We start from the raw sequence: 57,382 nt of genomic DNA on the forward strand, positions 1-57,382 counted from the left end.
TGGCCCCGCCGCTCACGCGGCGGGGCCAGAACCCCAAGATCTTCATGAGCCTTCTAGGGCGTGTCCACCCCTGGCCCGGCCCGTCCGCCGGGCGGGCCGGGAGGCCGCCGGGACCGGTGCGGGGGCGCCGGCTCCCCCGTCCGGCCGAGGGGATTCCCGCCGGACGGGCCGGTCCGGCCGCGTGGGGCCATGCTCGGTGTACGTACGCCCGGTGCGTACGTACTCCCCGGCGCGGGGTCCGGCGGTCTCCTCCCCGGCGGCGCCCGGCGCGGGGGCGTGCCGCCGGCTCCCTGAGGGAGGGACGCACCCGTGACCGAGAGCCCCGACACCCCGCCCGGCCGCCGGCGTCCTTCCGAGGGCGGTGGGCGGGGAGCGCCGGGCTCCGGTCGGCGGGCGCGGTTCCGGGGCTGGGCGGAGCGGCCCACCGGGCTGCTGGCCACCGACCGGCCGGGCCCACCGCGGGTCCCGGCGCCGCCGCACCGCCGCTGGCTGCGGACCGCCGCGCTGGCGCTGACCGTCGCCGTGCTGGCCTCGGCCGGGTTGGGGTGGGCCGTCTGGACCCGGCTCAACGGCAATATCCGTTCGGACAGCGCCACCGAGCGGGAGTTGGAGAAGTACGAGTCGGAGCGGCCGCCGGCGGGTCCGCCGAACGCGCAGGACATCCTGCTGATCGGCTCCGACAACCGCGGTGGCGACAACGGCGAGTACGGCGAGGACAGCGGCACCCAGCGTTCGGACACCACGATCCTGCTGCACCTGGCGGCCGACCGGAAGAGCGCGACCGCGGTCAGCATTCCGCGGGACCTGATGGTGCCCGTGCCGCACTGCAAGCGCGCCGACGGAAACGAGTCGGCGCCGCAGACGGTGCAGTTCAACTGGGCGTTCGCGTTCGGCGGCGCGGCGTGCGCGATCCGCACGGTGGAGCAGATGACCCGGGTCCGGATCGACCACCACGTGATCGTGGACTTCACCGGTTTCAAGAACATGGTGGACGCGGTGCACGGTGTGCAGGTGTGCCTGCCGCAGCCCATCAAGGACGACGAGGCGCACGTGGCGCTGCCGGCCGGCCGGCAGACGTTGGACGGCGAGGCCGCGCTCGGATTCGTACGGGCCCGCAAGAGCCTGGGGAACGGCAGTGACACCCAGCGTATGGAGCGGCAGCAGCAGTTCCTCGCCGCTTTGGTGAAGAAAGTGCAGAGCAATGGTGTGCTGCTCAATCCGATGCGGCTGTATCCGGTGATGGATGCCGCGACGAGTTCACTGACCACTGATGCCGGGCTGGCTTCCCTCCGGGGTTTGTACGAATTGGTCCGCAGCATGCGCGGCATTCCCACCGCACAGGTGCAGTTCCTGACCGTGCCGCGTACCGCGTACCGCTACGACCCGAATCGCGATGAGCTGGTGCAGCCGGACGCGGACCGGCTCTTCGGGCGGCTGCGCAACGATCAGCCGGTGGCGGTGGTGCCGCAGCCGCCCGCCGAGGCCGCGGACGGCAAGGCGGCGGGCCGCGGGCGGAGCGGCCGACCGGCGCCCGCCGCGAGTTCGGCGCCGACCTTTCCCGGGACCACCGCGGAACACGGCTCCTGCGAATAAAAACGCCGCACAGTACGCCGGTGAGCCGTGAAGGGAATGGGCGGATTGCCCAGTTGTAGGGAAGTGGAATGTGTCACGGGCGTCGCCCGACACTGAACTGGGCGGATAGTGTGAGCGATCCGGTCCGCCCGACCAGCTGGCCGATGACCGTTGACCCAGTAACCGACCACTTTCCGCACTATCGACCGACCGAGCGCCTTGAGGGGATGGCGCCGCGTGGTACCGACGGAGGACTCAAGGCACCGTGGACGCGCAAGGCCGTGGGCAGGCGGGCGACGACAACGTCGACCCCGCCGATCAGTGGGTGTTCGATCCGGACACCGGCAACTACGAGTTGCGGCTCGACCCGGCAGGTCAGGGCCCGGCTCGGCCCGCCGACCGCAAGGCGCCCGGCAGACGTGCCGCGCGGAAGGCCGGCGCGAGGGGCGACGACACCGACACCCGTCCGCTGCCCGTCCAGCGGGACGGCCGGAAGGACGACGACGAGCCCGCTTCGGGCGGCCGGGCGGCGCGCCGGGCCGCGGACCGCGCCGGGTCCGCCGCGGCGGCGGCCGGCAGCGCGGCGAGCCGCCGCAAGCCCAAGCCGAAGAAGTCGGCGAAGCGGAAGGCCCTGTACTGGACGTCCGGTGTGGTGGGCTTCGTGCTCGTCGCCGGCTGCGGTACCGCGTTCGTCATCTACGAGCAGCTCGACGGCAACATCAAGAAGGTCGACGTCGGCGAGGAGAACTCCGCGGTCACCGACGGCCCGGTGAACCTCCTGGTCATCGGCACCGACGCGCGCACCGGCAAGGGCGACTCGGGGTACGGCGACTCGGGCAGCGTCGGGCACGCGGACACCACGATCCTGATGCACGTCTCCAAGGACCGGACCAACGCCACCGCGCTGAGCATCCCGCGGGACCTGATCACCGACATCCCCGACTGCCCGACGAAGCAGCCGGACGGCTCGACGAAGGTCATTCCGGGGCAGCAGCAGGTGCGGTTCAACACCAGCCTGGGCCAGGAGGGCCGGGACCCGGGCTGCACCTGGCGGACCGTCGAGAAGCTGACCGGGGTGAAGGTCAACCACTTCATGATGGCGGACTTCAACGCCGTCAAGGACCTGTCCAACGCGGTGGACGGCGTCGAGGTCTGCGCGGGCAAGGACATCGACGACCCCAAGTCGCACCTGAAGCTGACGGCCGGTCGGCACGTCGTCAAGGGCGAGCAGGCGCTGGCGTTCGTCCGGACCCGGCACGCGGTGGGCACCGGCAGCGATCTGAGCCGGATTCAGCTCCAGCAGCAGTTCGTCGGTTCGCTGATCCGCAAGCTGAAGTCCAGCGCGTTCAGCAGTCCCGGCAAGCTGCTGGACGTCGCGCAGGCGGCGACCAAGGCGCTGACCGTGGACACCGGTATCGGCAGCGCCTCGAAGCTGATGGACTTCGGCAACGACCTGAAGCAGGTCGACCTCAACAAGATCACCTTCGCCACCGTCCCGGTGCTGGACAACCCGCGGGACAAGGCCACCGTCATACTGGACACGGGCAAGGCCGTTCCGCTGTTCAAGATGGTGCAGCAGGACCACACGCTGTCCAAGGGGGCCTCGAAGGGCGGCAAGAAGACCGCACCGGTCAAGAAGGCCCCGGCCGAGCTGGTCCGGGTCGATGTCACCAACGGGGGCGGGCCGTTCGGCTCGGCCCAGGAGACCGTGGACTGGTTGCAGAACACCAAGGGCGCGCGGCTCTCCACCAACGCCGGCAACGCCCCGGAGAAGCTCGCCGCGACGCGTCTGGAGTACGCGCCGAACCAGGCCGACCAGGCCGCCACGCTGGCCGATTGGATGGGTCTGCCCAAGAGCGCGTTGAAGCAGACCGGCACGGACGCCGGTCCGCGGGTCCCGATGAAGCTGGTGCTCGGCAAGGACTTCACCGCCCCGGGTTCACCGATCGAGGCGCCGACCGAAACCCCGGACGGGGTTCAGCACGTCAATGCAGATGACAAGAACATCTGCGCGAAGTAATCCGGCGGGCCCGGCAGGGCCGTCCAGCGGGGAGTGCGGCGTCGGCCGCCCCGGTTGAGCCGGTGCGCGCACCGGGCGCTCCAGTGGAGCCGGTGCGTGCGCCGGGGGACACCGAGCGCACCGGATCGGACGACTGGGAGAGGGCCGAATGCCGCAGAGCGGTGTGCGCGGTGAGGGGCAGCGCGGGGGACGTCGGGAGCCGGAGCCGGAGCCGGAGCCGCAGCCGTTGGGCTGGACGGGCGGCGGCTTCGCGGACAAGGGGCTGCCCCCGGACGCGCCGGGCTGGGCGCCGGACGGGGGGTCGGGCCCCGCGGCTCCCGACGACGACGGGGGCCCGCCCGGCGACGAACCGGCCGGGCACCGCGCCGACGGCCCTCCGCGTCGCCGCAAGGGCGGTAAGGCCGGTGAAGCCGATAAGGCTGGTGAAGGCAAGGCCGGTGAAGCCGATGAAGCCGGTAAGGCCGGTGAAGGCAAGGCCGGCAAGGCCGGTAAGGGGGGCAAGGGCCGCCGGGCGCTGCGCTGGACCGCGCTGGGCCTGGGCCTGCTCCTGGTGGCCGGGGCGACCGGCGGCTACCTCTACTACCAGCACCTGAACGCCAACCTCCGCAAGGACGCGCTGGACCTCGGTCCGGGCGGGCTGAAGAAGCCGGAGCCCAACGCGTTCGGGCAGACGCCGATGAACATCCTGCTGGTGGGCTCGGACGGCCGGAACAGCGAGAAGAACATCGAGCTGGGCGGGGCCCGCCAGGACGCGGACCGCAAACCGCTGGCGGACGTCCAGATGCTGCTGCACGTCAGCGCCGACCGCAGCAACATGTCGGTGATCTCCGTTCCGCGGGACACCCGGGTGGCCATCCCGCAGTGCACCGACCCCAAGGACGGCCACGTCTACCCGGAGACCACCGCCGCCATCAACGAGTCGCTCCAGCACGGCGGTCCGGGCTGCACCGTCGCCACCTGGAAGGAGCTGACCGGCATCTACATCGACCACTTCATGATGGTCGACTTCGCCGGGGTGGTGGACATGGCCGACGCGGTCGGCGGGGTACCGGTCTGCGTCGACCGGAACGTCTACTCGCACGACAGCAAGGGCCACGGCAGCGGACTGAAGCTGACCAAGGGCACCCACTCCGTGCAGGGCGTCCAGGCGCTCCAGTGGCTGCGCACCCGTTACGGCTTCGAGGACAACACCGACATCGGCCGGGCCAAGGCCCAGCACATGTACATGAACTCGATGATCCGTCAGCTCAAGAAGGGCACCAAGCTCACCGACCCGGTGCAGCTGCGGGACCTGGCGGAGGCCGCGACCAGCGCGCTCACCGTCGACGAGGGGCTGGGCTCGGTCAAGAAGCTCTACGACCTGGGCGGTGACCTCCAGCGGGTGCCGACCAAGCGCACCACGATGGTCACCATGCCGTGGCAGTACGGCCCCGGGGAGGAGTACGTGCTGCCCAAGCCCGGTGACGCGGAGGCCACCTTCGCGATGCTGCGCAACGACGTCGCACTGGACGGCAAGGACGCCAAGAAGAAGCCGGAGCCGGAGACCGGGCCGTCCACTCCCAAGGGCAAGCTGGACGTCATCGTCCAGAACGGCACCGAGGGTTCGCGCGGCCCGGCCGCCGGCCGTGCGGGCGACCTCCAAGGCCGGCTGGCCGCACTCGGCTACACCGGCGCGCGCACGGACTCCCGGCTCACCAGCCAGGCCGACACCACCCTCGTCTACAAGGACGCCGCCCAGCGCGGCGACGCCCTGGCGCTCGCCAAGGCGCTGGGGCTGCCCGGTGGCGCGGTGCGGCAGTCGTCCTCGGCCGGCACGATGCGGCTGGTGGTCGGCAACGACTGGCGGACCGGCACGGACTACCCGGCGTCGTCCGGCGGGGGCGGCGGGGCGGACGCGCACCAGGCTCCGAAGAGCGCGGACCCGCTGAACGCGGAGAAGGACTCCTCGGCCTGCATGAAGGTCAATCCGCACTACACGTTCTGACGTGCCCGGCGGGGTGCGCGCCGGTGGGACGCGCACCCCGGGCGGCTACTCCGCGGCCGGGGCCGGCACGGCGGGTCGCCGGCTGGCGATGACCTTGCGCGCGAGGGAGCGCGGGCTGGTGAGGAAGCCGACGCCCCAGGCCATGTGCATGGTCGCCAGGGCGAGCGGGATCTGGGCGCGGGCCTTCAGGGAGAGGCCCTTGCCGGCCGGCAGCGAGCCCGCGGTGATCGCGGCCAGGTAGCCGGCCGGGACGACGAGGCCCCAGGGCGTGACGGCCGCGCCGACGACCAGGCCCGCCGCGATGGCGCAGACCGCGGTCGGCGGGGCGAGGTAGCGCAGGTTGATCGACCCGGAGTGGTAGCGGGCGACGACGTGCCGCCACTTCCCGTAGTTCTTGTACTGCGTGGCCAGCGCCTTGATGCTGGGCCGCGGGCGGTACTGGACCTTCAGCTCCGGCGAGAACCAGATCTGCCCGCCGGCCTCCCGGATGCGGAAGTTCAGCTCCCAGTCCTGGGCGCGGATGAACTCCTCGTTGTAGCCGCCCTGCTGCTCCAGCACCTCGCGGCGGAAGACGCCGAGGTAGACCGTGTCGGCCGGGCCGGCCGCGCCGCCGGTGTGGAAGGCGGCGTTGCCGACGCCGATCTTCGAGGTCATGGCGGCGGCCACCGCGTCCTCCCAGGCGTTCTCGCCCTCGGCGTGCATGATGCCGCCGACGTTGGCCGCGCCGGTCTCCGCAAGGAGGCGCACGGCGGTGGCGATGTAGTTCGGCGAGAGCATGCCGTGGCCGTCGACGCGGACGACGACGGGGTGCCGGGACGCCTTGATCGCGGCGTTCAGGGCGGCGGGGGTGCGGCCCGTGGGGTTGGGGACGGTGTGCACCCGGGGGTCCTCGCGGACCAGTTCCGCGGCGATCTCGTCGGTGCGGTCCGTGGAGGGGCCGAGGGCGATCACCACCTCCATCTCGCCGGCGTACTCCTGGGCCAGGATGTGCCGGACCGCATTGCGCAGGTGACGTTCCTCGTTGAGCACCGGCATGATCACAGAGACGGCCGGGAGCTGCTGCTGGGGCATGGTTCCTCGGGGGTACGGCCCGCGGCGAGCCGCCATGGGGGGCGGCAGCGCCCGCCGGCAGACTGCGGTATTCCGCCTCACGGTACCGCGAACGGGGGACTCCGTCGGACGGCAACCGGGTGGCCGGGCGGCAGCTGCCCGGTGTGTGGCGTTTTGATGCAGATCATATCGGCTTACGGTGACCCGGTCCGTTCCGTGACGGACCCTGTCGGACTCCGCCGGACTCCGTACCGCGTCCGCCCGCGCACCGGCCGGGCCCGTCCGCCCGGCTCCGCCGTCCCTGTCCCCGTCCACCGCGGAGGTGGCCCGTGACCGCGCCGTCCCCCTCCCCCCGCACCGTCCCGGGCCGGCGCCCCCGCCGGTCCCGGTGGCGCCGCCCGCGCCGGCGTCCCCAGGGGGCGCGCTGGGGGGTGCGGATCAGCACCGCGGCGACCGCCCTGCTGCTGTCCGCGAGCGGGGTGGGGCACGCCATGGTCACCGGCGTCGAGACCGGGATCAGCCGGGTGGACGCCTTCCAGGGCATCAGCGACCGGCCCGGCGGCGGCGCCGGGCTGACCTTCCTGGTCGTCGGCACCGACGGCCGGGACAAGCTGACCGACGAGGAGAAGCGGAAGTACCACCTGGGCGGCGACCCCTGCCACTGCACCGACACCCTGATGCTGGTGCACCTCTCTGCCGACCGGAGCCGCGCCAGCGTCGTCAGCCTCCCCCGCGACTCGTACGCCGAGGTGCCCGCCCACCAGGACGCCGACGGCCGGCGCCACCCCCGGCACGCGCTCAAGCTGAACGCCGCCTACGCCGAGGGCGGCCCCAACCTGACCGTGCGCACCGTCGAGCACATGACCGGGGTGCAGATCGACCACTACCTGGAGGTCGACTTCACCAGCTTCATGCGGACCGTGGACGCGGTCGGCGGGGTGGAGGTGTGCACGGTACGGCCGCTCAAGGACCGCTACTCGGGGCTGGACCTGCCGGCCGGCACCTCGCTGCTGGGCGGCGGCCAGGCGCTCCAGTACGTCCGCTCGCGCCACGTCGACGCCTCCGCCGACCTGGGCCGGATGCAGCGCCAGCAGCGGTTCCTGGCGGCGCTGCTGGACCGGATCACCTCGTCCGGGGTGCTGATGAACCCGGTCCGCTTCAAGGAGGTGGCGGACGCCATGCTCCGGTCGGTACGGGCCGACGACGGGTTCGGGGCGGGCGACCTGGCCGACCTGGCCGAGGCGATGCGCGGCTTCGGCCCGGCCTCGTCGGAGTTCGCCTCGGTGCCGCTGCGCGGTGAGGCCGAGAACGTGCCGGGGCTGGGCTCGACGGTGCGCTGGGACCCGGTCCAGGCGCCGAAGCTGTTCCGGGCGCTGCGCGAGGACCGGCCGTTCGCGCTCCGCCCGGAGCCGAAGGCGGCGCCCGCCCCGGTCGTGGACGTCCCGCCGGAACAGGTCAGGGTGCAGGTGGAGAACGGCACCGGACGGCCCGGCCTGGCCGCCCGCGTCAGCCGGGAGCTCCACGGCGCCGGATTCGCCACCGACGCCCCCGGTGACACCGCGCACGGCACCGCACCGCACACGGTGCTCTCCTACGACCCCCGCTGGGACCGTTCGGCGCGCTCCCTGGCCGCGGCGCTGCCCGGGGTCCGGCTGCGGCCGGCGGCCGGGCAGGGGCCGGTGATGCGGGTGACCGTCGGGACGGACTTCCGGGCGGTGCGGCCGGTGCGGGCCGAGGAGCCGGCGCCGGCGCCCGGCGCCCTCGCCGCGATGACCGGCGACCAAGCGGTGTGTCGATGACCGTCCCCGCTCCCCGCCGGACCGCGCCGGGACCGCCGCCGGCCGGTTCGGGCCGGCGGCACCGTGCCGGCCGGACCGCCGCCGCGGTCGCGGTGCTGGGGCTGGTCGCGGCCACCGCGGCGGCGGCCCCCGCGGCCCCGGCCGCGCCGACCGGCTGCGGCGTCCTGGTCCGCGGCCTGCTGTGCCTGCGCGGCCCGGTCGGCGCCCCGGGCACCTACACCCTCGTCTACCGGCGGGACGAGCCGATGCTCGGCGAGCTCACCGTCCGGCTCGGCTACCAGCGCAAGAACTCCCGGATCACGGCGTTCCCCGGCTGGTTCGGCACCGGGCGGACGCGGGGCGGCACGCTCCGGCTGAGCGGGCGGGTGGAGATGCCGGCGGACGAGTGCATCCGGGGCGTCATGGAGCACACCGCGACGGTCTTCGTCACCAAGTGGAGCTGCGGCTGACGCCGGGCCGCCCGGTGTCCGGTGTCCGGAAAGGTGGGTGCGGAGCATGTGGCAGGCCGTCCTGGTCATCACCCCGACCACGGTGGTGCTCTTCCTGCTCGGGGCCCTGGCGCTGGCCCTGGGCCTGGCGCTGTGGGCGGTCCGGGCCCCGCACCGGCGGGCCCCGCGCACCACGGCCCAGGTGCTGCTGGCGGTCTGGCTGCTGCTGATGCTGGTGGTCACCCTCGCCCCCGTCCAGCCGGTCGGCTCCGGCGACGCGACGTTCTGGTGGCGTCCGGGCGAGGGCCTGTTCGAGCTGGGCGCCCAGCTGGAGCCGGGCCAGGTGGCGCTGCTGGTACGGCGGCAGATCGCCGGCACCGCGCTCTTCGTCCCGGTGCCGCTGCTGCTGCGGTTCGCATCGCCCCGCTGGTCGGCGGCCGGCGCGTTCCTGCTCGGGGTGGGGCTGAGCGTCGCCATCGAGGCGGGTCAGCTGCTGATGCGGGCGGGCCGGGTGGCCGACATCGACGACGTGCTGTGTGCGGCCGCCGGGACGGTCACCGGTGCGGCGCTGGCGCTGCTGGCGAAGACGGCGGCGGCGGTGCTGCACCGCCGGGCGCTGCCCCGCCGGGCGGTCCGGGCCGCGGCGGCTCCCGCGCCCGAGGAGGCGTGAGGGGGCGCCGCGGCCGGGCGGGCGGGCGGGCGGTCAGGCGTCGTCGAGTCCCTCGGCGGCGCGCCGCTCGCGCAGTTCCCTGATGGCGCGGCGGCGGGCCAGCCGGTGCGTCCGGCGGATCTGGGCCTCCTGGTAGCGGCGCCTGTCGCGTTCGGTCTCGGGGACGACCGGCGGCACCGTGCGGGGCTTGCCGTGCTCGTCGACGGCGGCGAAGACGAGGTAGGCGGAGCCGACCTGCTGGGCGGGGGTGGACTCGTTCCAGCGCTCGGCCAGGACCCGGACGCCGATCTCCATGGAGGACCGGCCGGTCCAGTTGACCTGGGCCTTGACGTGGACGAGGTCGCCGACCCGGACCGGCTCCAGGAAGACCATCTCGTCCATGGACGCGGTGACCGCGGGGCCGCCGGAGTGCCGGCCGGCGACCGCGCCCGCGGCGTCGTCGACCAGTTTCATGATCACGCCGCCGTGCACCGTACCGAGGAGGTTGGTGTCGCCTGCGGTCATGATGTGCGACAGCGTGGTGCGGGAGACGGAGGTGGGCTTGCCCGCCGGGGCGTCCTCCGGACTGCTGGTGACGAGATCGGTCATGCGCACCAGCGTAAGCCGGTCCCGTACGGGACCGTACGGCGCGGGCGGCGGAACGGCCCGGGGCGGCGTGACGCAGGTCTCGGCACCGGCGTGAGATGCCTCTCCCCTCCCCCGCCAGAAACCATCCGGAATGAATGCTTCCGACGATGGCGCCCGGATCGTCGGCCCCTTCGCGGTATGGCCCGTTAGGGGCCCGCCGCTTTGCATCAGCTCTGCAACAGCCGCGGCCCGATCCCGCACCCGCCCTGTAAAGCACCCCCTCGCGGCATGCACACTTCCCTCTATGAATGAGTGGCCCCAAGGACGGTCCGGCGACCAGAACGGCAACCGGTACGGACGCGGCAGCGGCAGCGCCCAGCCGGAGGGTGCGCGCGCCATGCCTCAGGTACGGCGCGACGCAGGCCCCGGCTACCAGCGGAACGAGCCCCCGCTTCCGCCCTCGCTCTCGCCGCGCGGCGGCAGCGTGCCGCCGCAGCAGTCCCGGAGCCACGACGACGGCTACAACACCGGCCAGGTCTACGGCGGGGGCGGCGGCCGGGGCCGGGGCGGCGGCGACGGCTACGACGCCCGGCCGCGCCCGCGCTGGGGCCGCCGCATCAAGTGGGCGCTGATCACCCTGGTCGTGGTGGTGCTGGTCGCCTCCATCGGCACCTACTTCTGGGCGGACGGCAAGCTGCGCCGCGAGGTGGACCTGAGCAAGGTGATCGACCGCCCCGCGACCGGTGACGGCACCAACTACCTCATCGTCGGCACGGACAGCCGTGAGGGCATGACCGACGAGATGAAGAAGCAGCTGCACACCGGCGGCCCCACCGACGGCGGGCGCACCGACTCGATGCTGATCCTGCACGACGGCAGCAACGGCCCGACGCTGATATCCCTGCCCCGTGACTCCAACGTCGAGGTCCCGTCGTACGTGGGCTCGACCTCCGGCAAGAAGTACCCGGCGACCGGGCGGCACACCAAGCTGAACGCGACCTACGCCGAGGACGGCCCGGACCTGCTGGTCCGCACGATCGAGTCCAACACCCACCTGCACATCGACCACTACGTCGAGATCGGGTTCGCCGGCTTCGCCAACATCGTCGACGCGCTCGGCGGCGTGGAGATGAACATCCCCCAGGCGTTCAAGGACAAGGACTCCGGCGCCGACTTCAAGGCCGGCACCCAGACCCTCACCGGCGCCCAGGCGCTCGCCTTCGTCCGGACCCGGCACGCCTTCGCCTCGCAGGACCTCCAGCGCACCAAGAACCAGCAGAAGTTCCTGGCCGCCGTCGCCAAGCAGGCGGCCACGCCGGGCACCGTCCTCAACCCCTTCAAGCTCTACCCGACGCTGGGCGCCGGCCTGGACACGCTGAAGGTGGACAAGGACATGAGCCTGTGGGACCTGGGCCAGATGTTCTTCGCGATGAAGGACGTCAGCAGCGGCAACGGCAAGTCCATGAACATGCCGATCTCCGGCAGCACCGGCGGCAACCTGGTCTGGGACCAGTCCAAGCTCAAGCAGCTCGTCCAGCAGCTCAACAACGACGAGCAGGTCACCGTCACCAGCAACAACTGACCGGACCGGCCACCTACGAGGACGGGCCCCGACCGCGGTGCGGTCGGGGCCCGTCCTCGTAGGGCGGAACGCCTTACGGCAGGTTCCGCGCCATCACGATCCGCTGCACCTGGTTGGTGCCCTCGTAGATCTGGGTGATCTTGGCGTCCCGCATCATCCGCTCCAGCGGGTAGTCGCGGGTGTAGCCGTAGCCGCCGAGCAGCTGGACGGCGTCGGTGGTGATCTCCATGGCGGCGTCGGAGGCGTAGCACTTCGCCGCGGCGCCGAAGAAGGTCAGGTCCTCGCCCTTGGCCCCGGCCGAGACGCGCTCGGAGCGGGCCGCGGCCGCGTAGGTCAGCTGACGGGCCGCCTCCAGCTTCATGGCCATGTCGGCCAGCATGAACTGGACGCCCTGGAAGTCGCCGATCGGCTTGCCGAACTGCTTGCGCTCCTGGACGTAGCCCTTGGCGTAGTCCAGGGCGCCCTGGGCGATGCCGAGCGCCTGGGCCGCGATGGTGATGCGGGTGTGGTCCAGGGTCTTCATGGCGGTGGCGAAGCCGGTGCCCTCCGCGCCGATCATGCGGTCGGCGGGGATGCGGACGTTGTCGAGGTAGACCTCGCGGGTCGGGGAGCCCTTGATGCCGAGCTTCTTCTCCGGGGCGCCGAAGGAGACGCCCTCGTCGCCCTTCTCGACGACGAACGCCGATATGCCCTTGGACCGCTTCTCCGGGTCGGTGACGGCCATCACGGTGTAGTACTCCGACACCCCGGCGTTGGTGATCCACCGCTTCACGCCGTTGAGGACGTAGTGGTCGCCGTCACGGACCGCCTTGGTCTTCATCCCCGCCGCGTCGGAACCGGCGTCCGGCTCGCTGAGGCAGTACGAGAACATCGCGTCGCCCTTGGCGAGCGGACCCAGGTACTTCTTCTTCAGCTCCTCGCCGCCGGAGAGGATCACCGGGAGCGAGCCGAGCTTGTTGACGGCCGGGATCAGGGACGACGAGGCGCAGACCCGGGCGACCTCCTCGATGACGATCACGGTCGCCAGCGCGTCGGCACCGGCGCCGCCGTAGGACTCCGGTACGTGCACGGCGTGCAGATCGCTGGCCACCAGCGCGTCGAGCGCCTCCTGCGGGAAGCGGGCCTCCTCGTCCACCGCGGCGGCGAACGGCGCGATCTTCGCCTCGGCGAGCGAGCGCACCGACTCGCGGAGCATGTCGTGCTCCTCGGACGGCCGGTACAGATCGAAATCAGCGGTTCCCGCCAAGGTTTCTCACTCCCCTGTGAGGTGTCGGTAGTGCTAACTACCGTTAAGTAACCCTTACTGAGAAGGGATTCTAGGTCCGATACCGGGCCGCGGATAGGTGAGGTTGCCTACAGTCCCCCCATGGGGCGTACGGCGGTCGGGAAGGGCGCCTTCCGCACGCGGATATGCTCGGTCGGACCTTTTTCCGCCAGACGTCTGGAGCCCCTCAATGGCCCTCAAGATCACCGTGATCGGCACCGGCTACCTCGGTGCCACCCATGCCGCCGCGATGGCCGAGCTGGGTTTCGAGGTGCTGGGCCTGGACGTACAGCCGGAGAAGATCGAGATGCTCCGCCGGGGCGAGGTCCCGATGTACGAGCCGGGCCTTGCGGAGCTGCTGCGCCGCCACGTCGCCGGGATCGAGGGATCCACCGGCCGGCTGCGCTTCACCACCTCCTACGAGGAGGTCGGCGCCTTCGGCGACGTCCACTTCGTCTGCGTGAACACCCCGCAGAAGCACGGCGAGTACGCCTGCGACATGTCATACGTCGAAGCCGCCTTCGACGCGCTGGCACCGCATCTGACCCGGCCCGCACTGGTGGTCGGCAAGTCGACGGTGCCGGTCGGCAGCGCGGCCCGGCTCGCCCGCCGCCTGACGGCCGCCGCACCCGCCGGTGCCGACGCCGAACTGGCCTGGAACCCGGAGTTCCTGCGCGAGGGGTTCGCCGTCCAGGACACCCTGCACCCGGACCGCCTCGTGGCCGGCGTCACCAGCGAGCGGGCCGAGGCGCTGCTCCGCGAGGTCTACGCCACCCCGATCGCCGAGGGCTCGCCGTTCGTCGTCATGGACTACCCGACCGCCGAACTGGTCAAGACCGCCGCCAACTCCTTCCTGGCCACCAAGATCTCGTTCATCAACGCGATGGCCGAGGTGTGCGAGGCCGCCGACGGCGACGTGGTGAAGCTGGCCGAGGCGATCGGCTACGACGAGCGGATCGGCAAGAAGTTCCTGCGGGCCGGCATCGGCTTCGGCGGCGGCTGCCTGCCCAAGGACATCCGGGCCTTCATGGCACGCGCCGGCGAACTCGGCGCCGACCAGGCACTGACGTTCCTGCGCGAGGTCGACTCGATCAACATGCGACGCCGCGGCCACATGGTCGAGCTGGCCCGCGAAGCGGTGGGCGGCGGCTTCCTCGGCAAGCGGGTCGCCGTCCTCGGCGCGACCTTCAAGCCGGACTCGGACGACGTCCGCGACTCGCCCGCCCTCAACGTCGCCGGCCAGATCCACCTCCAGGGCGGCCAGGTGACCGTCTACGACCCGAAGGGCATGGCGAACGCCCAGCGGATCTTCCCGACCCTGGGGTATGCGGAGAGCGCCCTGGAAGCGGTACGCGGCGCCCATGTCGTCCTGCACCTGACCGAATGGCGCGAGTTCCGCGAACTGGACCCGGCGGAACTGGCCGAGGTCGCCGGCGAACGGCGCATCCTGGACGGCCGCAACGCCCTCGACCCGACCTTGTGGCGCAAGGCCGGCTGGACGTACCGGGCACTTGGGCGGCCCTCCGCGTAGCGTTTGAGCCCCGCACGTTGTCGGCCGTCCCGCCGTTGCGCCTGGCGGCGCGGGGCGCTCGTACGTTGCCGGGTGCGGCGCCGTTTCGCCTGGCGGCGCGGGCTGTTGTCCGCTGCGCGGGGCTGTTGGGTGCGGGGTCGGGTTGGAGGGGTCGGTGTGCAGGACTGCTGCGCTTTACGTCCTGCACACCGACCCCTCCAACCCGACCCCTCCCGGTGATGGTGGGAAGAAACGGTGAGTGGGAGTCAGCGTGAGTGGTCGTCTACCGGTCGCCACTCGACCCGGTCAACCAGTCAACCCGGTCACCACTCGACAACGGACCCGCACCGGCCCCCTACGGACACCCCAACTCACCTGAATTCCACCCACCAACGGGAGGGGACGGGTCTGTGGGGTGGGGGTGTGCCGGACGTAAAGCGAAGCAGTCCGGCACACCCCCACCCCACAGACCCGGCACCGCACCCGACCAGCCCCGCGCAGCGGACCGGCCCGCCGCAGGCGAAACGACGCCGCACAGCGGCAACGGCCCGCGCCGCAAGGCGCAAAAACAGCAACCCCCACGGCGGGCCAGCCGACAACGTACGGGGCAAAACCAGCCGGCTAGGCGAGCGTCACATTCGACGGCCCCCGCCGCCCCCGCTCATCACGGGACACCGCCTCCGCCGCGCGGAGTACCCGGACCGCGTTCTGCCAGGTCAGCTTGGCGATGTCGGTCGGGGACCACTTGCGGTCCAGGAGTTCGGCGATGAGGTTCGGGTAGCCGGCGACGTCGGCCAGGTCGGCGGGGGTGAAGGCGGTGCCGTCGAAGTCGCCGCCGATGCCGATGTGGTCGACGCCGGCGACCTCGCGCATGTGGTCGAGGTGGTCGGCGACGGTGGCGGCGGTGGCCGTCGGGCGCGGGTTGGCGGCCTCGAAGGCGCGCTGGACCGCCATGCCCGCCTCGGTGGTGTCGAGGTGGTGCAGGCCGTGGGTGCGCATGTTCTCGTCGGCGCGCAGCGTCCACTCGACGGCCGCGGGGAGCACGAACTTCGGGACGAAGGTGGCCATCGCGACCCCGCCGTTGGCGGGCAGTTGGGCCAGCACGTCGTCGGGGATGTTGCGCGGGTGGTCGCAGACCGCGCGGGCCGAGGAGTGCGAGAAGATCACCGGCGCGGTGCTGACCCGGAGCGCGTCGCGCATGGTGTCCGGGGAGACGTGCGAGAGGTCGACGAGCATCCCGCAGCGGTTCATCTCGCGGACGACCTCTTCGCCGAAGGCCGACAGGCCGTGGTGGCGCGGGGTGTCGGTCGCCGAGTCCGCCCAGTCGTTGTTGTCGTTGTGGGTGAGCGTCATGTAGCGGACGCCCAGGGTGTGGAAGGCCCGCAGGGTGGCCAGCGAGTTGTTGATCGAGTGGCCGCCCTCGGCGCCCATGAGGGAGGCGATGCGGCCCTCGGTGCGGGCCGCCTCCATGTCGTCGGCGGTGGTCGCCAGGCGTAGGTCCGCTGCGTAACGGGTGGTCAGCTGGTGTACGACGTCGATCTGTTCCAGGGTCGCGCTGACGGCGTGGTCGCCGGCGTAGTCGGAGCGTACGTACACCGACCAGAACTGTGCGCCGACGCCGCCGGCCCGCAGGCGGGGGATGTCGGTGTGCAGGCTGGCGCTCTGGTCGGTGGCGACGTCGCGCCGGTCGAGGTCGTAGCGGACCTGTTCGCGCAGGGCCCAGGGGAGGTCGTTGTGGCCGTCGACGACCGGCCAGCGGGCGAGCAGTTCCAGCGCGGCCTCGCGGGCCGCCGTCACTTGCCGCCCCCGAAGCCGAAGCCGGCGGACCCGGCGACCTTGGTGCGCAGCCGCTTGCCCTTCTCGGTGGCCTGGTCGTTCAGCTCCTGCTGGAAGTCCTTCATGCGGGAGAGGAGTTCCGGGTCGTGCGCGGCGAGCATCCGGGCGGCGAGCAGTCCGGCGTTGCGGGCGCCGCCGACGGAGACCGTGGCGACCGGGACGCCGGCCGGCATCTGGACGATGGAGAGGAGGGAGTCCATGCCGTCGAGGTACTTCAGCGGGACGGGGACGCCGATGACCGGGAGGGGGGTGACGGAGGCGAGCATGCCCGGCAGGTGGGCGGCTCCCCCGGCGCCGGCGATGATCGCCTTCAGGCCGCGGTCGGCCGCGTGCTCGCCGTACGCGATCATCTCGTGCGGCATGCGGTGGGCCGAGACCACGTCGACCTCGTAGCCGATCTCGAACTCGTCCAGGGCCTGGGCGGCGGCTTCCATGACGGGCCAGTCGGAGTCGGAGCCCATGACGATGCCGACGACGGGGGTGCTCGCAGTCATTCCGTGATCGTTCCTCGCAGATAGCCGGCGGCGTGCGCGGCGCGCTCACGCACGTCCGCCAGGTCGTCGCCGTAGGTGTTGACGTGCCCGACCTTGCGGCCCGGCTTCACGTCCTTGCCGTACATGTGAATCTTCAACTGCGGATCGCGGGCCATGCAATGGAGGTAGGCCGCATACATGTCCGGGTAGTCGCCGCCGAGGACGTTGGCCATCACCGTCCAGCGGGCGCGCGGGCGCGGGTCGCCGAGCGGGAGGTCGAGGACGGCCCGGACGTGGTTGGCGAACTGCGAGGTGATCGCGCCGTCCTGGGTCCAGTGGCCGGAGTTGTGCGGGCGCATGGCCAGCTCGTTGACGAGGACGGCGGGGGTGCCGTCGGCGTCCCGGACCTCGAACAGCTCGACCGCGAGGTGCCCGACGACGCCGAGTTCGTCAGCGATCCGCAGGGCGAGCTGCTGGGCGTGGGTGGAGAGCTCGTCGGAGAGGTCGGGGGCCGGGGCGATCACGGTGTCGCAGACGCCGTCGACCTGCTGGGACTCCACGACCGGGTAGGCGACGGCCTGGCCGTGCGGGGAGCGGACGACGTTGGCGGCGAGTTCGCGGACGAAGGGGACCTTCTCCTCCGCCAGGACGGGCACGCCGGCGAGGAACGGTTCCGCCGCCTCCTTGGAGGAACGTACGACCCAGACGCCCTTGCCGTCATAGCCCCCGCGGACGGTCTTGAGGACCACCGGGAAGCCGCCCGACCCGTCGCCCGGCCACCGCCCCTCGACGAGGCGCTCCGCGCCGCCCTCGCTGATCTCGGCCGCGAACCGCTCCACGTCGGCCGGGTCGGACACGATGCGGTGGCGCGGGCAGGGCACGCCGACGGCGTCCAGCTTGGCCCGCATCACGCCCTTGTCCTGGGCGTGCACCAGCGCGTCCGGGCCGGGGCGCACGGGGATGCCCTCGGCCTCCAGCGCCCGCAAGTGCGCGGTGGGGACGTGCTCGTGATCGAAGGTGATGACATCGCAGCCGCGGGCGAAGGCGCGCAGGGTGTCCAGATCTCGGTAGTCGCCGACGACTACTTCGCTGACCACCTGAGCCGCCGAGTCCTGCGGGGTGTCACTGAGGAGCTTGAACTTGATGCCGAGGGGGATACCCGCCTCGTGGGTCATACGGGCGAGCTGACCGCCGCCGACCATGCCGACTACCGGGAACGTCACGCCCCCAGGGTAGCCGCCCGGCAGTCGTGCACCCGACCCGCACTTGGAGGATCATCCGAGAGCAGGCGTTCGAGGGTGATCGGGAAGTTCCATCACCGCGGTGAGGTTCCGGGGCCGGCGGCGAACGTTTCCGGCCCGGCCCGGCGATAGGGGGAGGCCGCATGGAGAGCGGCGACATAACGAGGAGCTCCCGGGCGCTGGTGACCGTCGTCGCCGTCGCCGCACTGCTGATCGCCCTGTACACGGTGGTCAGCCAGCTGTCCGGGCCGGAGGTGTACGGCCCCGGCGACACCGAGATCGCGGTCTCCGCCGGCGACCGCTTCACCATCGAGGTCCCCGACGACCCCGACGACGGCTACCAGTGGATCGTCGCCGCCCCGCGACCGGATCCGGCCGTTCTGCGGGCCGGCGGCGACCGGGCCGCGCCCGGTGGACCGCCGCCACCCGACCACGGCTCCTCCCGGGCGCTGGACTTCGAGGCCGTCCACCCGGGCCGCACCGACCTGCGGTTGCTGCGCTGCCGGCGGTGCGCGGCGGGGGCCGCGGACGAGCCCGGGGCGCGCGCTCTCAACTTCCGGATCACGGTCGGCTGACGGCCGGCCGCACCACCTGCCGTGACCGCATTCATGCGCCCTGTCGCGGGACGGACCACCCCCGCACCGCGGCGTGGCGCACGTGGTTAGCATGAGGGTGCCTACCGGGTCGCCGGCCCGCCTACCGCCCACGACGGGGAGCTGAACGATCACCATGAGTGAACGGAGCGCGCTGCGGTCGAGGCTGGAGGCGCTCACCCGGGAAATCATGAAGTTCGGTGCCGTCGGCGGCGCCGGGGTCGTGGTGAACTTCGCGGTCTTCAACCTCGTCCGGCACCTGACGGAGCTCCCGGTGGTCCGGGCGAGCATCGTGGCGACGGTGGTGGCCACCGCCACCAACTACGTCGGCTACCGCTACTTCGCCTACCGGGACCGCGAAAAGCGCGGCCGGACCCGCGAGCTGACGCTGTTCCTGCTGTTCAGCGTGGTCGGCCTGGTCATCGAGAACGGCATTCTGTACACCGCGACCTACGGGTTCGACTGGGACAGCCCGCTGCAGAGCAACGTCTTCAAGTTCCTCGGCATAGGGATCGCCACGCTCTTCCGCTTCTGGTCGTACCGCACCTGGGTCTTCCGGGCGCTGCCCGCCCGGGAGGCGGTGGAGACCGCCGAGTCGTTCCTGGCGGACGGCTCCCGGCTGCCGAGCGGCGCGGCCCGGAAGTAGGTTCCGCCCACCGCCCGGTGGGGCTCACTCCTCGGTGGGCTCGCCCTCCCGGGCCAGGAAGAGCGCGAAGACCGGCGGGTGCTGCTGGAGGAGCTCCAGGCGGCCGCCGTCCGCCTCGGCCAGGTCGCGGGCGACGGCGAGCCCCAGGCCGGTGGAGTTGCGGCCGGAGACGGTCCGCTCGAAGACCCGCGAGCCGAGGTCCGGCGGGACCCCGGGGCCGGCGTCGGTGACCTCGACGACCGCCTGGTTGCCGGTGACGCGGGTACGCAGCGCGACCGTGCCGTCGCCGTGCATCAGGGAGTTCTCGATCAGGGTGGCCAGCACCTGGGCGACCGCGCCCGGGGTGCCGACGGCCCGCAGGCCCTTCTTGCCGGAGCGGACGATGGCCCGTCCGGCGCTGCGGTAGGCCGGGCGCCACTCCTCGATCTGCTGCTTGACCACCTCGTCCAGGTCGAAGGCGACCGCCGAGCCGGTGCGCGGGTCCCGGGAATTGGTCAGCAGCCGCTGCACCACGTCCGTCAGCCGCTCCACCTGGGCCAGTGCGATGGTGGCCTCTTCCTTCACGGTGTCCGGGTCGTCGGTGAGGGTGATCTCCTCCAGCCGCATGGACAGCGCGGTGAGCGGGGTGCGCAGCTGGTGGGAGGCGTCGGCGGCGAGCCGGCGCTCGGCGGTGAGCATCCGGGCGATCCGCTCGGCGCTGGCGTCCAGGACGTCGGCGACCCGGTCCAGCTCCTGGACGCCGTAGCGGCGGTGGCGGGGCCGGGGGTCGCCGGAGCCGAGCCGCTCGGCGGTCTCGGCGAGGTCGGTGAGGGGGGCGGTGAGCCGGCGGGCCTGCCGGATGGCGAGCACCACGGCCGCCAGGATCGCCAGCAGGGCGACGGCGAGGATCACCAGCAGGGTCCGGCCGATCTCCGCGCTGACCGTGGAGCGGGACTCCTGGACGATGACCGATTCGCCTTGGTCGCCGCGCACCTCCGACTCGATCACGTCGCCGGCCGGGCGCTGCCCGATCTCGATCTTCGGCTTGCCGGGCACCTTGATCTCGGCGTAGCGGTGCACGGTGATCTGTTCGGAGAGGATCTCCGGGGTGATCTTCTCGCCGCTGCCCAGCCGGCTCTCCACTATCCCGACCAGTCGGACCGCCTCGGAGGCCACGCTCTCCTGTGCGCCGGACTGAATGGTGCGGGTCTCGACGATCACCAAGGAGACGCCGAAGACGGCGATGACGACGAGCACCACGGCGAGCGTGGAGTTGATCAGTCGGCGGCGCACGGGCCCCTAGCTCTTCTCGAAGCGGAAGCCGACCCCGCGGACGGTGGCGATGTACCGGGGGTTGGCGGCGTCGTCCCCGAGCTTCTTGCGGAGCCAGGAGATGTGCATGTCCAGCGTCTTGGTGGACGACCACCAGGTGGTGTCCCAGACCTCGCGCATCAGCTGGTCGCGGGTGACGACCCGGCCGGCGTCCCGCACCAGGACCCGCAGCAGGTCGAATTCCTTCGCGGTGAGCTGGAGTTCCTCGTCGCCCATCCAGGCGCGGTGCGACTCGACGTCGATCCGCACGCCGTGGGTGGCGGGCGGCTGCTGGGGCTCGGCGGTGGAGCCGCGGCGCAGCAGGGCCCGGACCCGGGCGAGCAACTCGGCGAGCCGGAAGGGCTTGGTGACGTAGTCGTCCGCGCCGGCGTCCAGGCCGACGACGGTGTCCACCTCGTCGGCGCGGGCGGTCAGCACCAGGATCGGGAAGGAATGGCCTTCGTTGCGCAGCCGGCGACAGACCTCAAGACCGTCCATACCGGGCAGCCCCAGATCCAGGACCACGAGGTCGATGTTGCCCTGGAGACCGGCGTCGAGTGCCGTCGGGCCGTCCTCACGCACCTCGACGTCGTAACCCTCGCGGCGCAGGGCGCGGGCGAGCGGCTCCGAGATGGACGCGTCATCCTCGGCGAGCAGTACACGGGTCATGGGCCGATGGTAGTCCGATGTACCGACAGGAAGGGGCGGACCAGCACGGATGGGCGACAGCGGGTCCGTTCTGCGCCCGCTCACGCGCCTGAGCCGGGGGCGCGCGGGCGTGGGCACGGTCGCACGGACGGCCTCAAACGGTTCCCTGCGCGAGTGTGAGCGTTCTCTCACCACTCCCCCCGGGCCGCCGAGCGGACGTATTGTGTCCGGAACGTCCAGCGCACAACCACCGGGACGATGGCGCAGAACTCGAAGCCATCGGTCCTTGTTGTGTGTGGGGCTGGTACCCCCAGCCCCTGACACAGTGAAAGACCTGTCGACCGGGTCCGCCGGCCGCGCTGTCGCGGCACGGGGGCGTGGATCCCGGTGTTCGGCCTCCCGTCGACCCTCCTCGTGTGGGACGAACCTCCCGGACGTGGGGGGCGGGCGGTGCCGGTCATCCCCACACGGGCGCGCACCGACTCTCGGACGCGTCCCGAGAAGCAAGGAACCACCATGGCGTCCAGCCTGACGAAGGACGCTGCCCAGCAGGGAACCCCTGCCAACGGCGGCAAGACCTTCTTCGGCCACCCCCGCGGCCTGGCCCCTCTCTTCATGACCGAGATGTGGGAGCGCTTCAGCTATTACGGCATGCGCTCCCTGCTCGTGATCTACCTGATCTCCGGCGGTCCGGACGCCGAGAAGGGCGCCCAGGCCGGCGGTCTGGCCATGAACGCGGCCACCGCCTCGGCCATCTACTCCATCTACGTGGCGATGGTCTACCTGCTGGCCATGCCCGGCGGCTGGATCGGCGACCGTATCTGGGGACCGCGCAAGACCGTCGCCATCGCGGCGGGTGTCATCATGACCGGCCACCTGGTGCTGGCCGTGCCGGGGCAGGCCGGGTTCTTCGCGGGTCTGGCGCTGGTCGCCGTGGGCTCGGGCCTTCTGAAGTCCAACATCTCGACGATGGTCGGCCACCTCTACAACGGTCCCCAGGACCCGCGCCGGGACGGCGGCTTCACCCTCTTCTACATGGGCATCAACATCGGTGCCTTCGCGGCGCCGCTGGTGATCGGCACCGTCGGCCAGAGCATCAACTGGCACCTGGGCTTCGCGCTGGCCGCGGTCGGCATGGCCCTGGGCCTGGTGTCGTTCCTGGTCGGTACCCGCCACCTCAGCCCGCAGTCCAGCGTCGTGCCGACCCCGCTGCAGGCCGAGGAGCGCGCCATGTGGCTGCGCAAGGGCCTGATCTGGGTCGCCGCCGCCGCGGTCTTCTACGGCGTGGTCGGCTTCACCGGCCACTTCACCCTGGACTGGGCGCTGATCCCGCTCGCGCTGCTCGGCCTGATCATTCCGATCACGGTTCTGGGACGCATCAAGCGCGACAAGGAACTGACCGACACCGAGCAGACCAAGGTCAGCGGCTACATCTGGTTCTTCGTGGCCGCCGCGGTGTTCTGGATGATCTTCGACCAGGCGGGCTCGACGATGTCCGTCTTCGCGGAGAAGAAGACGAACGGCCAGGTCTTCGGGATGGACTTCCCGTCGTCGTGGTTCCAGTCCGTGAACCCGCTGTGGGTCATGGCGCTCGCCCCGGTCATCGCCTGGCTGTGGATGTGGCTGGCGCGCCGCGACCGCGAGCCGAGCACCACGGTGAAGTTCTCGATGGCGATGTTCTTCATCGGCGCCTCGTTCGCCGTCTTCATCATCCCGATGATGATGGCCTCGGACGGTACGAAGGTCAGCCCGATGTGGCTGCTGTCCATCTACATGATCCAGACCGTCGGCGAGCTGTGCCTGTCCCCGGTCGGCCTGTCGGTGACCACCAAGATGGCTCCGCAGAAGTACGCCAGCCAGATGCTGGGCGTGTGGTTCCTCGCCGTCACCGCGGGCGACTGCATCACCAGCCTGCTCTCCACCGCCGGCGCGGACCTGAGCGGGCCCCCGGTGCTGGCCGCCGAGGCCGGGCTGGCGGTGCTGGCCGGTGTCGCGGTGTGGGTGAGCCGCAAGAAGATCGTCGCGCTCATGGGCGACGTCCGCTGATCGGTCCCCGATAGGGGAAAGAGGGCCCGGCACGCTGGTTGCGTGCCGGGCCCTTCCGTATGTCCGGGGCCTCGTGGCCCCGGTTCCAGGGCGTCAGCGGCGCAGCCGCCGCGGGGCGAAGGTGAAGACCGCGGCGCCGAGCAGGACGACGGTGCCGGCGAGCACGCCGAGGGCGGTCAGCGCGCCGTGGTCGTCCGCGCCGGTCTGGGCGAGGCCGCCGGCGCTGCCGCTGCCGCCGGACACGCTGGCCGGTCCGGCCGCGCCGCTCCCGGAGGACGCGCCGCCCGCCGAGCCGCCCGAGGTGCCGCCGGGCTGGGCGGCGGTGTCCAGGGCGAGCGAGACCCCGGGGTCCTTCTCCGGGGTGCAGGTGGTGGTCGTGCCGAGGGCGTTGACGGTGAGGACGCCCGGGGTGAGCGTCGCCTTGCCGGTGGCACCGGGCTTGTAGGTGCCCTTGAGGTCGGGGATCGCGATGGGCTGGCCGGCCTTGATGGGCTGGGCGTTGGTGGGACCCTCCACCTTGGCGGAGCCCTTGTCGGCGCCGCCCACCTTCACGTCCATCGACGGTTTGACCGAGCCCTTGGGGATGTCGGCCGGGCTGTCCATGACGGACTTGGCGAAGTGCACCGTCAGGTCGTAGGCGCCGCTCTTCTTGACGGCGTTGATCTGGACCGGCGAGGTGGCCTTCTTGTCGCCGATGGGCGTCTTGCAGGCGTAGGGGACCTGCACCTCCTTGCCCTTGTACGCGGTGCCGTCGGGGTCGCCGCCCGAGCCGCCCGAGCCGCCGGTGGAGCCGGAGGCGCCGGAGGTGCCGCCGCTGGTGCCCGCGCTGCCGCCGCCGGTGGTCGCGCCACCGGAGCCGGTACCGCCGGAGCTGGTGCCGCCGGCGGTCGTCCCGCCGCTGGTGGTGCCACCGCTGGCCGTCCCGCCGGTGGTCGTCCCGCCGGTGGAGCCTCCGCCGCTCGTCACCTTGATGGTGACCGCCGGGGGCACCGCCTCCTTGGGCGTGCACTTGGTGTCCGTGGAGATCGGCTTGTTGACGTTGATGTTGTACGCACCGGGCGTCAGCGTGACCTCTCCTGGTGCGGTGAGCTTCAGCGTGCCCTTCATGGCGGACAGCTTCATCGGGCTGTTCTTCGGGATCGGCGGGTTCTGCCGCGGGCCCTGCACGGCCAGGTCCCCGGTCTGCACCCCTGCGACCTTGACCGTGCCGGTCGGCTGGACGGTGTCCTTGGCCAGGTCGAGGATGCCGGGGTTCTGGGAGGCCGCCTGGACCGTCGTCCAGACCACCTCGACCGCGTCGCCGACCTTGGCGGTGGCGGGCGCGGTCACCTCCACCTTGGTGGTGCCCTCGACGGGCGGCAGCCCCGAGATCGGCGGCGGCAGGCACTCCGTCCGGTATGCCACGTCGGCCGCCTGGGCGGTCCCGGCGGCGGTGACCACGCCCGCCCCCGCGAGGACCAGCGCGGCCACCGCGGCGGTGCCCGCTCGTCTGCGTTGTCCGGTCGGCCTGGTGGGCCGGGTCAGCCTCATCAACGTCATCACGCGGAACCTTTCGAGGGGGGTTGTCCGGTTGATGTGGTGGACGGTGCGGTGTCCGGGGTGAACCACGGCAGGGCGGTGGTGCCGTCCGGTGCGGTGCCGGGGTCCGTGCCGTGCTGGTCCTGCTGTTGGTCCTGCTGCCGGCGCTCGGGCTGGTTCCTGCGCCGGTCCCTGGTGGTGCGCCGGGCGTGCGGACGGTGCGGGGTCCTGGCGGGGCGGACGGTGGTGCGCGGGCGGGGCGGGCGGACGCGGTCGACGACCGCCATCCCGATCCGGAACACCGCCGTCGGCACGACCACGCACAGCAGCACCCAGAAGAGCGTCACGCCCCACGGCCGGCCGACCTCCCACGGCTGCTCGACCAGCAGCTTGCCGCCGTACTTGAGGGAGACCAGGTAGTCCCCGTGCGCCCCGGCGGCCAGCTCCACCGGGAGCCTGACCTCGGCCTTCCGTCCGGCGGGGACGGTCCCCCGCCACTGCTGGTCCTCCCATTGGGGCGCGAAGACGCCGTGCGAGGTACCGACCTGGAAGACCGGGTCCTTGGCCGGCGCCGAGCCCAAGTTGCCGACCGTGACGGTCAGTTCGCGCTGCGGCGGGGCGCCGAACCAGGTGAGCAGTCCGCTGCTGCCGGTCAGCCGGGGCTGCGCCAGGACGGCCAGCCGACCGGCGCTGACGTCCTGCGGCAGCGGCGCGACCGGGTGCCCGGCCACCTTGAACGGGGCGTCCGCGGCGGCCGCCGGACCGGTCACGGTCGCCACGTGCACCACGCAGGGGCAGGGCTTGGGCGGTTCGGCGACCGGCAGCGGCTTGCTGAACGCGCCCCGGTCGTCGGTGGTGACGGCCCGCCCGTCGCCGTTGGCGCAGGAGTTGGTGCCGCCGATCATGTTCTGTCCGCAGATCAGCAGCGTCAGCAGGGTGTGCGGGCGCCAGCCCCGCCCGGTGACGGTGACGCTGCCGCCGGTGCCCGCCTCCTTCTGGGAGACCGCCGCGGAGGGCGCGCCGCCGGCCGGGTCGGCGCGTGCGGCCGGGGCGGGCAGGCCGGGCAGCAGGACCGGGAACAGGGCCAGTGCCAGGGCGAGGGCCGCGCGCAGGACGGGCGGACGGTGACGCCACCCGGCCCGGTTGCCGGTCGGCCGACCGGCCCGGCCCGCGGCGTCCACCCCTGACCGGGCGTCAGTCTCCCTCCCTGTCCCTGTCCTTGCCCCTGCCCCTGTCGGCGCCGTCTCCCGCTCGCCCTTGCCGCCGGTCCCGTCGTTCTCACCGCTCCGGCGGCTCTCGCCGTTCCCGCCCGTCTCACCGTTCACCCGCGCACCCCTGATCCCGTCCTCGCGGCCGCCGTGGTGGGCCCCGTCCCGTCCGTCCCGTCCGTGCTGCCCGTGCTGCCCGTACTGCCCGTACTGCCCGTACTGCTCGTCCCGCTTCTGCTGCCGGTCCGGTCCGCCCTGTCCGTTCGCTCCGTCCTGGTTCCGCTCGCCCGCCGTGCGCCGTCGGTGGTCCGGGACTCGGGCCGGGCCGGCGGGCCGCCGCCACCGTCGTCGGGTGCTCCGCCGGCTCCCGTACGGTCCGCGCGGCCGGTGCGTCCGCGGTGCCGGAGGACGGCCCAGCCGCCCCCGCCCGCCGCCAGGAGGAGCAGCAGCGCGGCGCCCGCGCCCCAAGGGGCGGCGGTGTACCGGGCGGTGGCGGTGTCCCGCGCGCCGCCCGCCGCGGTCGCGGTGAGCCGTACGTCCGCCGCGTCCAGGGCGGGCGGATCGGGCCAGGTCTCGGTCCGGTCGACGCGGGCGCCGGGCGGGAGGACGTCCGGCAGGGGGCGGGCGGGCCGGTGCAGCAGCGGCCCGAAGAGGCCGTCGGCGCGGACCTCCAGGCGCGGCCGGAGGGCGGTGTTCCCGCGGTTGACCAGGGTGTAGTGGATGGTTGCGGTGCTCCCCTGCCGGGTCACCGAGACGTGCTCGACGGTGAGCGCGGACAGCGTGGGCCCGGTCACCCGCAGCCGGAGCGGGATCCGGATCCGGGCGCCGGGCGCGGTGCCGGTCACGGTGAGCGTGCCGGGGCGGCTGCCGGGGGTGGCGGTGCCGGGCACGGTCAGCGTGAACGGCACGCTCGCCTGCGTCCGCGGCGGAACCGTCACCTCCGCCGTGCCGAACGCGAGCCGTGCCCCGGCGCCGTCTCCGGCCAGTCGTACGGTGACCGGCCGGTCGGACGGATTGCGGACGGCCAGCCGGTCGGTGAGCGCGGTGCCCGGTGGTCCCTCCAGGTAGTAGGACGTCCGGGCGGCCCCGGTCGGCGCGGCGGACCAGCCCGGTGGTGCGGGGGCGGACGGCCCGGCCGGTGCGGCGGCGGGCGGACGGGCCGCGGCCGCCGCGGGGCACAGCAGGACGGCGGCGGCCGCGAGGGCGGCGCCGGTGGCCGCGGTGCGGGGACGGAACGGCATCGGCGGCTCCCGGTGGGGGTCAGGCCCGTTGGTGACGGCGGGTCAGCCAGAGCACGCCGGCCGCGCCGGCCAGCAGCACGGTGCCGCCGAGGGTGCCCAGGGCGAGGGCGGAGTCCGCCGGTCCGGTCTGCGGCAGTTGGCCGCCGCCGGTCGAGCCGCCCGCCGCCGCGGAGCCACCGCTGCCGCCGGACCCGCCACTGCCGCCGGACCCGCCGCTGCCCTTCACGTCCAGGGACAGGGAAGGCTTGGGGTGGTTGCTCGGCGTGCAGGTGGTGGTGGTGCCCAGCGCCTTGATGGTGAGCGTGGAGGCGGTGAAGGTGACCTTCCCGCTGGCCTTCGGGGTGTACGTGCCGCTCAGGTCACTGATCTTGATCGGCGTGTTGGCCGGAATCGCCTGGTCGTTGGGCGGGCCGCTGACCGGCACCGTGCCGCTCTCCGCGCCGCCCAGCTGGATCACCGCGCTGGGCTTCATCGCGCCCTTGCCCAGTTCGACGGGGCTGGAGGAGACCCCCTTCTGGAACGACATCACGAGCTTGTACGAGCTCCCGCTGGGCGTTCCCTTGATGTCGATGGGCGAGACCGCCCCTTTGTTGCCGATCGGCGTCTTGCACTGGTAGTTGACGTCGACGACCTCGGCGTGTGCGACGGGTGCGGTGAACAGCACCGCGGAACCGGCCACTGTCACCGCGGCCGCGGCCAGCCCGGCCGCCCGCCGCGGCCGCCTGGCGTGCTGTGCGTGGAAGCGGGCCACCTCGGATTCCCCTTCTCCCGGTCGGCGCGCCGCCCGATATTACTGACGGCACATCAGATTGGGCGCTCAAGGTACGCCCGGGAGGTTGCCGAGGGAAGGCACGGCACAGCTCCGATACGCGGCACCGCCCGGATCCGCCTGGAAGACCGCTCGCCCGGGCCAGGACCCGGCCACGACCCGGCCCCGGAAACGACGAAGCGCGGGCCCGTAGGCCCGCGCTCGGCATCCTCCGGTCCGCCGCCGCTTCAGGACGGGGCGGCCAGCTCCGCCCAGACGGTCTTGCCCGCACCGTCGGTGTTCCGCACCACGCCCCAGTCCAGGCACAGCCGCTGCACGATGAACATGCCGTGGCCGCCCGGACGTCCGGGGCGGTGCGGGCTGCGCGGCGCCGGCGAGCCCGCGCCCAGGTCGCTGACCTCCAGGCGGAGCACCTTGGCCGCACAGCGCAGCCGCAGCTCCTCGGGGCCCTCGGCGTGCAGGCAGGCGTTGGTGACCAGCTCGGAGACGACGAGCAGCACGTCCTCGGCCGCGGCCCGCTGATCGGCCGTGGCGGCCGGCAGCCAGCCCCAGTCGTGCAGCGCCTCCCGGGCGAAGTCGCGGGCCCGCGCCACGGTGCCCCGGGTGCCCGCCAACCGCAGCCGACGGATCTGACCTGCGGGTACGGCGGCGGAAGCGCCGGCGCCGCCCGGCTCCGGGCCGAGATCGCCCGGCGGGTACGGCCGGGTGGTGCTCATCAGCGCTTCACCTCACCGATTCGCCTGTTCACGGACAACAGATAACTCACTGATTCAACGGATTCAGGTGTCTCCTGCCCGACCGGACCGCGAGAACACCCACTTCTTGGGTACGGAAGTTGTGACGCCGACTACGCGCCCGGAACGCATCCTTCCGGGCTTCCCGACCGGTCAGTCGACCAAGGCCGCGTCGAGTGAGTCGTGCACCGTGAAAACCGCCTCCGCGCCGGTGATCTCGAAGACCCGGGCCACCACCGGTTGCATACCGGCCAGATGGACGCCGCCCCCCGCGGCCTCCGCCTTCAGCCGGGCACCGAGCAAGACGTTCAGACCGGTGGAGTCCATGAATTCAAGAGGTGAGCAGTCCACCACGAGGCGTGCATATCCGTCGTCGACGCAGCCTTCCAGTGATTCCCGCAACAGATCCGCGGTGTGGTGATCCAGCTCACCCGCGACGGTCACGACCGCGCTGGGGCCGTGATGGCGGATCTCGACGTGAAGCCGACCCCGGCTTGCACTGCCGACCGTCCCGCGGTCCATGCGAGCGCACCCCTTTTGCTGCCTAGACGACTGTTGTGGTGACGACATTGCTTATGACTGCGCCCGTCGAACCCTACGCCTTCCTGACGCCCGCCGGTAGCCGTAGAAAGGGCATAGCGACGGATTGCGGACAACACGCACTTGCCTTCTTCCATCGAAGCCAGGTAGGCGTAGAAGGACACATTCGAAACGGCCGGCTTTGGAGGCGCCGCACACCGCAGCTTCACGCAGAGGCTTCGGCAGCCATATGCCGAGAACGATGGAGGAGACACATGTCACCCCGGCTCGACGAATTGCGCATCAAGGACGACCAACGCCCCGCATCGTCGACACCCCGGTCCGATGTGACCGGTCACATTCCTTCCCAGACGCACGCCGCGGCCACCGAGCCGGCGAGCGTGCCCGAGCTCGACGGCCTGCCCGAGATCCCACCGTTCGACGAAGTGGGTCCGGTGGATGCGAGGGCCCTGTCGAAAACCCTCTTCGGGCGTCTGGAATCGCTGGACGAAGGCACGCACGAATACGCCTATGTCCGTAACACCCTGGTCGAACTGAATCTCGCCCTCGTGAAGTTCGCGGCGTCCCGGTTCCGCTCCCGCAGCGAACCGATGGAGGACATCGTCCAGGTCGGCACCATCGGTCTGATCAAGGCGATCGACCGTTTCGAACTCAGCCGCGGCGTGGAATTCCCGACGTTCGCGATGCCTACCATCGTCGGCGAGATCAAGCGTTTCTTCCGCGACACCAGCTGGTCGGTGCGGGTTCCGAGGCGACTTCAGGAACTCCGCCTGGACCTGGCCAAAGCGGGCGACGAACTGGCGCAGAAGCTGGACCGGGCACCCACGGTCGGCGAACTCGCCGAACGCCTCGACATCACCAAGGACGAGGTCGTCGAAGGGATGGCCGCGAGCAACGCCTACACCGCGAGCTCGCTGGACGCCCAGCCCGAGGAGGACGACAGCGAAGGCGCGCTGGCGGACCGGATCGGTTACGAGGACCACGGCCTCGAAGGCATCGAATACGTCGAATCGCTGAAGCCGCTGATCGCCGAACTCCCGTCCCGGGACCGGAAGATCCTCTCGCTGCGCTTCGTCGCCAATATGACGCAGTCCGAGATCGGCGAGGAGCTGGGCATTTCCCAGATGCACGTCTCCCGGCTGCTCTCCCGCACCCTCGTCCGGCTCCGCAAGGGCCTGATGATCGAGGAATAGCCCCCGCGGTCGGCACCGGCCCGTGCGGCCGGCGACGCCCGTGCACACGAGGGCCCGCCCCGGAAACGTCCGGGACGGGCCCTCTGTGCGTCCGCCGGCGGTGCCGGACGCCGCCCCTCAGAGGCGAACGCCCTTGTGCCAGACGTCCGTCACCAGCGGCACGCCCGGACGGTAGGCGAGGTGGACATGGGACGGGGCGTCCAGCAGGAGCAGGTCCGCGCGGGCGCCGGGGCTGATCCGGCCGACGTCGTCCCGGCGCAGCGCCCGGGCGCCGCCCGCGGTCGCCGACCACACCGCCTCGTCGGGCGTCATCCCCATGTCGCGGACGGCCAGCGCGATGCAGAACGGCATCGAACTGGTGAAGGACGAGCCGGGGTTGCAGTCGGTGGAGAGCGCGACGGTGGCGCCGGCGTCGAGCAGCGGGCGGGCGTCGGGCCACTTGGCGCGGGTGGAGAACTCGGCGCCCGGGAGGAGCGTGGCGACGGTGTCGGACTGGGCCAGCGCGTCGATGTCGGCGTAGGTGAGGTGGGTGCAGTGGTCGGCGGAGGCGGCGCCGAGTTCGACGGCGAGCTGGACGCCGGGGCCGTGGCCGAGCTGGTTGGCGTGCACCCGGGGCATCAGGCCCTTGGCCTTGCCGGCGGTGAGGATGGCGCGCGCCTGGTCGCCGTCGAAGGCGCCGCGCTCGCAGAAGACGTCCACCCAGCGGGCGTGCGGGGCGCAGGCGTCCAGCATCGGGCCGGTGACCAGGTCGACGTAGCCGGCCGGGTCGTCGGCGTAGTCGGGCGAGACGATGTGGGCGCCGAGGAAGGTGACCTCGTCGGTGTGCGCGGCGGCGATGCGCAGCGCGCGGGCCTCGTCCTCGACGGTGAGGCCGTAGCCGGACTTGGTCTCCTGGGTGGTGGTGCCCTGGCGCAGGCCCTCGGCCAGGTAGCGGGCGACGTTGGCGTGCAGTGCGTCGTCGCTGGCGGCGCGGGTGGCGGCGACGGTGGTGCGGATGCCGCCGGCGGAGTAAGGGCGGCCGGACATCCGGGCGTTGAACTCGGCCGTGCGGTCGCCGGCGAAGACCAGGTGGGAGTGGGAGTCGACGAAGCCGGGGAGGCCCGCCCGGCCGGCCGCGTCGACGGCGTTGTCGGTGGCGGGTGCTTTGCTTGAGGGACCGACCCAGGCGATGCGGTCGCCGTCGACGACGACCGCGGCGTCCTGGATCAGACCGAGGGGGCCTTCACCGAGGGAGGGGTCGTTGGTGACGAGCTGGGCGATGTGGGTGATGGCGGTGGTCGGCGCTGAGGTCGTCGTCATCGCGGGGGTGTTCTCCTTCGTCCGCGGGCGGCGGGGCCCGGGCGGAGTGGGGGTACCTCCCAGCGGTAGCTGGGGGAGGGTGGGGGTCAGCCGCGCACGGTGGCGATGGCGTCGGCGAGCGCGGTGGGCACGTCGGGCACGCGCGTGTGCGTCCCGTCGCGGACGATCTGCCGACCACCCACGACGGTGTGCCGCACATCCGCCGCGGTGGCGGCGAATACGGCCGTCTCGGCGCCCAGTCGCGGCAGCGGTCCGGCGGTGCGTACGGAGTCCAGCCGGATCGTGGTGAGGTCGGCGAGCGCCCCGGGTGCCAGGGTGCCCGCGTCGTCCCAGCCCAGGGCGGCGTGCCCGTCGGCGGTGGCGGCGCGCAGCAGGGCGGCGGCGGTCCAGTGGCCCCGGGTGCGGGTGCGCAGGCGCTCGTTCAGCTCCATGGCGCGGGCCTCTTCGAGCAGGTCGATGACGGCGTGGCTGTCGCTGCCGAGGGAGAGCGGGCTGCCCTGCTCCTGGAGCGCCACGGCCGGTCCGATGCCGTCGGCGAGGTCCCGTTCGGTGGTCGGGCACATGCACACGCCGGTGGTGCTGCCGCCGAGCAGGGCGATGTCCTCGTCGGTGAGGTGGGTGGCGTGCACGGCCGTGGTGCGCGGGCCCAGCACCCCGTGGTCGGCCAGCAGTCGGGTGGGGGTGCGGCCGTGGGCCGCCCGGCAGGCGTCGTTCTCGGCGGTCTGCTCGGAGAGGTGGACGTGCAGCGGTGCCTGCTGCTGCTGGGCCCAGTCGGCGACGGTGCCCAACTCCGCGGCGGGGACGGCGCGTACGGAGTGCACGGCGGCGCCGATCCGGGCGTGTTCGGAGCCCTTGAGGGCGTCGGCGCGCTCCGCCCAGGCGTCCGCGGTGCCGTCGGAGAAGCGCAGTTGGTGCCGGTTGGGCGGATCGCCGAAGCCGGCGGAGAGGTAGGCGGTGTCGAGGAGGGTGATGCGGATGCCGGCGTCGGCGGCGGCCGCGATCAGTGCCTGCCCCATGGCGTTGGGGTCGTTGTAGCGGGTGCCGCCGGGCGCGTGGTGCAGGTAGTGGAATTCGCCGACGCAGGTGATGCCGGCGAGTGCCATCTCGGCGTAGGCGGCGCGGGCGAGCGCGTAGTAGCTGTCCGGGGTGAGGCGCTCGGCGATGCCGTACATCACCTCGCGCCAGGTCCAGAAGGTGCCGCTGCCGACCTGGACGGTGCCGCGCAGGGCGCGGTGGAAGGCGTGGCTGTGGGCGTTGGCGAGGCCCGGGAGGGTCAGCCCGTAGAGGGCCTCGGCGCCCGGCGGGGGTGCCGGGGTGCCGGGGCGGACGGCCGTGATCCGGCCGTCCGCCACCGTCACGGCCACGCCCGGCTCGACGTGCGCGCCCAGCCAGGCGTGTTCGAGCCAGTACGTCATCGGTGTTGCCTGCGGCGTCAGCGGCACGCCAGCCCCTCCAGTACGTCGGCGAGTGCGGTGACCCCGGCGACGCAGTCGTCCTCGGTGGCCGCTTCCGCGGGCGAGTGCGAGACGCCGGTGGGGTTGCGGACGAACAACATGGCCGTCGGGACGGTTGCGGACAAAATACCCGCGTCGTGTCCGGCGCCGGTGCCCAGGACCGGTACCGGCCGCTCGGCCCTCTTGCCGAGGAGCGCGCCCAGTTCGTCCCGCAGGGCGTGCTGGAACTCCACGACCGGGGTGAAGGACTCGCGGACGACGTCCAGGTCGACCCCGTCGCGGGCGGCCCGCTCGGCGGCGGCCCGTTCGATCCCGCCGATCACGGTGTCCAGGGTGTCCTGGCCGGCGGCGCGGGCGTCCAGCCAGCCGCGGACCAGCGACGGGATGGCGTTGACGCCGTTCGGCTCGACGCTGATCTTCCCGAAGGTGGCCAGGGCGCCGGCCAGCCGGGCCTGCTCGCGGGCGGCGAGCACGGTCGCGGCGTAGGAGAGCATCGGGTCGCGGCGGTCCTCCAGGCGGGTGGTGCCGGCGTGGTTGGCCTCGCCCCGGAAGTCGAACCGCCAGCGGCCGTGCGGCCAGATGGCCGAGGCGATGCCGACCGGGTCCCCGGACAGGTCCAGGGCGCGGCCCTGCTCGACGTGGAGTTCGACGAACGCGCCGATGGCGGCGAGCCGTTCCGGGTCCGGGCCGATCGCCTCGGGGTCGTATCCGGCGCGCTCCATGGCCTGCGGGAGGGTGACGCCGTCGGCGTCCCGCAGGCGGTGCGCGGCCTCGGTGGTCAGCGCGCCGGCGGACAGCCGGGAGCCGACGCAGGCCAGGCCGAAGCGGGCGCCCTCCTCGTCGCCGAAGTTGACGATCGCCAGCGGCTTGGTGAACTCCACCCCGCGCGCCCGGAGTTCGTCGAGCGCGGCGAAGGAGGAGACCACGCCGAGCGGGCCGTCGAAGGCGCCGCCGTCCGGGACGGAGTCCAGGTGCGAGCCGGTGACGACGGCGTCGCCGGGGGCCACGTCCTGGTAGGTGGTGGCGCCGAGCCAGGCCCACTGGTTGCCGTTGCGGTCGAGTTCGTAGGCGAGTCCGCGGGCCTCGGCCTGGGCCCGGAACCACGCGCGGCAGTCGGTGTCCGCGCCGGTCCAGGCGAAGCGGCGGTAGCCCCCGGAGGAGGAGTCGCGGCCGAGCGGCCGCAACTCCTCCCACATCTCGTGGAACGAGGAGGTCACTCGCCCTCGCCCTCGCGCATCGGGATGCGGACGCCCCGCTCGGCGGCCACCTCGTCGGCGCGCTCGTAGCCGGCGTCGACGTGGCGGATGACGCCCATGCCCGGGTCGTTGGTGAGCACCCGGCGGATCTTCTCGCCGGCCAGCGGGGTGCCGTCGGCGACCGTGACCTGCCCGGCGTGGATGGAGCGGCCCATGCCGACGCCGCCGCCGTGGTGCAGGGAGACCCAGGAGGCGCCGGAGGCGACGTTGACCATGGCGTTGAGCAGCGGCCAGTCGGCGATCGCGTCCGAGCCGTCCTTCATGGCTTCGGTCTCGCGGTACGGGGAGGCGACGGAGCCGCAGTCGAGGTGGTCGCGGCCGATGGCCAGCGGCGCCTTCAGGGTGCCGTCGGCGACCATCTCGTTGAACCGCTCGCCGGCCTTGTCTCGCTCGCCGTAGCCGAGCCAGCAGATCCGGGCGGGCAGGCCCTGGAAGTGGACCCGCTCCCCCGCCAGCTTGATCCAGCGGGCCAGCGACTCGTTCTCGGGGAAGAGGTCGAGGATGGCGCGGTCGGTGGCCGCGATGTCGGCCGGGTCGCCGGAGAGCGCCGCCCAGCGGAACGGGCCCTTGCCCTCGGCGAAGAGCGGCCGGATGTAGGCGGGGACGAAGCCGGGGAAGGCGAACGCGCGCCCATATCCGGCGAGTTGGGCCTCGCCGCGGATGGAGTTGCCGTAGTCGAAGACCTCGGCGCCGGCGTCCATGAAGCCGACCATGGCCTCGACGTGCCGGGCCATCGACTCGCGGGCGCGCTGGGTGAAGTCGGCGGGCTTCTCGGCCGCGTAGGCCGCCATGTCGGCGAAGTCGATGCCGACGGGAAGGTAGGCCAGCGGGTCGTGGGCGCTGGTCTGGTCGGTGACGATGTCGATCGGCGCGCCCTCGGCGAGCATCTGCGGGAGGAGCTCCGCGGCGTTGCCGAGCAGGCCGATGGAGAGCGGCTTGCGCTGGTCGCGGGCCTCGACGGCGAGCTGGAGGGCGTGCTGGAGGCTGTCCGCCTTCACGTCCAGGTAGCGGTGCTCGATGCGGCGCTCGATGGCGCGCGGGTCGCAGTCGATGCAGATCGCGACGCCGTCGTTCATGGTGACGGCGAGCGGCTGGGCGCCGCCCATGCCGCCGAGGCCGGCGGTGAGGGTGATGGTGCCGGCCAGCGTCCCGCCGAACTTCTTCGCCGCGACCGCCGCGAACGTCTCGTAGGTGCCCTGGAGGATGCCCTGGGTGCCGATGTAGATCCACGAACCGGCCGTCATCTGGCCGTACATGGTCAGACCGAGGGCCTCCAGGCGGCGGAACTCCTCCCAGTTGGCCCAGTCGCCGACGAGGTTGGAGTTGGCGATCAGCACCCGCGGCGCCCATTCGTGCGTCTGCATCACGCCGACCGGCTTGCCGGACTGGACGAGCATCGTCTCGTCCTGCTTGAGCGTGGTCAGGGTGCGCACCATGGCGTCGAAGGAGCGCCAGTCACGGGCGGCCTTGCCGGTGCCGCCGTAGACGACGAGTTTGTCCGGATGCTCGGCCACCTCCGGATCGAGGTTGTTCTGCAGCATGCGCAGCGCGGCTTCCTGCTGCCATCCCAGTGCGCTCAGCTCCGTACCGCGCGATGCCCGCACGGGTCGCGGTCCCGACATGGGCCGTGCCTCCCTGACTCTGAATGGATTGACCTATTCACAGTCTGGGGGCACTGAATACCGCTAGTCAACAGGGCGCGGCGAGAGCTTTCCCCAACCCGCGGATTCGACTTGCCCGGCGGGAAAGTCAAGTGCTAGCTTTCCGAGTGGGAAAGTTGAACGGGGGCGCCACCGGCGATCCCCGCACCGTCCGTCCGAGACGGACCGTCCGACACGTCTACGGGGAGGCGAAGGACATGACGACACCAGTGGATGCCGAGCGCGCCTGGCAGGATCTCCAGCGCATCCGGGTCCCTCAGGAGCGGGTGTACGACGAGGTCGAGCGCTGCGCACACGGCGACCGGCGGTCGACGTACGTGATGGCCGGCGTCATGTGGGTCTTCCTCGCCAGCTACGGGCTCAAGCTCCCGCGTTGGGGCTCCTTCCTGGTCCTCGCCGCCTATATCGGCGCCCTGGTCGTCCTGGCGGTGATCTACAGCCGCCGGACCCGCGTGCGACTGCACCGCTCGCGGTACTCCTGGCGCAGCTTCGCCACCATGCTCGCGGGCGCGGTCGTCAGCGGCGGCACGATCATCCTCACCGGCTTCCTGACCGAGTGGCTGGCACTGCCCTACGGCAGCGTGATCCAGGCCACCATCTCCGCCGGCGCCTTCGTGCTGTTCGTCGGCCCGGCCAACCGGTGGGCGATCAGTCCGCTCCGCGACCGCGCGGCGGCGACCGCACCATGAGCACCGTCCATGAGGAGGCAGACCGATGAGCACCCCCTCGGGCTTCGACGAACTGATCCATCCGTCCACCCGGCTGTCCGTGGTGGCCCTGCTGGCCGCCACGGAATGGGCCGACTTCCCGTTCATCCGCGACAGCCTCTCGCTCAGTGACTCCGCGCTCTCCAAACAGCTGCACACGCTGGAGGAGGCCGCATACCTGGAGATCCGCAAGGAGGGCGGCGGCCGCAAACGGCGCACCAAGGTGCGCCTGACGGCCCGGGGCCGCACCGCCTTCGAGGGCCATGTCGCCGCCCTCCGCGCCATCGTCGAGGGCGCGGGCCCCGCAGCGACCCGGCCGGCGTCCCAGCACCACGCGGAGGCGGGCCGATGACCACGACCGCACGCCCGGAGAGCACATCGATGACCACCACACCCACCGCCCCGACCGGCGCCGCGCCGGTCGTCGAGGCCCGCGGACTGCGGATGTCGTACGGCAGCACCGACGTCCTGCGCGGCGTCGACCTGGAGATCCGGCGCGGCGAGATCTTCGCCCTGCTCGGACCCAACGGCGCCGGGAAGACCACCACCGTCGAGATCCTGGAGGGCTTCCGGCAGCGGTCCGCCGGCGAGGTGCGCGTCCTCGGGGCCGACCCGGCGCGCGCCGACGACGTCTGGCGCGGCCGGATCGGGCTGGTCCTCCAGTCCTGGCGCGACCACCGCCGCTGGCAGGTCGCCGAGCTGCTGACGCACTTCGCGACGTACTACCCGGCTCCCCGCGACCCGGCCGAACTCCTCGACCTGGTCGGCCTCACCAGCCAGGCCCGGCAGCGCGTCGAACGCCTCTCCGGCGGCCAGCGGCGGCGCCTCGACGTCGCACTCGGCATCGTCGGCCGGCCCGAACTCCTCTTCCTGGACGAGCCCACCACCGGCTTCGACCCCGAGGCGCGCCGCGTCTTCCACGACCTGGTCGCGCACCTGGCCCGCACCGAGGGCGTCACCATCCTGCTGACCACCCACGACCTGGCCGAGGCCGAGCGGTTGGCCGACCGGATAGCGATGCTGGTCGACGGCAGGATCCGGGTCTGCGGCACCCCGGCCGAGCTCGCCCGGCGGGCCGCCGCACAGGCCGAGGTCCGCTGGACGGCGTCCGACGGCAGTCCGCGCCACGAGCGCACCGGGGACCCGTCCCGCCTGGTCTGGGACCTGCACCGCGAAGCGGCCGGACCGATAGCGGACCTAGAGGTGCGCCGCCCGACGCTGGAGGACACCTACCTGCACATGGTGCACCGGCAGGGCACGGACGACGACGCACACCGCACCGGCTTCCCGGCCGGCGACGGCACGGGGGAGGCAGCAGCATGAGGGGGACCGAGATGACAGCGACGACGGACACCGGCCCGCGCACGCCGGACCGGGACCGCGACGCGGCGGCCGGGGGGCCGGGCACCACCGGCCGGGGCACCACCGACCGGAGCGGGGCCCGTCCCACGCGGCTCCGCGCCTGGCAGGCGGGGCTCCGGCGCGGCGGCATCGAGCTGCGCCACCTCCTGCGCAACCGCAAGGAGTTGAGCGGCTATCTGACCAACGTCGTGGTGGCCCTGCTGCTCGCCGGCTTCATCAGCGACGACGTGCCCGGCACCCGGATCCCGATGGCGCAGCTGACCCTCGCGGGCTTCACCGCGTATCTGCTGTTCCAGATCGGCCTGATCAGCCTCCCGCAGATCCTGGTGACCGAGCGCGAGGAGGGCACCCTGCTGCGGCTGCGGACCACCCCCGGCGGCATACCGGCCTACCTGATCGCCAAGTCGCTGCTGATCGTGGTCATGGCGCTGGGCACCCTGGCGGTCCTGCTGGGCGTCGGCGCCGTGGTGGTCGACGGGCCGCTGCCGCACAGTCCGGCCGGCTGGCTGACGCTGCTGTGGGTCACCGCCCTGGGCCTGCTCGCCGTCGTACCGCTGGGCGCGGCGATCGGGGCGGTGCTGCCCAACCCGCGTGAGGCACTGGCCATGATCATGCTGCCCGCGATGGCCCTGCTGATCACGTCGGGAGCGATGTTCCCGATATCCCGGATGCCGACGGTGGTCCAGAACATCGCCTCGGTCTTCCCTCTCCGGTGGATGGCGCAGGGCCTGCGCGCGGCCCTGCTGCCGGACGCCGCCCGCGCCGCGGAACCGGCCGGCTCCTGGCAGCTGCCGACGGTCGCCCTGGTCCTGGCCGCCTGGGCCGTCCTGGGCTTCGTCCTGGCGATCCCGCTGCTGCGCCGCGCCGCCCGCCGCGAGTCCGGCTCCCGCCTGACCGCCCGCCAGAGCAAGGCACAGCTCAGCGGCGCCAGCCCGGCGTAGGCCACGAGGAGGGCGGGGGTGGGGACAGGGGCGGTGTGCGGAGTCGGGGGGCTCCGCACACCGCCCCCGGCCGGTGGGAGCCCGGGGCAGGGCTCCCACCGGCGCACGGGCACGCGGTACGGGCACGCGGCACCGGCACCGGCACCGGCACCGGCACGGCAGGCGGCACAGGCACGGCACGGCCACGGGCGCAGCAAGCCCCAGGTCGCAGGCAGCAGACGGCAGGCGGCAGGCAGCAGGCAGCGACCGCACGCTCGGAATCGCGGTGCTCGGAATCCCGCCGTTCGGAAATGGGCCGTTCGAAAACGCGCCGTCCGGAAACGGGGCGCGCGGAAGCGGGACGTGCGGAAGCAGGACGTGCGGAAGCAGGACGTGCGGAAGCAGGACGTGCGGAAGCAGGACGTCCGGAAACGCGCCGTTCGGAAACGCGGCGTCCGGACGAGCGACACCCCGTAACCCAGCGCTCGGAGCCATCACGATCGGTAATGCCGAGATCGGGTGCACAAGATGGGCACAACATCAGCACCGGAAGAGCTCCGACCTTCCCCTTCATCCGTGGCGCGGGGCGCCCGTCGAATGATGAAGTTGAGTCATGACCTTCACGGACCGAGACCGTGCCGTTCAGGCGGCCATCGCTCAGGGGCTGGTCGGCACCGCCCAGCCCGTGGCCGGGCTGCTCGACGTCGCCGGCATCCGCCGGTCGGCCGCCGAACTCCGGGCGGCCTTCGCGGAGTTCACCACCCCGGGCACCCAGGTGCTGCACGCGTTCGCGGTGAAGGCCGCCTCGCTCGTGCCCGTGCTGCGGCTGCTGGCCCAGGAGGGGATCGGCTGCGAGGTGGCCAGCCCCGGCGAGCTGGCGCTGGCCCGGGCCGCCGGTGTCCCGGCCCGGCACACCGTCCTGGACTCCCCCGCCAAGACCCTCTCCGAACTCCGTGAGGCACTGGCGCTCGGCATCGCCGTCAACGTCGACAACCACGAGGAGCTCTCCCGCATCGACCGGATGATGGCCTCGGCCCCGTCCTCCGCGCCGATAGGGCTGCGGGTCAACCCGCAGATCGGCGGCGGCAGCATCGGCGCGATGAGCACCGCCACCGACACCTCCAAGTTCGGTATCCCGCTGCGCGACCCGGGGGCCCGCGAGTGGGTCGTCCGGGCCTGCCTGGACCGCCCGTGGCTGACCCGGCTGCACGCCCACGTCGGTTCCCAGGGGATGCCGCTGGAGCGGATGGCGGAGGGCGCCCGGGCGCTCTACGACCTCGCCGAGGAGATCAACGAACAGGCCGGCGGCCCCCGGATCACCACCCTCGACATCGGCGGCGGCCTGCCGGTCAACTTCTCCTCGGACGCCGTCACCCCGACCTACCGCGAGTACGCGGCGCTGCTCCGCTCGGCCGTCCCCGGCCTGTTCTCCGGGCGCTACGGCCTGGTCACCGAGTTCGGGCGGTCACTGCTGGCCAAGCACGGCATGGTGGTGGCCCGCGTGGAGTACGCGAAGTGGGCCGGCGGCCGACCGATCGCCCTGACCCACGCCGGGGCCCAGGTCGCCACCCGCACGGTCTTCGCGCCCTCGTCCTGGCCGATCCGGGTGGCGGCGTACGACTCCGCCGGCCGCCCGAAGACCGGGACACCGATCCCGCAGGACATCGCCGGCCCGTGCTGCTTCGCCGGCGACCTGGTCGCCGAGAACCGGCCGCTGCCCCGTCTGGAATCCGGCGACCACGTCGCCCTCCTGGACACCGGCGCGTACTACTTCTCCACCCACTTCGCCTACAACTCGCTCCCCCGCCCCGGCGTTTACGGCTATGCACCGGCCCCCGACGGCACCTGCGCCTTCGCGACCGTCCGCACCCCGCAGACGATCGACGAACTCACCGCGGAGAGCGGCGCCGAACACGCCAACGACCTGCGGAAACTGGCACTGGGCTGAGAAACGGAGAGCCGGCTCCCAGCACCGCGGCCGGGGCCGCGCACAGGACCGGGAGCCGACGCCCAGGGCCGGGGCTGGTGCAGAGGGGCCGGCTCCCCTGCACCGGCCAAGCCCGGGAGCCCCAACGGCGTGCCCCCGACCGGAACGGCCCCTCACCCAACGACGCTCCCCCGGAACGGCGCTCCCCCACACCCCCCGTAACGACGCTCCCCAAAACCGAACCGCCCCCGCCCCCGCCCACCCCGGAGCGGCCTCACTCCACGAACAGCCCGCGCTCCGCCGCCTTGGTGTCGAACTCCTCCAGGCGGGCCTGGGCGTCCGGGAGGTCGTCGCACATCGCCTCCAGGAGGACGCGCCCCAGCAGCATCGGGGCGCAGGCGGTGTCGAAGGCCAGGCCGGTGCCGACCGGGGCCGGCAGGAGCAGGTCGGTGTGGTGCGCGACCGGGGCGAACGCACTGTCGGCGACGGTGACGACGGTGAGCCCGGCGGTGCGGGCGTAGGCCAGGGCGTCGATGACCTCGCGGGGGTGCCGGGGCAGGGCGAAGCAGAGCAGGGCGCTGGCACCGGCGTGGGCCGCGGCGTCGATGCGGTCGGTGAGCATGGTGCCGCCCTCGTCCAGCAGGCGCACGTCGGGGTGCACCTTGCGCGCGAAGTACGCGAAACCGGCGGCCTGGGCGGTGGCGGCACGCAGGCCGAGCACCGGAAGCGGACGGGAGGCGGCGAGGAGACGCCCGGCCTCGGTCACCGGGCCGGGGTCGGCGAGGGCGTCGGCGAGGTGGCGGAGGTTGTCGATCTCCGCCTGGACGGCCTGCTGGTACTCGTTGTCCACGCCCGAGGCGCCGGGCTGCTCGGCGGGGGCGACGTCCCGCAGGTGGCGGCGGAGCGCCGGGTAGCCGTCGAAGCCGAGCGCGACGGCGAAACGGGTCACGGACGGCTGGCTGACACCGGCCAGCTCGGCCAGTTCGACGCTGGAGAGGAACGGCGCGTCGGCGGCCCGCCGCACCATGCAGTGGGCGATCCGCCGCTGGGTGGGCGTCAGCCGGTGCCCTTCGAAGAGCCGCTGGAGGCGGGCTGCGGTGCCGGTGGCGCCGCCCGCTGCCGCGCTCCCCGCCGCGCCCGTACCCCGCTGCCGCGTCCCGTTGGTACGGACGCCGTTGTCCCCGTCCCCGCTCATCGCCTCTTCTTCCCGGCCCGGTCCGGGGCCTTGACGTCGGTGCACCGACTGTACGGAATTCCTCGGCCGCGTCGGTCCCGCGCCCCTGACCATCCCGGGCACCCCCGCTACCCCTCGTACCGCGACGGCAGCCCGAACAGCGGGAAGAGCCGGTCGGTGTCGAGGAAGGCGTTGAGTCCGGTGATCCGGCCGTCGGTGATCTCGACGACCTGGAGGGCCCAGGGGACGCCGCCGGCGCGGTACTGCCCGAAGGCCGGCATCCCGTTCGCGGTCACCGGCACCAGCCGCGAGCCCTGGCAGCCGCAGCCCGGCCCCAGCATCCACGCCACGACGTCCGCGCGGCCGTGCAGCCACAGCGCGTACGGCGGCATCGAGAGGGTGCAGTCCTCGTGCAGGACGGCGGTGAGGGCCGCCATGTCGAAGCGTTCGAAGGCGTCGACGTAGCGGTCGAGGAGGGCCTGTTGGGCGTCGTCCAGCGGCTTGGGCGCGGGCGCGGCCGGGGCGTCGCCGGAGGCGGCCAGGGTGGCCCGGGCGCGCTGGAGGGCGCTGTTGACGGAGGCGACCGAGCTGTCGAGCAGTTCCGCCACCTCACTCGCCGACCAGCTGAGCACCTCCCGCAGGATCAGCACCGCCCGCTGCCGGGGTGCCAGCCGCTGGAGCGCGGAGACGAACGCCAGCCGGACCGATTCCCGGGCGACCGCGGTGTCCGCCGGGTCGCCGGCCCGGGCCAGTACCCGCTCGTCGGGGACCGGTCCGATCCAGGTCGTCTCGGGCAGGCCGGTCCCGATCGGGGAGCCGACGCTCGACGGGGACGCGAGGTCCATCGGCCGGGCGCGGCGGCTGCTGCCCTTGAGGAGGTCCAGGCAGACGTTGGTGGCGATGCGGTAGAGCCAGGAGCGCAGGGAGGCCCGGCCCTCGAAGCGGTCGTAGCCGCGCCAGGCCCGGACCATGGCCTCCTGGACGGCGTCCTCGGCCTCGAACGCGGAGCCGAGCATCCGGTAGCAGTAGCCGGTCAGCTCGGTGCGGTACGACTCCAGCCGGTCGGCTACGTCGGCCGGTTCCGGCGGCCGGCGGTCGGTGCCGTCGGGCCCGCCCGGTTCCGGCGTCGGGTCCGGGCCCGCCGGGCCGTGTACCGCGCTGGTGGTGGACTGCTTCATCGAGACCCGCCATTCCCCGTCAGCCGACATCCGGCATGCGTGCCCAGACGGTACCCGAGCGCCGGGCACCAGTCTGCTGCGTGCGCCGGACCCCCGCGAGCGGGCGAATCAGCGCCGACCTATTGACCTTCCATTCACCGACCATGATCCTGCATGAATCCATGCACCCAGCGCGGCGGAAGAGGCGGCACCCATGGCAGGCGTGATCGAACAGCGCTCCATCGACGTCGTCCCGGACGACGAACGGCACGGCACCGCGGTCAGCCAGTTCACCCTCTGGCTCGGCGCCAACCTCCAGATCACCGCGGTCGTCACCGGCGCGCTGGCCGTGGTCTTCGGCGCCAACGCCTTCTGGGCGCTGATCGGGCTGCTGCTGGGCAACCTCGCGGGCGGGGCGGTGATGGCGCTGCACTCCGCGCAGGGGCCGCGGCTGGGCCTGCCGCAGATGATCACCTCGCGGGCGCAGTTCGGGGTGCGCGGGGCGGTGGTGCCGCTGGCCCTGGTCATCGTGATGTACATCGGCTTCTTCGCCAGCGGCAGCGTGCTCGCCGGGCAGGCGGTGGGCGAGCTGACGCACCTCGGCGGGACGGCCGGGATCGTGCTCTTCGCCGCGGTCACCGCGCTGGCCGCGGCCGTCGGCTACCGCCTCATCCACCTGCTCGGCAAGGTCGCCGGACTGGTCTGCGCGCTGGCCTTCGTCTACCTCGGCTTCCGGCTGCTGGAGCGCGCCGACCTCGCCACCCTGCTGCACGACCGCGGCTTCGCGCTGCCGGTCTTCCTGCTCGCGGTCTCGCTCTCGGCTTCCTGGCAGCTGGCGTTCGGTCCGTACGTGGCGGACTACTCCCGCTACCTGCCGCGCCACACCTCGACCCGGGCGACCTTCTGGTGGACGCTGGGCGGCTCCGTGCTGGGCGCGCAGTGGTCGATGACCTTCGGGGCGCTGGCGGCCGCCGCGGCCCCGGGCGCGTTCGTCGGCCACGAGGTCGGCTACCTCGTCGGACTGGGCGGCACCGGGCTGATCGCCTCGTGCCTCTACTTCGTCATCGCCCTCGGCAAGCTCACCATCAACATCCTCAACACCTACGGCGGCTTCATGTCGCTGGTCACCAGCGTCAGCGGCTTCCGCGGGCAGCGGACCCTCTCGGCGCGCGGCCGGTCCGCGTACATCGCCGGCATCATGGTGGCCGGCACCGCCGTCGCCCTCCTGGGCCGGGACTCCTTCCTCACCTCCTTCAAGGACTTCCTGCTCTTCCTGCTGACGTTCTTCACGCCCTGGTCGGCGATCAACCTGGTCGACTACTACCTGATCTCCAAGGAGCGCTACGACATCCCGGCGCTCACCGACCCCGGCGGCCGGTACGGCGCCTGGAACGTGCGCGCGCTGACCGTGTACGTCGTCGGCGTACTGGCCCAACTCCCGTTCCTGGCCACGCACTTCTACACCGGACCGCTGGTCGCCCCGCTCGGCGGCGCCGACGTCTCCTGGCTGGTCGGCCTGGCGGTGCCCGCCGTCCTCTACTGGCTCGCCGCCCGCCGCGACACCGCGCGGCTGGCGGAACCGGAGCCCGGGGAGGGACGCCGGTCCCCCGCCGGATTGGGGGGCTAGCCCTACCGCGCCGCCGTACCGCCCGACCGTACTCTCGGCGCCATGGCGACACACGACCCTGAGTTGAAGAAGGAACTCGACGCGACCCTCCAGACGCGCAAGGAGCTGGGGTCGGAGTACGAGTCGGAGCTGGTGGAGTCCTTCCTGGAGAAGCTCGACCAGGACGTCGACCGGCGGGTGCGCCGGCAACTGGCCTCGCAGCAGATGCAGGTGGCGCGCGGGGCGCAGCCGCCGCGCCGGACGAGCGCCGGCAGCGAGTTCTGGGAGCGGTTCGCGTTCGTGGTGGCCTCGCTGGTGCTGGCCATCCCGCTGACCGCGATCGCGGTGGCCAACGCCGGGCTGGTCGGCCTGGTGGCGTGCTGGGCCGGCATCGTCGGCGTCAACGCCGTCTACGGCCTGGGACGGTGGACGCCGCGGTCGAACCGGCGCGACGAGGACTGGGACTGACCCGACGGGAAGCCCGGGAACCGGGCCGGAGGACCGGACGGAGAGGCCGGAAGGCCGGAAGAAGGAGTAGTGCGGGGACCGCCGCACCCCGGCCGGAGCCGGGGGCGGGACGACGGCGGTCCCCGCGCGAGACGCGATCCGGGTCAGGGCCGGTCGTCGCATCCTGGCGATCGTGGAGGTCCGGGAGCCGCTCCGGAGGTCCGCATCGCCTGCACACATCAATGTGCCGGAGAAGTGTTAAGCCCGTGCTGCGCGCACATGACGCATACGTACACCTTGCGCCGACGGGCCTTTTCCTGACGGACACTTGACACCGGGTCGGGCCCGGCGCCGGGCGGCGACGGCTACTTGGCGACCCCGCGCGCCAGGTACGCCAGCAGGTCCTGCCGGCTCACCACGCCCTTGGGCTTGCCCTCGACGAGGACGATCGCCGCGTCGGCGTTCTCCAGCACCGCCATCAGGTCGGAGACCGGCTCGCCCGAGCCGACCTGCGGCAGCGGCGGGCACATGTGCTTCTCCAGCGGGTCGGACAGCGCGGCGCGCTGGGTGAACAGCGCGTCCAGCAGCTCCCGTTCGACGACCGAGCCGACGACCTCGGCGGCCATCACGTCGGGGTGCCCGGCCCCCGGCTTGACGATCGGCATCTGCGAGACGCCGTACTCGCGCAGCACCTCGATGGCCTCGCCGACGGTCTCCTCCGGGTGCATGTGCACCAGGGACGGCAGCTCGCCCTCCTTGTACTGGAGGACCTCGCCGACCCGGGCCGCGGTGCCGCCCTCCTCCAGGAAGCCGTAGTCGGCCATCCACTCGTCGTTGAAGATCTTGGAGAGGTAGCCGCGGCCGCTGTCCGGGAGCAGGATGACCATCACGTCGTCCGGTCCGAGCCGCTCGGCGACCCGCAGACCGGCCACCACGGCCATTCCGCAGGAGCCGCCGACCAGCAGGCCCTCCTCCTTGGCCAGCCGCCGGGTCATCTGGAAGGCGTCCTTGTCCGAGACCGCCACGATCTCGTCGGCGACCGTGCGGTCGTAGGCGGTCGGCCAGAAGTCCTCGCCGACGCCCTCGATCAGGTACGGCCGGCCGGAGCCGCCGCTGTAGACCGAGCCCTCCGGGTCGGCGCCGACGACCTCGACCTTGCCGTCGCTGACGTCCTTCAGATAGCGGCCGGTGCCGCTGATGGTGCCGCCGGTGCCGACGCCCGCCACGAAGTGGGTGATCCGCCCGTCGGTCTGCTCCCACAGCTCAGGACCGGTGGTCTCGTAGTGCGAGCGCGGGTTGTTGGGGTTGCTGTACTGGTCGGGCTTCCAGGCGCCGGGCGTCTCGCGCACCAGGCGGTCGGAGACGTTGTAGTACGAGTCCGGGTGCTCGGGATCGACCGCCGTCGGGCAGACGACCACCTCCGCGCCGTACGCCCGCAGCACATTGATCTTGTCCGTCGACACCTTGTCGGGGCAGACGAAGATGCACTTGTAGCCCTTCTGCTGGGCCACGATCGCAAGCCCGACACCCGTGTTGCCGGAAGTCGGCTCCACGATGGTGCCGCCCGGCTGCAACTCGCCCGACTCCTCGGCGGCCTCGATCATCCGCACCGCGATCCGGTCCTTGACCGAACCTCCGGGGTTGAAGTACTCGACCTTCACCAGGACGGTTGCCTGGATCCCTTGAGTGACGTTGTTGAGTCGCACGAGCGGGGTGTTGCCGACGAGCTCAATCATCGAATCGTAAAACTGCACGGTGGTCTCCGCGGTCGGGGGCACGCTCTCCTGCGCCCGTGCCGCCAGCCTATTGCCCATATGGACCAAGGGCCCGCGGGTTCGGGTGGAGGGCTCCGTCGAAGGCCCGGTGCGTTGCGCCGCCGCCCGGAACGGGCATTTACCCGGCGACGGAATTGTTGGCGTTTCACGAGCGCGTCCGGCCGGCGGGCCGCGGCGCGCCCGCGCTGCACGGGGAGGTGCCGGCCGATGGTGACGACGAGGTCCAGGGCGAGGGTGGCACGGCGGATCGCGACCGCGGCCGCGTTCGGCGGCGGCGGGATCGGGCTGCTGGGCGTGGCCACCGTGGGACTGCTGCTGACCGAGGTCCGGCTGGCCCGCCGCACGGTCGGCGGCTCCAGCGACATCCCGCCGTGCGCCGACGGCCGCTACGGCGCCGCCTTCGGCCACCGCACCGACCGGCCCCCGCTGCGACTGGGCTTCCTCGGCGACTCCACCGCGGCCGGCCAGGGCGTCCACCGCCCCTCCCAGACGCCCGGTGCGCTGCTCGCCTCCGGCCTGGCCGCGCTCGCCGAACTCCCCGTCGACCTCCGCAACGTGGCGCTGCCCGGCGCCCGGTCCGACGACCTGCCCCGCCAGGTGGAGCTGCTGCTCGCGGACGGCGAGGGGACCCCCGACCTCTGCGTCGTCATGATCGGCGCCAACGACGTCACCCGCCGGCTGCCTCCCGCGGAGTCGGTGCGGCACCTGTCCGAGGCGGTACGGGCGCTGCGCGCGGCGGACTGCGAGGTGATCGTCGGCACCTGCCCCGACCTGGGCACCATCGAGCCGGTCTACCAGCCGCTGCGATGGGTGGCCCGCCGGCTGTCCCGGCAGCTGGCGGCCGCCCAGACCATCGGCGCGGTCGAGAACGGCGGGCGGACGGTCTCGCTGGGCGCGCTGCTCGGCCCGGAGTTCGAGGCCCGTCCCCGGGAGCTGTTCGGCCCGGACAACTACCACCCCTCGGCCGAGGGGTACGCCACCGCCGCGATGGCCATGTTCCCGACGCTGTGCGCGGCGCTCGGGCTGTGGCCCGAGGAGGAGCACCCGGAGCCCGCCCGGCGCGAGGGCATCCTCCCGGTCGAGCAGGCCGCGGCCCGGGCCGCCTCCGAGGGCGGCACCGAGGTCACCGCCTCCCGCGCCCCCTGGGCCCTGCTCAAGCACCGTCGGCGCCGTCAGCTGCCGGCACCGGAGGAGGACGCCCCGGACCGGCCGCCGGTCACGGGATAGCCGCGCGCCGGTGCGCGCCGGGGGTGCGGGCCGCCTCTCGCGGGGCTCCCGGCGGGAATAGCGGCCGCGCCTCCGCCGTTCCCATAAGCGCCCGCTTAGAAAAGAGGCCCGCATCACAGCGCACACCCCGTGACCTCTCGCACTACGTGCAGGTAACTTCCCAGACGGTCCGCCCTGTTCCGCCGCCCACCGCCGGCCGCCCGCGGGCGGGGCATCGGACGCCGCACCCACTCACCCCTTGGAGCCGTGATGCCCGAAGCCGTGATCGTCTCAGCCGCCCGCTCCCCGATCGGCCGCGCCTTCAAGGGCTCCCTCAAGGACCTGCGCCCCGACGACCTCACCGCGAAGATCATCGAGGCCGCCCTGGCCAAGGTCCCCGAGCTCGACCCGACCGACATCGACGACCTGATGCTCGGCTGCGGTCTGCCCGGCGGCGAGCAGGGCCACAACCTCGGCCGCATCGTGGCCGTCCAGATGGGGATGGACCACCTCCCCGGCTGCACCGTCACCCGCTACTGCTCCTCCTCGCTCCAGACGAGCCGGATGGCGCTGCACGCCATCAAGGCCGGCGAGGGCGACGTCTTCATCTCCGCGGGCGTCGAGACCGTCTCGCGCAGCGTCAAGGGCACCTCCGACGGCCTGCCCGACACCCACAACCCGCTCTTCGCGGACGCCGAGGCGCGCACCGCCGCCCGCGCCGAGCAGGCGGGCGCGGACTGGCACGACCCGCGCGAGGACGGCCTGGTCCCGGACGCGTACATCTCGATGGGCCAGACCGCGGAGAACCTCGCCCGCCTCAAGGGCATCACCCGCCAGGACATGGACGAGTTCGGCGTCCGGTCCCAGAACCTCGCCGAGCAGGCGATCAAGAACGGTTTCTGGGAGCGGGAGATCACCCCGGTCGAGCTGCCCGACGGCACGGTCGTCTCCAAGGACGACGGCCCGCGCGCCGGCGTGACCCTGGAGGGCGTGCAGGGCCTGAAGCCGGTCTTCCGCCCCGACGGCCTGGTCACCGCCGGCAACTGCTGCCCGCTCAACGACGGCGCCGCGGCGCTCGTGATCATGTCCGACACCAAGGCCCGCGAGCTGGGCCTGACCCCGCTGGCCCGGATCGTCTCCACCGGCGTCTCCGGCCTCTCCCCCGAGATCATGGGCTACGGCCCGGTGGAGGCCAGCAAGCAGGCCCTCCAGCGCGCCGGTCTGTCGGTCTCCGACATCGACCTGGTGGAGATCAACGAGGCGTTCGCCGCCCAGGTGATCCCCTCCTACCGCGACCTGGGCATCGACCTGGACCGGCTGAACGTCAACGGCGGCGCGATCGCCGTCGGCCACCCCTTCGGCATGACCGGCGCCCGCATCACCACCACCCTGATCAACTCCCTCCAGTGGCACGACAAGCAGTTCGGCCTGGAGACCATGTGCGTGGGCGGCGGCCAGGGCATGGCGATGGTCATCGAGCGGCTGAGCTGAGCAGACGCGGCCGCTCCTGGGCGCCCGCGCACGCGCATCGAAGGGTGCGCGGGGAAACGGACCAACTCCCGTTCCCCGCGCACCCTTCGCGCTCACCCGGGCACCGTTGGTGACGGCGAGTGACCCAGGCCACTCGGTGACAAGATCGCGACCCAATCGCTCCCAGGATTGTGACCAACATCCCGAGTGGGCGGCGTTCTTGCAGCTCAGCAGGGGGCCACTGCACCCCAGGAGCCCCCCTGCAACCTCCTTTTCGGGACATACCACCCTGCGATCTGTCGCCGACTTCGGTCACGCTGTTGTAGGAAGTCGGAGAACAATCTGCTAACGGGAGTACGTCGGTGACCGGTCCGCGACAGTGTGTGCGTATGCCCGGAAGTGAGCGAACCACCGAAAGGTGCGCGCCTCGCGAGTGCGAGGCCGAGCGAAGCGAGGTTTCGGCATGACTGTCACCACCCTCGTCCTGCTGTTGACCGCGGCGGTCGCCGTGGTGCTGGGCGCCGTCGCCCTGTACACCGCCCGTGCGCTGCGCGGCCAGATCACCGCGCTGCACACCGAACTCGTCGCCGCCCGCGCGGACGCCGGCGCCCGCGCCGAGGCCGCGAGCGCGGCCGCCACGGCGGTCCCGGCCGCTCGCGGCGTCCCGGCCGGCGAGACCCCGCTCGCGGACATACGCGCCGCCGTCGCGGACGCGCTGGCCGAGGAGCGGGAGCGGGAGCTGGCCGAGGCGCGCGCCTTCTGGGCCGCGCAGGAGGCCCGTGACTCCATGAACGGGGCGGACACCCCGTCGCTGTCCGGTCCGCTGTCCGGCTTCGGCGACGACGGCCCGTTCGACGGCCGCGAGAGCCGGCGGGAGGCGTCCGAGCGGCTGGAGCTGGACCGGTACGACGGCCACCCGTTCGTGCCGCGCCAGGCGGATCTGGCCGGGCTGGAGTCGCTGCTGGGCCCGGAGGCCCTGGAGCCGCTGCCCGCACTGGAGCCCGTCGAGGCACTGGAGTCGCTGGAGTCGCTGGAGGCCCTGGAGTCCGTCGAGGCCCTGGAGGCCCTGGACGCGCCGGAGTTCGAGCTGGCCGAGGAGACCGAGTCCGCCGAGCTGGCCGCCGCCCGCCGGCGCCACCCCTCGCACCCGGACTTCTCCCCCGTCCCGGCCGTCGCCGACCACGAGCGCACCGTGGCGCGCCTGGCGGAGCTGGCCCGTGAGGGCACCCCGCTCTCCGACGTCCGCCCCGGCCCGCTGGGCACCCTGGACGTGTACGTCTTCGCCGACGGCACCACGCTGTGTCTGACCCCCGGGCACCGCGAGACCGCCGAGAGCGTGGCCGGTGCGCTGCGCGACGGCCACACCCCGGTGCTGCTCGGCGGCTCGGGGATCTCCGGGGCCTACGCCCTGACGTTCTCGTGGGGCGAACGCCGCGACGAGAACGTCTACATCCTCGCCGACCGGGTCATCGCCTCGCTCTGAGCCGCCTCCCGGACCCGCCGCACGGCCTGGGCCAGTTGCTCGGCGGGGGCTGTTTTCGCGTCAGCTTCCGGGCCGATCAGGCCGTCCGCCGCCGCCCGGGCGGCGACGGTCCGCAGCGCCTCGACGAGGTCGTGGCCGGCCACGGCCAGTTGGTCGCCGGCCGCGAACATCCCGGCGTCCGGAAGCTCCCGGGGCCGCTCCCCGGGGCGTTCGATGAGCTGCGCACGGGCCGCCAACTCCCGCGCCAGCGCGAGTCCCTCGGCCGCGGCACCGCGGCGCAGGGCGCTCTGCGGCAGCGCCCTGAGGCGGTCGGCGAGCGCGTCCACGGCGGTCTGCAAAGGCGTCACGTCAAGCACAGCGTGAGCCTAGGCGCAACTCCCGGGTGGTTGCCAATGCCCGAACCCTCAGGCACGGTGGGCGGAAGAACCAGCATCGACCGCGTCCGGAGGCGCCGATGTCTCAGTCCTTCTCCGAAGAAACCCACCGGAACATGCTCTCCCGCATCCCGCACTGCACCGGCCGGGATATCTCCGACTGGCTCCGCACCGTCGACGAGGGCCCCGCTCTCGTCCGCTTCGACGAAAAGGTCAGCTGGCTGCGCGGCGCGCACAACCTCTCGCACGGCCACGCCAAGGCGATCGTCCACGAACACGATCTCCGGCGCGCCGCCCGCAAGTTCTGACCGGGCCCGGGGCGCGCCCCGGCAACGCGCGAGGGGCCCGCGGGCAGTTGCCCACGGGCCCCTCGTCCGCTGTACGGGGTGTCAGTCGCGGAGGATCGAGATCAGCCGCAGCATCTCCCAGTAGATCCACACCAGGGTCGTGGTGAGGCCGAACGCGGCCAGCCAGGACTCCTCGCGCGGTGCGCCGTAGGCGACGCCGTCCTCGACCTGCTTGAAGTCCATGGCGAGGAAGAGCGCGCCGAGGACCACGCCCACGACGCCGAAGAGGATGCCCAGGCCGCCGCTGCGGAAGCCGAGGCCGTCACCCCCGCCGAACACCATGAACAGGAGGTTGACCATCGACAGCAGGACGAAGCCCAGCGCCGCGATCATCACGAAGCGGGTGAACCGCGCGGTGACCCGGATGATCCGGGTCTTGTAGGCGACCAGCATGGCGACGAAGACCGCCATCGTGCCCAGCACCGCCTGCATGGGGGCGCCGTTCATCTTCGGCAGGTCGTTGATGAAGCCGCTGAGCGCGCCGAGGAAGACGCCTTCCAGGGCCGCGTAGCCCAGGATCAGCGCCGGGACGGGCTTGCGCTTGAAGGACTGGATGAAGCCGAGCACCGTCGCGACGAGCCCGGCGCCGAGCGCGAAGGCGAGCTGCCCGGTGAGGAACAGCCAGCCGACGGTGGCACCGACGATGACCGTACCGAGCGTCAGGCCCGTGCGCATGACGACGTCGTCCATCGTCATCGGGCGGGTCTGCGGGGTGTACTGCGGTGCCTGCTGCGGCGCCTCGGTGGCGTACGGGTTGGTTCCGGCGTACGGGTTCGCCCCGGCGTACGGGGTGGCGGTGGGGCCCCCGGCCTGCGGCGGTGCGTTGAAGCCCGCGTAGCCGCTGCTCCGGCTGAACCCCCGACGCGAGAAGACCGGGTTGCTGCTCCTCATCTCACTCCTCCATGGCCGCCCTGCGCGGCCTTGACGCAAGCGTAATGGCTTGGCAAAGACGCGTCTCTCGTTCTTGGGCAGGATCTTCCCCCACCCCACGGAGTACACGTCCTCTCCAGGGAGGACGTCCGGGGAGGCGCAGAGGTGCCCGAACCGGCCGATCGACTACGTGCCGGCGCCGTCTTCGTCACATCTGCCGCTGTGTCATATGCCACTCGCCGGTCCATCGGGCGGCCGGCCCGGCCGTCAGATAGTCCGGACAAAATCCGGGTAATCGATCTTTTCCCGTCGCCGTCGAACGAGCATTTCCCCGCCCCGTCAACTCCGGGAGCCGGGGGTCACCGGCATGATCCGAATCCGATAAATGTCTGATCGCGCCGCGCCCGGGCAACCGATTGACCAGAGTCGCCGTCATACTGGCTAGCCGGTACCTGCCCTTCCCCGGGCAGTACCCCGTCACCATGTGTAGCGGTCCGGGTGCGGGTGGTCGTAAACCCCGTGTGCAGATGGGGCTATTCTGGCCGGAAACAGCAGCGAAAGAGGGTTGAGGTGCCTGTGCCTGACGTCTCAGTAGTCGTCATTGTCTACAACGACGCCGACCGGTTGCCGACCGCGGTCCAGTCCGTGCTGGATCAGACACTCCGGGACGTCGAGGTGGTGATCGTCGACGATTGCAGCACCGACCGTTCTTTCGAGGTCGCGCAGGCGCTCGCTGCTGCCCACCCCGGGCGGGTCAGAGCCTTCCAGCTGCCGGAGAACAGCGGCGCCGGCGGCGAGCCGCGGAACCTCGGCATTCAGCACACCCAGGGACAGTACGTCATGTTCCTGGACAGCGATGACGTCCTGGAGCACAACGCCTGCCGCAATTTGCTGGAGGCCGCCGAGGAAACCGGCTCGGACATCGTCTCCGGCCTCTGCGTCCGGGTCCACAAGGACACCCGGAACCAGAAGCGTGACGAGTGGTACGCCTGGCTGTATTCCACGACCCGTACCTTCGAGTCCGTTACGGAATTGCCGGACCTTTTCGTCTGGGACACCCTCTCCACCAACAAGTGCTACCGCCGCGAATTCCTCATCGAGAACGATCTCCGCTTCCCCAAGGGGATGTTCTATGAGGACCTGATGTTTATCGCCGACGCGTATCTCGCGGCGAAGCGCATCACTCTGATCCCCAATCAGGTCTACTTCTGGAACGTCTTCGAGAAGTCCGCCGTGAAGTCGGTGACGAACCGGCGGCACGAGATGACCAATTACATCCACCGGCTGGAGGTCCACCGGCGGATCGACGCCGCACTGGTGGAGCGCGGGCTCACCGAGATGAAGCTCGCCAAGGACGTCAAATTCCTCAAGCACGACCTGGTGCTGCACCTGCGGGACCTCCCCTTCCGGGACGAGGCGTACCGCCAGGAGTTCGCCGCGCTCTCCCAGGAGTACCTCGCGGGCCTCTCCCCCGAGGCGTACGAGCGGGTCCTGCCGATACAGGCCATCTGCGCCTACCTGCTCCAGCAGGGCGACTGGGACAACCTCATCCCGGCGGTCGACACCCTCATCAACCGCGACAAGCTCTCCTCGCCGCTGGCCCAGCACGACGGCCGGATCTACTGGTGCGAAGGGCACTTCGACGACGCGTTCGGCCGCCAGGTGCTGGACGTGACCGACATCGGCTACCACGAGAAGCCGGTCAACCAGCTCTTCCTGCGCAACCAGCTCACCCGGTTCGCCGAGGAGGGCAACACCGTCTCGCTGGCCGGGCGGATCACCAACCCGCTCGGCGTGATCCCCGAGGGCGCCAAGCTCAGCGGCGCGCTGGAGTTCAGCGCCCGCCGCCGCAGCCTGCAGTCCTTCAGCTTCCCGATCCAGACGCTGCGCCACGAGGGCGACACCGTGGTGTGGGAGACCGCCGCGGACGTCACCGCGCGGCTGCGCCCACTGGGCATCGTCGACACCATCTGGGACGTCCGGCTGCGCCTGAACGTCGACGGGAAGGCCACCACGTCCCGGCTGACGGTGGCCGACACCGAGCTGGCCGGCGGGCCGCTGCCGATCCGGCCGCGGCTCACCCGGATGGTCGCCGACCACATCGAGCCGCACGTCTCCTCCAAGGGCCACCTGGCGTTCCAGCTGACCAGCCAGAGCCAGAACGCCGAGCGCGTGCAGGAGCTCATCGCCAAGGGCGTCCGCGGCAAGCCGGGGACGCTGGCCAAGAACGGCTTCCGCAAGGCCAAGGCGCTGCGCAAGACGCTGACCTCCGGGGACACCAAGCTCCGGGCGTACCACGAGGTGTTCAGCCGGCTGCCGATCAAGAAGCGCACGGTGGTCTTCGAGAGCCACCTGGGCAAGCAGTACAGCGACAGCCCGCGCGCCATCTACGAGGAGATGCGCCGGCAGGGCCTGAAGTTCGAGGCGATCTGGGCCTACGCCGGGTCCCCGAAGGACTTCCCCAAGGACGCCACGCTGGTCAAGCGCTGGTCGCTGCCGTACCTCAAGGCGCTCGCGCAGGCCGAGTTCTGGGTGGACAACCAGAGCTACCCGCTCAAGCTGTCCAAGCGCCCCGAGACCACCTACATCCAGACCTGGCACGGCTCGGCGCTGAAGAACATGGGCTTCGACCAGCCCTCGCTCAAGGCGCAGACCCGCCAGCAGCAGGCCGAGCAGCAGGAGTCGCTGGACCGCTTCGACCGGTTCCTGTGCCGCACCGAGCACGACGCCCGGACGCTGGCCAAGGCGTTCCGCCTGAAGGAGAAGACCCTGCTGCGGGTGGGCTACCCGCGCAACGACGCGCTGGTCAAGGCGCGGCTGCGGGAGACCGAGCTGGGCCACCGGGAGCGCGGTCCGCTCGCGGCGGAGCTGGGCATCCCCGCGGACAAGAAGGTGCTGCTGTACGCGCCGACGTTCCGCAAGGCGGGCGGCCGGCACGGCCGGTTCGCGCTCCCCTTCGACGTGGAGCGCTTCGCCGACGAGTTCGGCGACCGCTACGTCCTGCTCGTCCGCTCGCACTACCTCAACCACGTGGTGCTGCCGCCGACCGTGCAGGGCCGGGTCGTCGACGTCTCCGCGCGGCACGACATCACCCCGATCCTGGAGCTGGCCGACGGCCTGGTCACGGACTATTCGTCGGTGATGTTCGACTACTCGCTGCTCGACCGGCCGCTGATGTTCTTCACCTACGACTACGACGAATACGTGCACGAAGGCCGCGGAACGTACTTCGATCTGCTGGAGCACGCTCCGGGCCCGGTAGTGCGCACCGAGGAAGATTTCTTCGAGGCCATCGAGTCTTTCGAGTCCCAGCAGCTGGAATACGCCAAGGACCGCAAGGAATTCGTCGCCAAGTTCGGGGAATACGACCAGGGCGACGCCGCACAGAGCATCGTCGACCAGTTCTTTGCGCAGTGGAGCCGTTGATGACCAAGTCGAACGCAGCCGAGCCGCGGGACATCTTCTTCGTCTCCAACAGCGTCAACGAGCTGGGCGGCATCACCAGTTGGTCGCACCAGATGGCGCGCCTGTTCGCCGAGCAGGGCCACCGGGTGCACGTCGTCGGGATCGTGCCGCCGCCCGAGGGCCGGGTCCACGAGCTCGCCGCCGACCTGCCCTACGAGACCACCACCCTGTACGACGTGCATCCGCCGAGCGTCCGCCCGGTGCGGGGCCTGAAGGACAAGCTGAACGTCGTCGAGCAGCGCCGCCGGGCCGCCCGCGAGGCCGGGATGCACGAGCAGGCCGCCAAGATGAGCGCGCTGTTCCGGGCCGCGCGGCCGGGCGGCGTGGTGATCGTCACCCAGGTGTGGGCGATGGAGTGGGTGGCGCTGGCCGACACCGCCGGGCTGGCGGTCATCGGGATGAGCCACGAATCGTTCGAGACCTGCCGCAAGTCCTCCCGGTTCGCCCGCGTCAAGCGGTTTTACCAGGACGTCGACCGGATGCTGCCGCTCACCCGCGAGGACGCGGACAAGTGGATCCGGCAGCGGATGGACAACGTCGGCTTCATGCCGAACCCGCTGCCGTTCTTCCCCGACGTCCCCTCGGACCGCTCCGAGAAGGTCGTGGCGAGCATCGGCCGGCTGCACGAGGAGAAGGGCGTGGACCTGCTCCTGGAGGCGTGGGCGAAGGTCGCGCCGCAGCACCCGGACTGGACGCTGCGGATCTACGGCTCCGGCGAGGAGGCCGACGCGCTGCGCAAGCAGGCGGCCGAGCTGGGAGTGACCGATTCGGTCGAGTGGATGGGGCGGACCGGCGACGTCGCCGGCGCGCTGCGGGAGAGTGCGGTCTTCGCGCTGAGCTCGCGCGGTGAGGGCTTCCCGCTCGCGCCGATGGAGGCGATGGCCACCGCGGTGCCGTGTGTGGCCTTCGACGTGGCGCCGGGCGTCCGCGAGATCATCACGGACGGCACCGACGGCTTCCTGGCCCCGCCCGGCAACATCACCGAATTCGCCCGGCACCT

General features: G+C 72.2%; 48 protein-coding genes (1 of these 48 cut by a window edge). 25 read left to right on the top strand and 23 right to left on the bottom strand.

What is annotated here, in order from left to right:
- Positions 1-309: 309 nt before the first annotated feature.
- From CG747_RS30655 to CG747_RS30665, 3 genes are all read left to right on the top strand, one after another.
- On the top strand, positions 310-1,593 hold the full coding sequence (locus tag CG747_RS30655) for an LCP family protein (protein ID WP_100605113.1): 1,284 nt from the start codon (positions 310-312) through the stop codon (positions 1,591-1,593).
- 244 nt (positions 1,594-1,837) lie between these two features.
- A complete protein-coding gene (locus tag CG747_RS30660) occupies positions 1,838-3,592 on the top strand; it encodes an LCP family protein (RefSeq protein ID WP_100605114.1) in 1,755 nt (584 codons plus the stop codon).
- A gap of 148 nt (positions 3,593-3,740) precedes the next feature.
- Entirely contained in the window at positions 3,741-5,576 is a 1,836-nt protein-coding gene (locus CG747_RS30665; RefSeq protein ID WP_100605115.1) for an LCP family protein, read from the top strand.
- 45 nt (positions 5,577-5,621) lie between these two features.
- Here CG747_RS30665 and CG747_RS30670 read toward each other — a convergent pair whose 3' ends face one another.
- On the bottom strand, positions 5,622-6,647 hold the full coding sequence (locus CG747_RS30670) for a glycosyltransferase family 2 protein (protein ID WP_100605116.1): 1,026 nt from the start codon (positions 6,645-6,647) through the stop codon (positions 5,622-5,624).
- A 410-nt stretch (positions 6,648-7,057) separates the two neighbouring features.
- On the opposite strand from CG747_RS30670, the gene CG747_RS30675 reads away from it, so the two are divergent.
- The 3 genes from CG747_RS30675 to CG747_RS50770 are packed head-to-tail and all read left to right on the top strand — an operon-like array spanning position 7,058 to position 9,523.
- Positions 7,058-8,425: an LCP family protein gene (locus tag CG747_RS30675; protein ID WP_180985767.1), complete on the top strand. Its 1,368-nt coding sequence runs from the start codon at positions 7,058-7,060 to the stop codon at positions 8,423-8,425.
- Complete coding sequence (locus CG747_RS30680; protein WP_100605118.1) at positions 8,422-8,874, top strand: hypothetical protein; 453 nt, start codon at positions 8,422-8,424, stop codon at positions 8,872-8,874. The genes CG747_RS30675 and CG747_RS30680 overlap by 4 nt, the downstream gene beginning before the upstream one ends.
- A 46-nt stretch (positions 8,875-8,920) precedes the next feature.
- A complete protein-coding gene (locus CG747_RS50770; protein ID WP_100605119.1) occupies positions 8,921-9,523 on the top strand; it encodes a VanZ family protein in 603 nt (200 codons plus the stop codon).
- Positions 9,524-9,556: 33 nt separating this feature from the next.
- On the opposite strand, the gene CG747_RS30690 is transcribed toward CG747_RS50770, so the two are convergent.
- Positions 9,557-10,111 (bottom strand): acyl-CoA thioesterase, encoded by a 555-nt coding sequence (locus CG747_RS30690; RefSeq protein ID WP_100605120.1) that lies wholly within the window; start codon positions 10,109-10,111, stop codon positions 9,557-9,559.
- Positions 10,112-10,394: 283 nt separating this feature from the next.
- Between CG747_RS30690 and CG747_RS30695 the strand changes: the two genes are divergently transcribed.
- Positions 10,395-11,672 (top strand): LCP family protein, encoded by a 1,278-nt coding sequence (locus CG747_RS30695; RefSeq protein WP_100605121.1) that lies wholly within the window; start codon positions 10,395-10,397, stop codon positions 11,670-11,672.
- 73 nt (positions 11,673-11,745) lie between these two features.
- On the opposite strand, the gene CG747_RS30700 is transcribed toward CG747_RS30695, so the two are convergent.
- Positions 11,746-12,918: an acyl-CoA dehydrogenase family protein gene (locus CG747_RS30700; RefSeq protein WP_100605122.1), complete on the bottom strand. Its 1,173-nt coding sequence runs from the start codon at positions 12,916-12,918 to the stop codon at positions 11,746-11,748.
- A 208-nt stretch (positions 12,919-13,126) separates the two neighbouring features.
- On the opposite strand from CG747_RS30700, the gene CG747_RS30705 reads away from it, so the two are divergent.
- Entirely contained in the window at positions 13,127-14,467 is a 1,341-nt protein-coding gene (locus CG747_RS30705; protein WP_100605123.1) for a UDP-glucose/GDP-mannose dehydrogenase family protein, read from the top strand.
- Between the two features lie 600 nt (positions 14,468-15,067).
- Here CG747_RS30705 and CG747_RS30710 read toward each other — a convergent pair.
- From CG747_RS30710 to CG747_RS30720, 3 genes are read right to left on the bottom strand one after another with little or no spacing between them, the layout of a single operon-like run.
- Complete coding sequence (locus CG747_RS30710; RefSeq protein ID WP_100605124.1) at positions 15,068-16,243, bottom strand: dipeptidase; 1,176 nt, start codon at positions 16,241-16,243, stop codon at positions 15,068-15,070.
- A complete protein-coding gene (purE, locus tag CG747_RS30715) occupies positions 16,240-16,776 on the bottom strand; it encodes a 5-(carboxyamino)imidazole ribonucleotide mutase (RefSeq protein ID WP_100605125.1) in 537 nt (178 codons plus the stop codon). The genes CG747_RS30710 and purE overlap by 4 nt, the downstream gene beginning before the upstream one ends.
- Positions 16,773-17,978 (bottom strand): 5-(carboxyamino)imidazole ribonucleotide synthase, encoded by a 1,206-nt coding sequence (locus CG747_RS30720; protein ID WP_257980855.1) that lies wholly within the window; start codon positions 17,976-17,978, stop codon positions 16,773-16,775. The genes purE and CG747_RS30720 overlap by 4 nt, the downstream gene beginning before the upstream one ends.
- A gap of 161 nt (positions 17,979-18,139) precedes the next feature.
- Between CG747_RS30720 and CG747_RS30725 the strand changes: the two genes are divergently transcribed.
- Positions 18,140-18,571, top strand: a complete 432-nt coding sequence (locus tag CG747_RS30725) for a protease inhibitor I42 family protein (RefSeq protein WP_257980856.1) — start codon at positions 18,140-18,142, stop codon at positions 18,569-18,571.
- Between the two features lie 154 nt (positions 18,572-18,725).
- A complete protein-coding gene (locus tag CG747_RS30730; RefSeq protein ID WP_100605128.1) occupies positions 18,726-19,235 on the top strand; it encodes a GtrA family protein in 510 nt (169 codons plus the stop codon).
- A 24-nt stretch (positions 19,236-19,259) separates the two neighbouring features.
- On the opposite strand, the gene CG747_RS30735 is transcribed toward CG747_RS30730, so the two are convergent.
- Both CG747_RS30735 and CG747_RS30740 read right to left on the bottom strand, forming a co-directional pair.
- Complete coding sequence (locus CG747_RS30735; protein ID WP_100605129.1) at positions 19,260-20,507, bottom strand: ATP-binding protein; 1,248 nt, start codon at positions 20,505-20,507, stop codon at positions 19,260-19,262.
- A gap of 6 nt (positions 20,508-20,513) precedes the next feature.
- Positions 20,514-21,194, bottom strand: coding sequence for a response regulator transcription factor (locus CG747_RS30740; RefSeq protein ID WP_016575659.1), 681 nt, complete (start codon positions 21,192-21,194; stop codon positions 20,514-20,516).
- A 495-nt stretch (positions 21,195-21,689) separates the two neighbouring features.
- Here CG747_RS30740 and CG747_RS30745 point away from each other — a divergent pair, with 495 nt between their 5' ends.
- A complete protein-coding gene (locus CG747_RS30745) occupies positions 21,690-23,219 on the top strand; it encodes a peptide MFS transporter (RefSeq protein WP_100605130.1) in 1,530 nt (509 codons plus the stop codon).
- Positions 23,220-23,312: 93 nt separating this feature from the next.
- Here CG747_RS30745 and CG747_RS30750 read toward each other — a convergent pair whose 3' ends face one another.
- The 6 genes from CG747_RS30750 to CG747_RS30775 form a co-directional block, all read right to left on the bottom strand.
- Positions 23,313-24,758 (bottom strand): hypothetical protein, encoded by a 1,446-nt coding sequence (locus tag CG747_RS30750; RefSeq protein WP_100605131.1) that lies wholly within the window; start codon positions 24,756-24,758, stop codon positions 23,313-23,315.
- Entirely contained in the window at positions 24,758-25,918 is a 1,161-nt protein-coding gene (locus tag CG747_RS30755; protein ID WP_374701843.1) for a hypothetical protein, read from the bottom strand. The genes CG747_RS30750 and CG747_RS30755 overlap by 1 nt, the downstream gene beginning before the upstream one ends.
- A 140-nt stretch (positions 25,919-26,058) precedes the next feature.
- On the bottom strand, positions 26,059-27,186 hold the full coding sequence (locus CG747_RS30760) for a hypothetical protein (RefSeq protein ID WP_100605132.1): 1,128 nt from the start codon (positions 27,184-27,186) through the stop codon (positions 26,059-26,061).
- Positions 27,187-27,205: 19 nt separating this feature from the next.
- Complete coding sequence (locus CG747_RS30765) at positions 27,206-27,937, bottom strand: LPXTG cell wall anchor domain-containing protein (RefSeq protein ID WP_100605133.1); 732 nt, start codon at positions 27,935-27,937, stop codon at positions 27,206-27,208.
- Positions 27,938-28,182: 245 nt separating this feature from the next.
- The gene (locus tag CG747_RS30770; protein ID WP_100605134.1) at positions 28,183-28,671 is read right to left on the bottom strand and encodes an ATP-binding protein; all 489 of its coding nucleotides are present in this window, start codon (positions 28,669-28,671) and stop codon (positions 28,183-28,185) included.
- Positions 28,672-28,842: 171 nt separating this feature from the next.
- Positions 28,843-29,211, bottom strand: a complete 369-nt coding sequence (locus CG747_RS30775; protein WP_100605135.1) for an STAS domain-containing protein — start codon at positions 29,209-29,211, stop codon at positions 28,843-28,845.
- 272 nt (positions 29,212-29,483) lie between these two features.
- On the opposite strand from CG747_RS30775, the gene CG747_RS30780 reads away from it, so the two are divergent.
- Complete coding sequence (locus CG747_RS30780) at positions 29,484-30,422, top strand: RNA polymerase sigma factor SigF (RefSeq protein WP_100605136.1); 939 nt, start codon at positions 29,484-29,486, stop codon at positions 30,420-30,422.
- Positions 30,423-30,539: 117 nt separating this feature from the next.
- Here the strand turns inward: CG747_RS30780 and hutI are convergent, their stop codons facing one another.
- The 4 genes from hutI to hutU form a co-directional block, all read right to left on the bottom strand.
- The gene (gene hutI / locus CG747_RS30785; RefSeq protein ID WP_100605137.1) at positions 30,540-31,721 is read right to left on the bottom strand and encodes an imidazolonepropionase; all 1,182 of its coding nucleotides are present in this window, start codon (positions 31,719-31,721) and stop codon (positions 30,540-30,542) included.
- A gap of 86 nt (positions 31,722-31,807) precedes the next feature.
- Positions 31,808-33,163, bottom strand: a complete 1,356-nt coding sequence (locus CG747_RS30790; RefSeq protein ID WP_100605138.1) for a formimidoylglutamate deiminase — start codon at positions 33,161-33,163, stop codon at positions 31,808-31,810.
- Positions 33,154-34,371 carry an allantoate amidohydrolase gene (locus tag CG747_RS30795; RefSeq protein ID WP_257980868.1) on the bottom strand — a complete coding sequence of 406 codons (1,218 nt, stop codon included), beginning with the start codon at positions 34,369-34,371 and terminating at the stop codon, positions 33,154-33,156. Before CG747_RS30795 ends, CG747_RS30790 begins: the two co-directional genes overlap by 10 nt.
- A 17-nt stretch (positions 34,372-34,388) precedes the next feature.
- Positions 34,389-36,053, bottom strand: coding sequence for a urocanate hydratase (hutU, locus tag CG747_RS30800; RefSeq protein ID WP_100605140.1), 1,665 nt, complete (start codon positions 36,051-36,053; stop codon positions 34,389-34,391).
- A 236-nt stretch (positions 36,054-36,289) separates the two neighbouring features.
- Here hutU and CG747_RS30805 point away from each other — a divergent pair, with 236 nt between their 5' ends.
- From CG747_RS30805 to CG747_RS30825, 5 genes are all read left to right on the top strand, one after another.
- Complete coding sequence (locus CG747_RS30805; protein ID WP_257980857.1) at positions 36,290-36,781, top strand: hypothetical protein; 492 nt, start codon at positions 36,290-36,292, stop codon at positions 36,779-36,781.
- A 25-nt stretch (positions 36,782-36,806) separates the two neighbouring features.
- Positions 36,807-37,151, top strand: coding sequence for a transcriptional regulator (locus CG747_RS30810; RefSeq protein WP_100605141.1), 345 nt, complete (start codon positions 36,807-36,809; stop codon positions 37,149-37,151).
- Positions 37,148-38,122 (top strand): ABC transporter ATP-binding protein, encoded by a 975-nt coding sequence (locus CG747_RS30815; RefSeq protein WP_257980858.1) that lies wholly within the window; start codon positions 37,148-37,150, stop codon positions 38,120-38,122. The genes CG747_RS30810 and CG747_RS30815 overlap by 4 nt, the downstream gene beginning before the upstream one ends.
- 11 nt (positions 38,123-38,133) lie before the next feature.
- Positions 38,134-39,102 (top strand): ABC transporter permease, encoded by a 969-nt coding sequence (locus tag CG747_RS30820; protein ID WP_257980859.1) that lies wholly within the window; start codon positions 38,134-38,136, stop codon positions 39,100-39,102.
- 592 nt (positions 39,103-39,694) lie between these two features.
- A complete protein-coding gene (locus CG747_RS30825) occupies positions 39,695-41,029 on the top strand; it encodes a hypothetical protein (protein WP_100605143.1) in 1,335 nt (444 codons plus the stop codon).
- 253 nt (positions 41,030-41,282) lie between these two features.
- Here the strand turns inward: CG747_RS30825 and CG747_RS30830 are convergent, their stop codons facing one another.
- Positions 41,283-42,203 (bottom strand): MurR/RpiR family transcriptional regulator, encoded by a 921-nt coding sequence (locus tag CG747_RS30830; RefSeq protein WP_100605144.1) that lies wholly within the window; start codon positions 42,201-42,203, stop codon positions 41,283-41,285.
- A gap of 107 nt (positions 42,204-42,310) precedes the next feature.
- Positions 42,311-43,360: a sigma-70 family RNA polymerase sigma factor gene (locus CG747_RS30835; RefSeq protein ID WP_100605145.1), complete on the bottom strand. Its 1,050-nt coding sequence runs from the start codon at positions 43,358-43,360 to the stop codon at positions 42,311-42,313.
- A 193-nt stretch (positions 43,361-43,553) separates the two neighbouring features.
- Here CG747_RS30835 and CG747_RS30840 point away from each other — a divergent pair, with 193 nt between their 5' ends.
- The gene (locus tag CG747_RS30840) at positions 43,554-44,966 is read left to right on the top strand and encodes a cytosine permease (protein ID WP_100605146.1); all 1,413 of its coding nucleotides are present in this window, start codon (positions 43,554-43,556) and stop codon (positions 44,964-44,966) included.
- 42 nt (positions 44,967-45,008) lie between these two features.
- The gene (locus tag CG747_RS30845) at positions 45,009-45,413 is read left to right on the top strand and encodes a hypothetical protein (RefSeq protein ID WP_100605147.1); all 405 of its coding nucleotides are present in this window, start codon (positions 45,009-45,011) and stop codon (positions 45,411-45,413) included.
- A 344-nt stretch (positions 45,414-45,757) separates the two neighbouring features.
- Here the strand turns inward: CG747_RS30845 and CG747_RS30850 are convergent, their stop codons facing one another.
- Complete coding sequence (locus CG747_RS30850; protein WP_100605260.1) at positions 45,758-47,146, bottom strand: cystathionine beta-synthase; 1,389 nt, start codon at positions 47,144-47,146, stop codon at positions 45,758-45,760.
- Positions 47,147-47,374: 228 nt separating this feature from the next.
- On the opposite strand from CG747_RS30850, the gene CG747_RS30855 reads away from it, so the two are divergent.
- The 3 genes from CG747_RS30855 to CG747_RS30865 all read left to right on the top strand — a co-directional run bounded on the left by CG747_RS30855 (position 47,375) and on the right by CG747_RS30865 (position 51,326).
- Positions 47,375-48,394 (top strand): SGNH/GDSL hydrolase family protein, encoded by a 1,020-nt coding sequence (locus CG747_RS30855; protein WP_100605148.1) that lies wholly within the window; start codon positions 47,375-47,377, stop codon positions 48,392-48,394.
- Between the two features lie 249 nt (positions 48,395-48,643).
- Complete coding sequence (locus CG747_RS30860; protein ID WP_100605149.1) at positions 48,644-49,864, top strand: acetyl-CoA C-acetyltransferase; 1,221 nt, start codon at positions 48,644-48,646, stop codon at positions 49,862-49,864.
- A 442-nt stretch (positions 49,865-50,306) separates the two neighbouring features.
- Positions 50,307-51,326 carry a hypothetical protein gene (locus CG747_RS30865; protein ID WP_100605150.1) on the top strand — a complete coding sequence of 340 codons (1,020 nt, stop codon included), beginning with the start codon at positions 50,307-50,309 and terminating at the stop codon, positions 51,324-51,326.
- Here CG747_RS30865 and CG747_RS30870 read toward each other — a convergent pair.
- Complete coding sequence (locus CG747_RS30870; RefSeq protein ID WP_100605151.1) at positions 51,290-51,682, bottom strand: hypothetical protein; 393 nt, start codon at positions 51,680-51,682, stop codon at positions 51,290-51,292. The genes CG747_RS30865 and CG747_RS30870 overlap by 37 nt on opposite strands.
- 98 nt (positions 51,683-51,780) lie before the next feature.
- Between CG747_RS30870 and CG747_RS30875 the strand changes: the two genes are divergently transcribed.
- Positions 51,781-52,008, top strand: coding sequence for a DUF4287 domain-containing protein (locus CG747_RS30875; protein WP_100605152.1), 228 nt, complete (start codon positions 51,781-51,783; stop codon positions 52,006-52,008).
- A gap of 81 nt (positions 52,009-52,089) precedes the next feature.
- Here CG747_RS30875 and CG747_RS30880 read toward each other — a convergent pair whose 3' ends face one another.
- Entirely contained in the window at positions 52,090-52,938 is an 849-nt protein-coding gene (locus tag CG747_RS30880; protein WP_100605153.1) for a Bax inhibitor-1/YccA family protein, read from the bottom strand.
- 555 nt (positions 52,939-53,493) lie between these two features.
- Here CG747_RS30880 and CG747_RS30885 point away from each other — a divergent pair.
- Positions 53,494-56,343: a CDP-glycerol glycerophosphotransferase family protein gene (locus CG747_RS30885; RefSeq protein ID WP_180985775.1), complete on the top strand. Its 2,850-nt coding sequence runs from the start codon at positions 53,494-53,496 to the stop codon at positions 56,341-56,343.
- Positions 56,343-57,382: the 5' portion of a glycosyltransferase gene (locus tag CG747_RS30890; RefSeq protein ID WP_100605155.1), read on the top strand. The gene runs 130 nt beyond the window's last position; 1,040 of the gene's 1,170 nt are visible here — the first part of the coding sequence; the start codon lies at positions 56,343-56,345; the stop codon falls past the right edge of the window. The genes CG747_RS30885 and CG747_RS30890 overlap by 1 nt, the downstream gene beginning before the upstream one ends.

The sequence above is a fragment of the Streptomyces sp. CB02959 genome (assembly GCF_002803155.1).
In the GTDB taxonomy this organism is placed as follows: domain Bacteria; phylum Actinomycetota; class Actinomycetes; order Streptomycetales; family Streptomycetaceae; genus Streptomyces.

Coding starts and splice junctions, on each gene's coding strand:
- CG747_RS30780 (WP_100605136.1), top strand. CDS start 29,484: ATGTCACCCCGGCTCGACGAATTGCGCATCAAGGACGACCAACGCCCC.
- CG747_RS30665 (WP_100605115.1), top strand. CDS start 3,741: ATGCCGCAGAGCGGTGTGCGCGGTGAGGGGCAGCGCGGGGGACGTCGG.
- CG747_RS30820 (WP_257980859.1), top strand. CDS start 38,134: ATGACAGCGACGACGGACACCGGCCCGCGCACGCCGGACCGGGACCGC.
- CG747_RS30855 (WP_100605148.1), top strand. CDS start 47,375: ATGGTGACGACGAGGTCCAGGGCGAGGGTGGCACGGCGGATCGCGACC.
- CG747_RS30875 (WP_100605152.1), top strand. CDS start 51,781: ATGTCTCAGTCCTTCTCCGAAGAAACCCACCGGAACATGCTCTCCCGC.
- CG747_RS30670 (WP_100605116.1), bottom strand. CDS start 6,647: ATGCCCCAGCAGCAGCTCCCGGCCGTCTCTGTGATCATGCCGGTGCTC.
- CG747_RS30840 (WP_100605146.1), top strand. CDS start 43,554: ATGGCAGGCGTGATCGAACAGCGCTCCATCGACGTCGTCCCGGACGAC.
- CG747_RS30730 (WP_100605128.1), top strand. CDS start 18,726: ATGAGTGAACGGAGCGCGCTGCGGTCGAGGCTGGAGGCGCTCACCCGG.
- CG747_RS30845 (WP_100605147.1), top strand. CDS start 45,009: ATGGCGACACACGACCCTGAGTTGAAGAAGGAACTCGACGCGACCCTC.
- CG747_RS30690 (WP_100605120.1), bottom strand. CDS start 10,111: ATGACCGATCTCGTCACCAGCAGTCCGGAGGACGCCCCGGCGGGCAAG.
- CG747_RS30750 (WP_100605131.1), bottom strand. CDS start 24,758: ATGACGTTGATGAGGCTGACCCGGCCCACCAGGCCGACCGGACAACGC.
- CG747_RS30775 (WP_100605135.1), bottom strand. CDS start 29,211: ATGGACCGCGGGACGGTCGGCAGTGCAAGCCGGGGTCGGCTTCACGTC.
- CG747_RS30880 (WP_100605153.1), bottom strand. CDS start 52,938: ATGAGGAGCAGCAACCCGGTCTTCTCGCGTCGGGGGTTCAGCCGGAGC.
- CG747_RS30825 (WP_100605143.1), top strand. CDS start 39,695: ATGACCTTCACGGACCGAGACCGTGCCGTTCAGGCGGCCATCGCTCAG.
- hutU (WP_100605140.1), bottom strand. CDS start 36,053: ATGTCGGGACCGCGACCCGTGCGGGCATCGCGCGGTACGGAGCTGAGC.
- hutI (WP_100605137.1), bottom strand. CDS start 31,721: ATGACGACGACCTCAGCGCCGACCACCGCCATCACCCACATCGCCCAG.
- CG747_RS30865 (WP_100605150.1), top strand. CDS start 50,307: ATGACTGTCACCACCCTCGTCCTGCTGTTGACCGCGGCGGTCGCCGTG.
- CG747_RS30830 (WP_100605144.1), bottom strand. CDS start 42,203: ATGAGCGGGGACGGGGACAACGGCGTCCGTACCAACGGGACGCGGCAG.
- CG747_RS30810 (WP_100605141.1), top strand. CDS start 36,807: ATGAGCACCCCCTCGGGCTTCGACGAACTGATCCATCCGTCCACCCGG.
- CG747_RS30815 (WP_257980858.1), top strand. CDS start 37,148: ATGACCACGACCGCACGCCCGGAGAGCACATCGATGACCACCACACCC.
- CG747_RS30835 (WP_100605145.1), bottom strand. CDS start 43,360: ATGAAGCAGTCCACCACCAGCGCGGTACACGGCCCGGCGGGCCCGGAC.
- CG747_RS30695 (WP_100605121.1), top strand. CDS start 10,395: ATGAATGAGTGGCCCCAAGGACGGTCCGGCGACCAGAACGGCAACCGG.
- CG747_RS30770 (WP_100605134.1), bottom strand. CDS start 28,671: ATGAGCACCACCCGGCCGTACCCGCCGGGCGATCTCGGCCCGGAGCCG.
- CG747_RS30805 (WP_257980857.1), top strand. CDS start 36,290: ATGACGACACCAGTGGATGCCGAGCGCGCCTGGCAGGATCTCCAGCGC.
- CG747_RS30705 (WP_100605123.1), top strand. CDS start 13,127: ATGGCCCTCAAGATCACCGTGATCGGCACCGGCTACCTCGGTGCCACC.
- CG747_RS30795 (WP_257980868.1), bottom strand. CDS start 34,371: ATGTGGGAGGAGTTGCGGCCGCTCGGCCGCGACTCCTCCTCCGGGGGC.
- purE (WP_100605125.1), bottom strand. CDS start 16,776: ATGACTGCGAGCACCCCCGTCGTCGGCATCGTCATGGGCTCCGACTCC.
- CG747_RS30740 (WP_016575659.1), bottom strand. CDS start 21,194: ATGACCCGTGTACTGCTCGCCGAGGATGACGCGTCCATCTCGGAGCCG.
- CG747_RS30745 (WP_100605130.1), top strand. CDS start 21,690: ATGGCGTCCAGCCTGACGAAGGACGCTGCCCAGCAGGGAACCCCTGCC.
- CG747_RS30760 (WP_100605132.1), bottom strand. CDS start 27,186: ATGCCGTTCCGTCCCCGCACCGCGGCCACCGGCGCCGCCCTCGCGGCC.
- CG747_RS30725 (WP_257980856.1), top strand. CDS start 18,140: ATGGAGAGCGGCGACATAACGAGGAGCTCCCGGGCGCTGGTGACCGTC.
- CG747_RS30860 (WP_100605149.1), top strand. CDS start 48,644: ATGCCCGAAGCCGTGATCGTCTCAGCCGCCCGCTCCCCGATCGGCCGC.
- CG747_RS50770 (WP_100605119.1), top strand. CDS start 8,921: ATGTGGCAGGCCGTCCTGGTCATCACCCCGACCACGGTGGTGCTCTTC.
- CG747_RS30680 (WP_100605118.1), top strand. CDS start 8,422: ATGACCGTCCCCGCTCCCCGCCGGACCGCGCCGGGACCGCCGCCGGCC.